At 73.8% G+C, this 57370-nt stretch carries 51 protein-coding genes (2 of these 51 only partly in view); 19 read left to right on the top strand and 32 right to left on the bottom strand.

Going from position 1 to position 57370, the window contains the following annotated elements:
- The 3 genes in view from ACYVID_RS04810 to ACYVID_RS04800 are tightly spaced (each overlapping or abutting the next) and all read right to left on the bottom strand, a layout consistent with a single transcriptional unit that may run on beyond the window.
- Positions 1-244 carry the start of an ABC transporter substrate-binding protein gene (locus ACYVID_RS04810; RefSeq protein ID WP_300640312.1) on the bottom strand. The gene continues 725 nt to the left of window position 1, outside the view, so the window shows 244 of its 969 coding nt (coding positions 1-244); it begins with the start codon at positions 242-244; its stop codon lies off the left edge, out of view.
- The gene (locus ACYVID_RS04805) at positions 241-1023 is read right to left on the bottom strand and encodes an ABC transporter permease (protein WP_460734952.1); all 783 of its coding nucleotides are present in this window, start codon (positions 1021-1023) and stop codon (positions 241-243) included. Before ACYVID_RS04805 ends, ACYVID_RS04810 begins: the two co-directional genes overlap by 4 nt.
- Positions 1020-1817, bottom strand: a complete 798-nt coding sequence (locus ACYVID_RS04800; RefSeq protein ID WP_460734950.1) for an ABC transporter permease — start codon at positions 1815-1817, stop codon at positions 1020-1022. The genes ACYVID_RS04805 and ACYVID_RS04800 overlap by 4 nt, the downstream gene beginning before the upstream one ends.
- 4 nt (positions 1818-1821) lie before the next feature.
- On the opposite strand from ACYVID_RS04800, the gene ACYVID_RS04795 reads away from it, so the two are divergent.
- The gene (locus tag ACYVID_RS04795; protein ID WP_460734948.1) at positions 1822-2910 is read left to right on the top strand and encodes an ABC transporter ATP-binding protein; all 1089 of its coding nucleotides are present in this window, start codon (positions 1822-1824) and stop codon (positions 2908-2910) included.
- A gap of 72 nt (positions 2911-2982) precedes the next feature.
- Here the strand turns inward: ACYVID_RS04795 and ACYVID_RS04790 are convergent, their stop codons facing one another.
- From ACYVID_RS04790 to dacB, 13 genes are all read right to left on the bottom strand, one after another.
- Positions 2983-4092 carry a GNAT family N-acetyltransferase gene (locus ACYVID_RS04790; RefSeq protein ID WP_460734946.1) on the bottom strand — a complete coding sequence of 370 codons (1110 nt, stop codon included), beginning with the start codon at positions 4090-4092 and terminating at the stop codon, positions 2983-2985.
- Between the two features lie 165 nt (positions 4093-4257).
- Positions 4258-4887 (bottom strand): hypothetical protein, encoded by a 630-nt coding sequence (locus ACYVID_RS04785; RefSeq protein ID WP_460734944.1) that lies wholly within the window; start codon positions 4885-4887, stop codon positions 4258-4260.
- A gap of 10 nt (positions 4888-4897) precedes the next feature.
- Complete coding sequence (locus tag ACYVID_RS04780; protein ID WP_460734942.1) at positions 4898-5380, bottom strand: DUF3180 domain-containing protein; 483 nt, start codon at positions 5378-5380, stop codon at positions 4898-4900.
- Entirely contained in the window at positions 5377-5946 is a 570-nt protein-coding gene (gene folK, locus ACYVID_RS04775; RefSeq protein WP_460734940.1) for a 2-amino-4-hydroxy-6-hydroxymethyldihydropteridine diphosphokinase, read from the bottom strand. The genes ACYVID_RS04780 and folK overlap by 4 nt, the downstream gene beginning before the upstream one ends.
- Positions 5943-6314 carry a dihydroneopterin aldolase gene (gene folB / locus ACYVID_RS04770; protein ID WP_460734938.1) on the bottom strand — a complete coding sequence of 124 codons (372 nt, stop codon included), beginning with the start codon at positions 6312-6314 and terminating at the stop codon, positions 5943-5945. The genes folK and folB overlap by 4 nt, the downstream gene beginning before the upstream one ends.
- Positions 6307-7140 carry a dihydropteroate synthase gene (gene folP, locus ACYVID_RS04765; protein ID WP_460734936.1) on the bottom strand — a complete coding sequence of 278 codons (834 nt, stop codon included), beginning with the start codon at positions 7138-7140 and terminating at the stop codon, positions 6307-6309. The genes folB and folP overlap by 8 nt, the downstream gene beginning before the upstream one ends.
- Before the next feature lie 55 nt (positions 7141-7195).
- On the bottom strand, positions 7196-7819 hold the full coding sequence (folE, locus tag ACYVID_RS04760; protein WP_460734934.1) for a GTP cyclohydrolase I FolE: 624 nt from the start codon (positions 7817-7819) through the stop codon (positions 7196-7198).
- A 144-nt stretch (positions 7820-7963) separates the two neighbouring features.
- Positions 7964-10021: an ATP-dependent zinc metalloprotease FtsH gene (ftsH, locus tag ACYVID_RS04755; protein ID WP_460734932.1), complete on the bottom strand. Its 2058-nt coding sequence runs from the start codon at positions 10019-10021 to the stop codon at positions 7964-7966.
- Between the two features lie 159 nt (positions 10022-10180).
- Positions 10181-10732: a hypoxanthine phosphoribosyltransferase gene (hpt, locus tag ACYVID_RS04750; RefSeq protein WP_460734930.1), complete on the bottom strand. Its 552-nt coding sequence runs from the start codon at positions 10730-10732 to the stop codon at positions 10181-10183.
- A gap of 85 nt (positions 10733-10817) precedes the next feature.
- Positions 10818-11612, bottom strand: a complete 795-nt coding sequence (locus tag ACYVID_RS04745) for an Ig-like domain-containing protein (protein WP_460734928.1) — start codon at positions 11610-11612, stop codon at positions 10818-10820.
- Positions 11613-11914: 302 nt separating this feature from the next.
- Positions 11915-12904 (bottom strand): tRNA lysidine(34) synthetase TilS, encoded by a 990-nt coding sequence (gene tilS, locus ACYVID_RS04740; RefSeq protein ID WP_460734926.1) that lies wholly within the window; start codon positions 12902-12904, stop codon positions 11915-11917.
- Entirely contained in the window at positions 12904-13959 is a 1056-nt protein-coding gene (locus ACYVID_RS04735) for a zinc-dependent metalloprotease (RefSeq protein ID WP_460734924.1), read from the bottom strand. Before ACYVID_RS04735 ends, tilS begins: the two co-directional genes overlap by 1 nt.
- 258 nt (positions 13960-14217) lie before the next feature.
- On the bottom strand, positions 14218-15636 hold the full coding sequence (gene dacB / locus ACYVID_RS04730; RefSeq protein WP_460734922.1) for a D-alanyl-D-alanine carboxypeptidase/D-alanyl-D-alanine endopeptidase: 1419 nt from the start codon (positions 15634-15636) through the stop codon (positions 14218-14220).
- 202 nt (positions 15637-15838) lie between these two features.
- On the opposite strand from dacB, the gene ACYVID_RS04725 reads away from it, so the two are divergent.
- Positions 15839-16330, top strand: coding sequence for an inorganic diphosphatase (locus tag ACYVID_RS04725; RefSeq protein ID WP_460734919.1), 492 nt, complete (start codon positions 15839-15841; stop codon positions 16328-16330).
- 118 nt (positions 16331-16448) lie between these two features.
- On the opposite strand, the gene ACYVID_RS04720 is transcribed toward ACYVID_RS04725, so the two are convergent.
- The 7 genes from ACYVID_RS04720 to ACYVID_RS04690 all read right to left on the bottom strand — a co-directional run bounded on the left by ACYVID_RS04720 (position 16449) and on the right by ACYVID_RS04690 (position 25743).
- Complete coding sequence (locus ACYVID_RS04720; protein ID WP_460734917.1) at positions 16449-17384, bottom strand: type IV toxin-antitoxin system AbiEi family antitoxin domain-containing protein; 936 nt, start codon at positions 17382-17384, stop codon at positions 16449-16451.
- Between the two features lie 267 nt (positions 17385-17651).
- The gene (locus ACYVID_RS04715) at positions 17652-18320 is read right to left on the bottom strand and encodes a class I SAM-dependent methyltransferase (protein WP_460734914.1); all 669 of its coding nucleotides are present in this window, start codon (positions 18318-18320) and stop codon (positions 17652-17654) included.
- A gap of 160 nt (positions 18321-18480) precedes the next feature.
- Positions 18481-20550, bottom strand: a complete 2070-nt coding sequence (locus tag ACYVID_RS04710; protein ID WP_460734913.1) for an acyl-CoA dehydrogenase family protein — start codon at positions 20548-20550, stop codon at positions 18481-18483.
- 160 nt (positions 20551-20710) lie between these two features.
- A complete protein-coding gene (locus ACYVID_RS04705) occupies positions 20711-21751 on the bottom strand; it encodes a phosphatase PAP2 family protein (protein WP_460734911.1) in 1041 nt (346 codons plus the stop codon).
- 45 nt (positions 21752-21796) lie between these two features.
- Positions 21797-22789, bottom strand: a complete 993-nt coding sequence (locus ACYVID_RS04700) for an ABC transporter ATP-binding protein (protein ID WP_460734909.1) — start codon at positions 22787-22789, stop codon at positions 21797-21799.
- Positions 22790-22937: 148 nt separating this feature from the next.
- Positions 22938-24596 (bottom strand): ABC transporter permease, encoded by a 1659-nt coding sequence (locus tag ACYVID_RS04695; RefSeq protein ID WP_460734907.1) that lies wholly within the window; start codon positions 24594-24596, stop codon positions 22938-22940.
- A 40-nt stretch (positions 24597-24636) separates the two neighbouring features.
- Complete coding sequence (locus tag ACYVID_RS04690) at positions 24637-25743, bottom strand: thiamine ABC transporter substrate-binding protein (protein WP_460734905.1); 1107 nt, start codon at positions 25741-25743, stop codon at positions 24637-24639.
- Positions 25744-25970: 227 nt separating this feature from the next.
- On the opposite strand from ACYVID_RS04690, the gene ACYVID_RS04685 reads away from it, so the two are divergent.
- Positions 25971-26891 (top strand): alpha/beta hydrolase, encoded by a 921-nt coding sequence (locus tag ACYVID_RS04685; protein WP_460734903.1) that lies wholly within the window; start codon positions 25971-25973, stop codon positions 26889-26891.
- Positions 26891-27322 (top strand): GNAT family N-acetyltransferase, encoded by a 432-nt coding sequence (locus ACYVID_RS04680; RefSeq protein WP_460734901.1) that lies wholly within the window; start codon positions 26891-26893, stop codon positions 27320-27322. The genes ACYVID_RS04685 and ACYVID_RS04680 overlap by 1 nt, the downstream gene beginning before the upstream one ends.
- 215 nt (positions 27323-27537) lie before the next feature.
- On the opposite strand, the gene ACYVID_RS04675 is transcribed toward ACYVID_RS04680, so the two are convergent.
- A complete protein-coding gene (locus ACYVID_RS04675) occupies positions 27538-27852 on the bottom strand; it encodes a hypothetical protein (RefSeq protein WP_460734899.1) in 315 nt (104 codons plus the stop codon).
- A 583-nt stretch (positions 27853-28435) separates the two neighbouring features.
- Here ACYVID_RS04675 and ACYVID_RS04670 point away from each other — a divergent pair.
- On the top strand, positions 28436-28900 hold the full coding sequence (locus ACYVID_RS04670; RefSeq protein ID WP_460734897.1) for a hypothetical protein: 465 nt from the start codon (positions 28436-28438) through the stop codon (positions 28898-28900).
- A gap of 202 nt (positions 28901-29102) precedes the next feature.
- Here ACYVID_RS04670 and ACYVID_RS04665 read toward each other — a convergent pair whose 3' ends face one another.
- From ACYVID_RS04665 to ACYVID_RS04650, 4 genes are all read right to left on the bottom strand, one after another.
- Positions 29103-30173: an MBL fold metallo-hydrolase gene (locus tag ACYVID_RS04665; RefSeq protein WP_460734895.1), complete on the bottom strand. Its 1071-nt coding sequence runs from the start codon at positions 30171-30173 to the stop codon at positions 29103-29105.
- Positions 30174-30257: 84 nt separating this feature from the next.
- On the bottom strand, positions 30258-31082 hold the full coding sequence (locus ACYVID_RS04660) for an SDR family oxidoreductase (protein ID WP_460734893.1): 825 nt from the start codon (positions 31080-31082) through the stop codon (positions 30258-30260).
- Positions 31079-32212 carry an NAD(P)H-dependent amine dehydrogenase family protein gene (locus ACYVID_RS04655; protein ID WP_460734891.1) on the bottom strand — a complete coding sequence of 378 codons (1134 nt, stop codon included), beginning with the start codon at positions 32210-32212 and terminating at the stop codon, positions 31079-31081. The genes ACYVID_RS04660 and ACYVID_RS04655 overlap by 4 nt, the downstream gene beginning before the upstream one ends.
- 197 nt (positions 32213-32409) lie before the next feature.
- A complete protein-coding gene (locus tag ACYVID_RS04650) occupies positions 32410-33606 on the bottom strand; it encodes an oxidoreductase (protein WP_460734889.1) in 1197 nt (398 codons plus the stop codon).
- A gap of 98 nt (positions 33607-33704) precedes the next feature.
- On the opposite strand from ACYVID_RS04650, the gene ACYVID_RS04645 reads away from it, so the two are divergent.
- From ACYVID_RS04645 to ACYVID_RS04620, 6 genes are all read left to right on the top strand, one after another.
- The gene (locus tag ACYVID_RS04645) at positions 33705-34472 is read left to right on the top strand and encodes a putative protein N(5)-glutamine methyltransferase (protein WP_460734887.1); all 768 of its coding nucleotides are present in this window, start codon (positions 33705-33707) and stop codon (positions 34470-34472) included.
- 524 nt (positions 34473-34996) lie between these two features.
- Positions 34997-35542, top strand: coding sequence for a MarR family winged helix-turn-helix transcriptional regulator (locus tag ACYVID_RS04640; RefSeq protein ID WP_460734885.1), 546 nt, complete (start codon positions 34997-34999; stop codon positions 35540-35542).
- Between the two features lie 361 nt (positions 35543-35903).
- Positions 35904-39083, top strand: coding sequence for a fused isobutyryl-CoA mutase/GTPase IcmF (icmF, locus tag ACYVID_RS04635; protein ID WP_460734883.1), 3180 nt, complete (start codon positions 35904-35906; stop codon positions 39081-39083).
- Between the two features lie 272 nt (positions 39084-39355).
- Positions 39356-39859, top strand: a complete 504-nt coding sequence (locus ACYVID_RS04630) for a thioesterase family protein (protein ID WP_460734881.1) — start codon at positions 39356-39358, stop codon at positions 39857-39859.
- Positions 39860-39990: 131 nt separating this feature from the next.
- The gene (locus tag ACYVID_RS04625; RefSeq protein ID WP_460734879.1) at positions 39991-40746 is read left to right on the top strand and encodes a helical backbone metal receptor; all 756 of its coding nucleotides are present in this window, start codon (positions 39991-39993) and stop codon (positions 40744-40746) included.
- Positions 40747-40862: 116 nt separating this feature from the next.
- The gene (locus ACYVID_RS04620; protein ID WP_460734877.1) at positions 40863-41807 is read left to right on the top strand and encodes a serine/threonine-protein kinase; all 945 of its coding nucleotides are present in this window, start codon (positions 40863-40865) and stop codon (positions 41805-41807) included.
- On the opposite strand, the gene ACYVID_RS04615 is transcribed toward ACYVID_RS04620, so the two are convergent.
- Both ACYVID_RS04615 and ACYVID_RS04610 read right to left on the bottom strand, forming a co-directional pair.
- On the bottom strand, positions 41780-42892 hold the full coding sequence (locus ACYVID_RS04615) for an acyltransferase family protein (RefSeq protein WP_460734875.1): 1113 nt from the start codon (positions 42890-42892) through the stop codon (positions 41780-41782). The genes ACYVID_RS04620 and ACYVID_RS04615 overlap by 28 nt on opposite strands.
- A 58-nt stretch (positions 42893-42950) precedes the next feature.
- Complete coding sequence (locus ACYVID_RS04610; protein ID WP_460734873.1) at positions 42951-44486, bottom strand: adenylate/guanylate cyclase domain-containing protein; 1536 nt, start codon at positions 44484-44486, stop codon at positions 42951-42953.
- 228 nt (positions 44487-44714) lie between these two features.
- On the opposite strand from ACYVID_RS04610, the gene ACYVID_RS04605 reads away from it, so the two are divergent.
- Positions 44715-45614 carry a sigma-70 family RNA polymerase sigma factor gene (locus tag ACYVID_RS04605; RefSeq protein WP_460734871.1) on the top strand — a complete coding sequence of 300 codons (900 nt, stop codon included), beginning with the start codon at positions 44715-44717 and terminating at the stop codon, positions 45612-45614.
- Between the two features lie 86 nt (positions 45615-45700).
- On the opposite strand, the gene ACYVID_RS04600 is transcribed toward ACYVID_RS04605, so the two are convergent.
- The gene (locus ACYVID_RS04600) at positions 45701-46009 is read right to left on the bottom strand and encodes a hypothetical protein (protein ID WP_460734869.1); all 309 of its coding nucleotides are present in this window, start codon (positions 46007-46009) and stop codon (positions 45701-45703) included.
- Between the two features lie 213 nt (positions 46010-46222).
- Here ACYVID_RS04600 and ACYVID_RS04595 point away from each other — a divergent pair, with 213 nt between their 5' ends.
- The 6 genes from ACYVID_RS04595 (at position 46223) to ACYVID_RS04570 (ending at position 53512) form a co-directional block, all read left to right on the top strand.
- Entirely contained in the window at positions 46223-47167 is a 945-nt protein-coding gene (locus tag ACYVID_RS04595; protein WP_460734867.1) for a MerR family transcriptional regulator, read from the top strand.
- A 354-nt stretch (positions 47168-47521) separates the two neighbouring features.
- The gene (locus ACYVID_RS04590; protein ID WP_300642462.1) at positions 47522-48172 is read left to right on the top strand and encodes a helix-turn-helix transcriptional regulator; all 651 of its coding nucleotides are present in this window, start codon (positions 47522-47524) and stop codon (positions 48170-48172) included.
- A gap of 256 nt (positions 48173-48428) precedes the next feature.
- A complete protein-coding gene (locus ACYVID_RS04585; RefSeq protein WP_460734864.1) occupies positions 48429-49451 on the top strand; it encodes an extracellular solute-binding protein in 1023 nt (340 codons plus the stop codon).
- A 19-nt stretch (positions 49452-49470) separates the two neighbouring features.
- Positions 49471-51156 (top strand): ABC transporter permease, encoded by a 1686-nt coding sequence (locus ACYVID_RS04580; RefSeq protein ID WP_460734862.1) that lies wholly within the window; start codon positions 49471-49473, stop codon positions 51154-51156.
- A gap of 11 nt (positions 51157-51167) precedes the next feature.
- A complete protein-coding gene (locus tag ACYVID_RS04575) occupies positions 51168-52304 on the top strand; it encodes an ABC transporter ATP-binding protein (protein WP_460734860.1) in 1137 nt (378 codons plus the stop codon).
- Positions 52305-52570: 266 nt separating this feature from the next.
- Positions 52571-53512 (top strand): type IV toxin-antitoxin system AbiEi family antitoxin domain-containing protein, encoded by a 942-nt coding sequence (locus tag ACYVID_RS04570; protein WP_460734858.1) that lies wholly within the window; start codon positions 52571-52573, stop codon positions 53510-53512.
- 115 nt (positions 53513-53627) lie between these two features.
- On the opposite strand, the gene ACYVID_RS04565 is transcribed toward ACYVID_RS04570, so the two are convergent.
- Entirely contained in the window at positions 53628-56270 is a 2643-nt protein-coding gene (locus tag ACYVID_RS04565) for an AMP-binding protein (RefSeq protein WP_460734856.1), read from the bottom strand.
- A 254-nt stretch (positions 56271-56524) separates the two neighbouring features.
- Between ACYVID_RS04565 and ACYVID_RS04560 the strand changes: the two genes are divergently transcribed.
- On the top strand, positions 56525-57370 hold the 5' portion of the coding sequence (locus tag ACYVID_RS04560) for a hypothetical protein (RefSeq protein WP_460734854.1). Its footprint extends 198 nt past the window's final position; the window shows 846 of its 1044 coding nt (coding positions 1-846); the start codon lies at positions 56525-56527; the stop codon falls past the right edge of the window.

Raw genomic sequence — 57370 nt, 5'->3', positions numbered from 1 at the left:
CGGTCGGCTCGTAGCCGGCGTCGGCGAGCAGCTGCTCGTACATCGAGGTGACCAGCGCGGCCTCCGGGAAGGACTGGCTGGCGATGGTGACCGGGCCGCCACCGGAGGCGGACGGGGTGGTGTCGTCGGAGCCGGTGTCCTCGGCGAGGTCGTCGCCGGCGCAGGCGGTGGCGGTCATGAGGAGGACGGTGCCGACCGCGAGGAGCGGGGCTAGGCGTCGGTGCAGGGAGCGTCGGAGCGTCATGGGCCAACCGTAGGGGCGTCCGGGGACGTGCGCCGGGACCGTCCGGGTGAGGCGGCGCCTGCGTTCCCCGCCGCGCCGGGTGGGGTGACGGCGCGCTGCACCCCCGCGGCGAGCAGCTCGAGCACGAGCGCGACGGCCGCGACGACGAGCGCGCCGGCGATGCCCTTGCCGTACTGCGTGCGGAAGAAGCCGTCGGTGATGACCCGGCCCAGGCCGGGCCCGGCGACCAGCGCTGCGATCGTGGCGGTCGCCCAGACCTGCACCAGCGCCAGGCGTACGCCGGAGGCAACCAGCGGCAGGGCCAGCGGCCACTCCGCGCGGCGGAACACCTGCCAGCCGCTCATCCCCATCCCCAGCGCGGCCTCGCGCACCTCGCCGGGCACCTCGCGCACGGCGGTGTAGGCGTTGGTGATGATCGGCGGCAGCGCGAAGAGCGTCAGCGCCACCAGGGTCGCCGCACCGCCGCGGCCGAAGGGCCCGAGGGTGGCGGTGCCCGGGAAGAGGTCGCCGGTCCAGCCCCACGGGTCGGCGGTGACCAGCAGCGCCAGCAGCGCGAACGTCGGGACGGCGCGCCCGACGTTGGTGATGTTGATGGCGAGGAAGCCGCCGCGGCCGACGTGCCCCAGCCACAGCGCCAGCGGCAGGCCGACGAGCAGCGCGATCCCCAGCGCCCCCGCGGTGAGGAGCAGCTGCTCGGCGAGCAGCGCGAGCATCCCGCCGTCACCGGTCCAGCTGCTCGCGTCGGTGAGGTAGCGCCACGCGTCCTGGAGGACCCTCATGCGCTCGCCCCCTGCCCCTGCCGCCCGCGGGTCCACGGTGTCGCGGCCCGCTGCACCAGCACCAGCAGCACGTCGAGGAGCACCGCCAGTGCGACGCAGAGCACCGCGGCGGTCATCAGCTCGGCGCGGAAGTTGCCCTGGACCCCGTCGCGGATGAGGTTCCCCAGCCCGCCGTAGGAGACCAGGCTGCCCACGGTCGTGAGCGCCACGGTCGAGACGGTGGCCACGCGCAGCCCGGCGACGAGGACGGGTACGGCGAGGGGCAGCTCGACCCGCAGGAGCAGCCGCCCGGCGCCGTACCCCAGGCCGCGCGCGGCCTCGCGCACGTCCTCCGGGACCGCGCGCAGGCCCTCGAGCAGCGCGCGCACCAGGATCGTCAAGGCGTAGAGCGCCAGCCCGATGACGACGGTCGTGGCGCTGAGGCCGGTGAACGGCACCAGCAGCGGGAAGAGCGCGATCGAGGGCACGGTGTAGAGCCCGGTGCTGACGCCGAGGATCGTGCTCTCGAGGCGGGGGTAGCGACGCGCGAGCAGCGCCAGCGGGAAGGCGATGACCAGGCCGAGCAGCACCGCGGCGAGCGTGATGAGCAGGTGCTGGACGGTGGCGTCGAGGATCTCGGGCCGGTAGTCGCGGACGTAGTCCCAGCAGAACCACTCGTTGACCAGGCGGCTGTAGCAGCGGGGCTCCGCGCCCGCGTCGACGGCCGGCGCCTGCTCGCCCACCCGCTCGCCGACCCGCCCGCCGAGGAGCCCGCTCGCCGCCCGGGGGGCGAGGGTCGCCGCGAGTATGGTCACGCGCATGGACGCTACCGGCTCCGACGCCGCTGCCCGGGTGGGGCGCGACGCGCCCGGGCCTGTCGCGCACCGCTCCGCCGACCCGATGATCCGCCTGTCCGGGGTCTCGAAGAGGTACGACGACGGCACCGTCGCCGTGCACGACCTCGACCTCGAGGTCGGTCGCGGGGAGACGGTCGTGCTCGTGGGGCCGTCGGGCTGCGGCAAGTCGACGACGCTGAAGATGGTCAACCGGCTGATCGAGCCCACCACCGGCTCGATCGAGATCGACGGCCGCGACGTCACCGGGGTCGACCCGGTCGAGCTGCGCCGCGGCATCGGCTACGTCATCCAGCAGGTCGGGCTCTTCCCGCACCAGAAGGTCGTCGACAACGTCATGACCGTGCCGCTCATGGTCGGCACGTCCCGCGGCACGGCCCGGTCCCGGGCCGAGGAGCTGCTGGCCCTGGTCGGGCTCGACCCCGCCGCGCACGGCTCGCGCTACCCCCACCAGCTCTCCGGCGGCCAGCGCCAGCGCGTCGGCGTGGCCCGCGCGCTCGCGGCCGACCCGCCCGTGCTGCTGATGGACGAGCCGTTCGGTGCGGTCGACCCGGTGGTGCGGGTGCGGCTGCAGGAGGAGTTCCGTGCGCTGCAGCGCTCGCTGGGCAAGACCGTCGTCATGGTCACCCACGACATCGACGAGGCCGTGGCGATGGGCGACCGGGTCGCCGTCTTCGCCGAGGGCGGGCGGCTGGCCCAGGTCGGCACCCCGCTGGAGCTGCTGGCCCGCCCGGCCGACGACCAGGTCGCCGGCTTCGTGGGCTCGGAGTCCGGGCTGCGCCGGCTCTCCGTCGTACCCCTGCGGGTCGAGGACCTCGAGCCGCTCGAGGGCGTCACCGGCGGTCAGCTCGGCGCCGCGATCCCGCTGGACTCCACGCTCGAGCAGGCGCTGGCCGCGATGCTGCGCGAGGACCGGGCGATGGTCGGCGTGCGCGACGGCGTGAGGTTCGTCGGGGTCCTCACGCCCGCCGGGGTGCACCGGGCCCTGCGGCGGGCGCTGGAGGCGTCAGCGGCGACCGAGGGACGAGGTCGACGCGCCAACGCCGAAGGTTGAGCAAGCGCGCGGGTGAGCCTGCGAACCCGCGACCGCGTGTCGAAACCGCGTGACGTGCCCGTGGAGGGTGACCTAGTCGGTGACCCCCACGTCCAGGTGCCAGGACTCCGTGACGTACTTCGTGCGCCAACCCATCGACTCGTAGAGCTGGTGGGCGTGGGTGGAGGAGTCAGCGTCGACCTCGAGCCCGACCGCGACCCGGCCGCGGCGGGCGGCGTCGGCGATGACGGTGCGCAGCAGGCCCTTGGCGACCCCGCGGCCGCGGGCGGCGTCGACGACCCCGATGTAGGAGACGTACGACGAGTCCGGACCCGTCGCGTTGTGGGAGACCGTCCCGATCAGGGCCCCCACCGCGGGGTGGCGGCCGGCGGGCGCGTCCAGCTCCTCGGGGACGTCGTCGACGAGCTCGGCCAGCCACCAGTGGTTCCAGCGGTGGCCGGGGTCCTCGCGCAGCCGGTGCAGGAACTCGGCGTAGGACTCCTCGAAGGAGTTGAAGTGGTCGGTGAAGGCGGCCTCGAGGACGTCGTGCACCGCGCGCAGGTCCTCCTCGTCGGGGAGCCCCTGCCCTTCTCGGTCGACCAGCCGGAACCGGGCGCCGCGCGCCTCCCACTCGTCGGGGTCGGGCACCAGCTCGACCTCGTGCGGCTCCACCGGGCGGGTCATCTGCCACCAGGTGCGGACCTTGCGGAAGCCGGCGCTGATGAGCCAGGCGTACTGCCGGTCGTCGCCCTCGAAGGCACCGGTGTCGATCTGCTGGGTCTCCAGGCCGCGGGCGGCACCGACGGCACGGGCCTGGCCGCGCGCCCACTCGATGAGCACCTCGGAGCACTTGCGCGCGATCGGGTGCGCCAGCTCGCGGGAGACGATGTGGACGTAGAGCATCCGCCCGCCGGCGCGGTCGTGGACGCTCCCCCAGGCCTGGATCTGGCCCTCGGGGTCGCGCACCACGACGTTCTCGCGCGTGCGCAGCCCGTGCTCGGACACCTCGACCAGCACGTCGTCGACGCTGGCCCCGGCCCAGCCGCGCCCGTGGCGCTCGTGGGCCCGCAGCAGGTGCGTGAGACGGGCGACCTCGAACCGGTCGGTCGCGTCCGGCGTACCGATCTCCCAGCCGTCAGGGAGCGGCGGGTCCCCCACCAGCTCCTCGGGATCGGACTCGAAGCGGCTCTCCTCGGGGATCACGCGGCCTCATTGTGCCGGAACCCGTCTCACCCGGGCGGCCGGTGCGGGCTGCGCCGCTGTCGGTCGAGCAGCGCCGTCCGCGCGCGGAAAGTCCGAATCATTTCTGATGCTCCACGCGAGCTGAGCATCAGAAATGATTCGGAGTAGCCCCGACCCGCCCCGGGCTCAGGCGTGCTTGCGACGCCCCTCGGCGGCGTGCCAGGCGGCGGTGACCGTGTCGAGCTCGGCGCGCAGGACGTCGACCTCCTGCTCGAGCTCGGCCACGCGCATGATCGCGTCGGTGGTCTGCTCGGAGGCGGCGTCGAGGGCGCGGGTGGCGACGAGGAGGTCCTCCTCGAGGCGGTCGGTGCGGCGGCGCTCGGTGGCCAGGTCGCGGGCGGCGTCGGCGGCCTGGCGCTGCGTGGCGGACAGGACGGTGCCCAGCTCGGTCAGGGCCTGCTCGCGCTCGGCGATCCGGCTGCGGAGGTCCTCGACGCGAGCGGTGTGCTCGGCGGAGCGCTCCTCGGCGAGCACGCGGTAGGCCTGGGCCTGCGCGGCCCGGTCGCGGGCGGCGTCGCGGCGCGACTGCACGAGCTCGGCGTGGGTGATGCGCGTGGCGGCGGCGCCCAGCACGACGGCGCCGGCCGCGGCGAGCACCAGCAGCAGCCACGAGCCGGACGCGACGGTGCCGGTGACGAGGGCTGCGGAGAGGAGCAGCAAGAGGGTGGCGACGGTGAGCCGGGTCGAGCGCTGGCGCCGTCGTGCGGCCGCGGCCGACGTGACCTGTGTGACGGGAGTGGCCGCTGGGGAAGTCATGCCGCCCAGGTTAGGACGAGGAGTCGTCCAGCCGGACGCGACACGCACGCTCGAGCAGCACCCCGCACGCGACCACCGCCACCGCCGCGAGGGCCGCCAGCCCCGACCAGAGCACCCGATCACCGGCCAGCGGGCCGCGCGAGCCGAGCCAGGCCAGGGCGTAGCCGGCGTACCCGCCACCCGCCACGCTGCCGACGTACGACGCCGCCCGGCCGAACGCGAGCCGGTTGACTGCCCGGTGCGGCTCGAGGAGGTCGGGCCGGCGCTTGAGGGTGCGGCGGGTGTCCCAGGCGAACCGTCCCAGCGCCACCGCGACGAACGCGAGCAGCGTCGGCTGCGGCCAGGTGACGACGGGGGCGACCCCGCGCAGCTCGACCGAGACCGGTCGCAGCAGCCACCCGAGCACCAGCCCGCCGAGGGCGAGCAGCACGAGCACGACCGGGGAGACCGGCCGGATCGTGCCGGTCGGGCCCTCCCGGGGCGGCTCGGTCACTCCAGCTCGAGGGCCAGGTCGTCGCGCAGGGTGACGCCGTCGAGACCCACCGCGGCGAGCAGGTCGGCGATCGGACCGCGGTCGGGGATGGCGGCGTCGGGCTCGAGGTCGAACCACGGCTTGAGCACGAAGGCCCGCTCGGCGGCCCGCGGGTGCGGGAGCTGCAGGTCGTCGGTGGCGCTGCGGCGGTCGCCGACGACGATCAGGTCGACGTCGAGGGTGCGCGGGGCGTTGCGGACCTCGCCACGCTCACGGTCGAAGGCGTCCTCGATGGCCAGGGCGCGGTCGAGCAGGCGGGTCGCGGCCAGCGTGGTGTCGATGAGCACGACGGCGTTGAGGAAGGGCTGGGAGCCCTCGGGACTCTCGACCGGCTCGGTCTCGTAGACCGGGGAGACGCCGGTGACCCAGACGTCCGGGGTGTCGGCGATCGCGTTGACCGCACCCTGCAGGGTGGCCAGCCGCTCGCCGAGGTTGGAGCCGATCGCCAGCACCGCGCGCCGGATCGGGCGCATCTCGCCGGTCAGGGTGTCGGCGTCGATGATGTGCGGGTTGGGCACCTCGGTCACGAAAGCTCCTCGCGGGTCCTGGTCGTCGTGAGCGTGACGTCCGAGAACGTCGCGTCGATGGGGGCGTTCGGCTTGTGGACCGTCACCCTCGCCCACTCCACTCGGGTGTCCAACAGGCACACCTCCGAGATGCGGTGGATGAGGGTCTCGATCAGGTCGACCGGGTCGCGCTCGACCGCGGCCTTCACCTGGGCCACGAGACTCCCGTAGTCCACGGTGTCGCGCAAGTCGTCGGACGCGGCCGCCGGGCGGGTGTCGAGGCCGAGCAGGAGGTCGATGACGAAGGGCTGGCCCTCGCGCCGCTCGTGCTCGAAGACCCCGTGGTGGCCCCAGCACTCGATGCCGGTCACGGACAGCTCGTCAGCCACGCGGCCCTCCTTCCTCCAGCGCCTCCCAAGCGGAGAGCGCGTCGCACGCAGAACCTACGTCGTGGACCCTCACCCCCCACACCCCGGCCCGTGCGCAGTGCAGCACCACGGCCAGGTGGGCGGCCTCGCGGCCGTCGACGGGCCGGGGCTCGCCCGCGGCGTCGGCGAGCAGCCGACCCAGGAAGGACTTGCGGCTCGCGCCCACGAGCAGCCGGTGCCCCAGGGAGTCGAGCTCGGCGAGCCCGCGCAGCAGCTCCCAGCTCTGCTCGGCGGTCTTGGCGAAGCCCAGGCCCGGGTCGAGCACGAGCCGGTCGGCGGCGATGCCGGCGGCGAGCGCGGCCTCGACCCGCTGCCCGAGCTCGGCCAGCACCCCGGGGACGACGCCGCCGTGGGCGGTGTAGTCGGTGTGCGCGCTCATCCGGTCGGCGTGCGCGCGCCAGTGCATCGCGACGTACGTCGCCCCGCTGGTGGCCACGAGGGGCAGCATGTCGGGGTCGGCGAGCCCGCCGGAGACGTCGTTGACGATGCTCGCGCCCGCCTCGAGGGCGGCCGCGGCCACCTCGGCGCGCATGGTGTCGACCGAGACCGTCGCACCGGCGGCCGCCAGCTCGGTGATCACCGGGACGACCCGGGCGAGCTCCTCGGCGACCAGCGGCCGTGTGGCCCCCGGCCGGGTCGACTCACCGCCCACGTCGAGCAGATCGGCACCCCGCTCCAGCAGCGCCAGGCCGTGGGCCACGGCGGCCCGCGGCTCGACGTACCGGCCGCCGTCGGAGAAGGAGTCGGGGGTCACGTTGACCACGCCCATCACCAGCGGTCGGGGCATCGGCTGCTCGGACCTCCTCGGGCGGACCGGTCGGTGGCGCCGGGCCGGGATCGGCTCAGCGGGCGCCGCGGGTGCCGTGGATGAGCGCCATGGCCTCGCTGCGCGTGGGGTGGTTGTGCATGATGCCGCGCACCGCCGACGTGATGGTGCTCGCCCCACCCTTCTTCACCCCACGCATGGTCATGCACAGGTGCTCGGCCTCGATCACGACGATGACGCCGCGGGCCTCGAGGATGTCCATGAGGGCGTCGGCGACCTGGGTGGTGAGCCGCTCCTGGACCTGGGGACGCTTGGCGTAGACGTCGACCAGGCGGGCCAGCTTGGACAGGCCGGTGATCTTGCCGGAGGTCGCGGGGATGTAGCCCACGTGCGCGACGCCGGTGAAGGGGACCAGGTGGTGCTCGCACATCGACCACAGCTCGATGTCTCGGACCAGCACCATCTCGTCGTGACCGAGGTCGAAGGTGGTGGTCAGCACCTCCTGCGGGGTCATCCGCAGACCGGCGGTCAGCTCGGCGTACGCCCGGGCGACGCGGGCCGGGGTGTCACGCAGGCCCTCGCGGTCGGGGTCCTCGCCGATGGCGGCGAGCAGCTCCCGCACCGCCGCCTCGGCGCGTGCGTGGTCGAAGGCGGGGATGTCCTGCGGGTCACGATCGGGGGTCGTGATGATGTCGGTCATGGGTGCTCGGTATCCGCTCGAGGACTCGGTGAGTCCGTCCTGGGGTGTGACCTGCGTGGTGCGACGTGGGTTCGGCCCGGTCCCCCTGCGCGGATTGACCCGATCGGGTGGGCCGCTCCGCCGGTGGCCCGTCCCGGGCGGGCGTCAGGAGGCGTCGGGACCGGGCGGGGTCGCGTGGCCGCCCGGGGCCGCGGGGCCGCCGTGCACGTCGCCGCCGGCGCCCGGGGGCGTGACGACCGCCCCGGCCGGCTGGTGCTCCGCCACGCCGTTGGCGCGCGCCCGGTCACGGATCTCCTGGGGGATCTCGACCGGGGGCATCTGCGAGGGGCGACGGGTGTCCGAGCCGGTCCACGCGGGGCGGGCCGGGCGCATCCGCAGCGCCTCGAAGATCCGGGCGATCTGCTCCTTGTCGAGCGTCTCCTTGTCGAGCAGCTCCAGGACGAGGGCGTCGAGGACGTCGCGGTTCTCCTCGAGGATGTCGAAGGCCTCCTGGTGCGCGGTGGCGAGCAGGGCCTTGACCTCCTCGTCGACGATCGCGGCGACCGACTCGGAGTAGTCGCGGGAGTGCCCCAGGTCGCGGCCCAGGAAGGGCTGCGAGCCGGAGTCGCCGAGCTTGATGGCACCGAGGCGCTCGGTCATGCCGTACTGCGTGACCATCGCGCGGGCCACGTTGGTGGCCTTCTCGATGTCGTTGCCGGCGCCGGTCGTCGGGTCGTGGAAGATCAGCTCCTCCGCGGCCCGCCCGCCCAGCATGTAGGCCAGCTGGTCGAGCATCTGGCTGCGGGGCTGGGAGTACTTGTCGGAGTCGGGCAGCACCATGGTGTAGCCCAGCGCCCGACCGCGCGGCAGGATCGTGATCTTGTGGACCGGGTCGTTGCCCGGGAGCGCCGCGGCGACGAGGGCGTGGCCGCCCTCGTGGTAGGCGGTGATGAGCTTCTCCTTCTCGCTCATCAGGCGCGTACGGCGCTGCGGCCCGGCGATGACGCGGTCGATCGCCTCGTCCAGCGCCTCGTTGGTGATGAGCTTGGCGTTCGCACGCGCGGTCAGCAGCGCGGCCTCGTTGAGGACGTTGGCCAGGTCGGCACCGGAGAAGCCGGGGGTGCGGCGGGCGACCGAGACGAGGTTGACGTCGGTGGCCAGCGGCTTGCCACGCGAGTGGACCTTGAGGATCTGCTCGCGACCGGACAGGTCGGGGGCGTCGACCTGGATCTGCCGGTCGAAGCGGCCGGGCCGCAGGAGCGCCGGGTCGAGCACGTCGGGACGGTTCGTGGCCGCGATGAGGATGACCCCACCTCGTACGTCGAAGCCGTCCATCTCCACGAGCAGCTGGTTGAGGGTCTGCTCGCGCTCGTCGTGGCCGCCGCCCATGCCGGTGCCGCGGTGGCGGCCCACGGCGTCGATCTCGTCGATGAAGACGATGGCCGGGGCGTTCTCCTTGGCCTGCTCGAACAGGTCACGCACGCGGGAGGCACCCACGCCGACGAACATCTCGACGAAGTCGGAGCCGGAGATGGAGTAGAACGGCACGCCGGCCTCGCCGGCGACCGCGCGGGCCAGCAGGGTCTTGCCGGTGCCGGGCGAGCCGTAGAGCAGCACGCCCTTGGGGATCTTGGCGCCGACGGCCTGGAACTTGGCCGGCTCCTGGAGGAACTCCTTGATCTCGCCGAGCTCCTCGATCGCCTCGTCGCAGCCCGCGACGTCGGCGAAGGTCGTCTTCGGCATGTCCTTGGAGATCAGCTTGGCCTTGGACTTGGCGAACTGCATGACGCCGCGGCCGCCGCCGCCCTGCATGTTGTTGAGCAGCCACAGGAAGACGATGAAGATGATGATCAGCGGCAGGAACGAGAAGAGGAAGGTGCCGAGCGCGCTGGGGCGGGAGACCTCGGTGCGCAGCTCCTCGATCTCACCGGCCTCGACCTGCTGCTGCGCCTGGACGTAGAGGCGCGACTGGGTGCCGTTGATCCAGAAGGTCCGGACCTCCGCACCCTCCTCGCGGACGCCGTCGTCGAGGATCGCGCGGATCTCCTGGTCACCGTCGACGAAGGTGATCTCCTCGACCTCGCCCTCGGCGATGTAGGACGTCATCTCCGAGGAGGTGATCTCGTCACCGCCCCCGCTGGGCGCGAGGAACTGCAGGGCCAGCAGGACGCCGACCACGGCCACGACGATCCAGAGCCAGGGACTCTTGCCTATGCGCTTCACGGACTTCTCTCGTTGGGTGCACGATTCGAAGTGACGACGGTACCCGCCGCCACCGTTCCCATCCTCTCAGGAGGCTGGGAACGGAAGGCACGGAGCGGCTTCGCCGCCCTGCCCATCGGTTCCGTCCGACCGAGCTCGCTTCGCTCGACGGTCGGACGGTCAGCTGTAGACGTGCGGGGCGAGGGTGCCGATGTCGCGCAGGTTGCGGTACTTCTCGCGGTAGTCCAGGCCGTAGCCGACGACGAACTCGTTGGGGATGTCCCAGCCGACGTACTTGACGTCGACCGGCATCTGGAGCGCCTCGGGCTTGCGCAGCAGGGTGGCGATCGCGACGCTCGCGGGGTTGCGGCTGCTGAGGTTGGAGGTCAGCCACGACAGCGTGAGACCGGTGTCGATGATCTCGTCGACGATCACCACGTGGCGGCCGCTGATGTCGGTGTCGAGGTCCTTGAGGATGCGCACGACGCCGCTGGACTTGGTGCCCGAGCCGTAGGAGCTCACCGCCATCCAGTCCATCTCGATGTGGCGGTCGAAGGAGCGGGCCAGGTCGGCCATCACCATGACGGCACCCCGGAGGATGCCGACGATGAGGAGCTCCTCGCCCTCGTAGTCGCGCTGGATCTCCTGGGCCATCTCCGCCAGCCGCTGCTGGATCTGGGCCTCGGTGAACAGCACGTTGACGAGGTCGTTCTCCACGTGGGCAGAGTCCATGGGCGGCAGCCTACGACCGGTACGCCGTCGGGCGGCACGCGGCCGGGGGTCCCGGCCGCGTGCCGACCCGCTCAGCCCGGCCCGGTCAGCGGCGACCGGCCCCCGGCTTGGCGACCACGACCTTGAGCGTCTTGGCCTTGGAGGACCTCAGCCCGTCGACGCCGCGGTACTCCACCGACAGCCTGTGCGTGCCGCGCGGCAGCCGGCCCAGGTCGAGGGTGGCGACACCCTGGTCGGTCCTCGCCAGGCGCTGGGTGGCCAGGACCTTCCCGCCGTCGAGGACCACGACCCGGCCACCTGTGACCTTGGCCCGCTTGCTGTCGACGGCCACCGAGACCACGACCGACTGGCGCGGGGCGACGACCGGGTCGAGGACCTCGGCGACGGTGCTGGTCGGCCAGTCGCGCAAGTCGAGGCGGAGCTCGCCGAGGCTCACCGGCTTGGCGCTGCGGACGCTCACGTCGGAGAGGAAGGTGGCGTCGTACCCGCGCTTGACCAGCACGACGTCGTACACGCCCCGGTCGACCCAGAGGTAGAAGTAGCCGTGCTGTGGGCCGTGGCGGCGGGCGCTGGCGTAGGTGAGCGCGGTCGCGACGGGCTTGCCCGTGCTGGCGTCGAGCGCCTGGACCGCGACGTTGTCGACGCCCTTGCCGTTGCCGTCGACGGCGACGCCCTGGATGAGGTACGCCGGCTGGGTGGTGACGACACCGTCGTCGTCATCCTCGTCGTCGTGGTCGTCGTCGCACCCCCAGGCGAGCAGCCAGCACAGGGGGCCGTCGTCGTCGGGACCGTCACCGCCCTTCGCGTGGGCGGTCCCGACCGGCGCGAGCGCGGACAGGACGACGAACAGGACGGTCAGCAGGCTCAGACGCTTCTTCATGTGTGGTGCTCCCCTGGCTCGGACCGCGGGCGCGGTCGACTCCCCTGACAGAGGGTCGGCCGGTTCCGGACCGGGTTGAGCCAGAATCGCGAGGCTTTGCCTCAGCGGGCCCCGGAATGGCCCATCCGGGTCATCCCGGCGCTGGCCGGGCGACGGGGGCGGGGGCGAGCAAGGGGGGTCCGGCGCCCTATGTGGTGTTCCGGTTCAAGCAGGTTGAACCGGAACGCCACACAAGGCCGGTGGGGGGCTGGGGGCAAGGACGTGGGCTGGGTGGTCCGGACCCGGGTGGGCTCGTGCCCGCCTCAGGACGCCGCGACCGCGCGGACCCGGACCACCCCGTCCACCCGCAACCCCCGCAGGTGCCCCGGCAGATCCACCCACCTCTGCCCGCGCCAGGCGGTGACGAGGGCGTCGAGGGCCAGGACGTGCTCGTGGAACAGCTCCGCGGGCGGCGCCCCGGCGTCGAGGGCGAGGCGGCGCAGCAGCCGGGTGCGCAAGGCGGTGGGGAGCGCGGCGAGCGCCGTGACGGGGAGGCCGCCGTCGGCCAGGAGCGCGGCGTACCGCTCGTCGGCCAAGTCGTCGAGGCAGTCGGCGTCGGCGCGCAGCTGCTGCGCCGTACGTGCCAGGGCGGCGGCCACGCCGGGGCCGAGGTGCTCCTCGAGGACCGGGAGCACCGAGCGGCGCACGCGCACCCGGGCGTAGCCGGGGTCGGAGTTGTGGGGGTCGTCCCAGGCGTCGAGGCCGAGCACCTGGCAGGCGGTGACGGTGTCGTCGCGGGTCAGGTCGAGGAACGGCCGGCGGTAGACGTCGAAGGCGCGGCGCATGCCCGCCAGCGAGCGGGCACCGGAGCCGCGGGCCAGGCCGAGCAGGACGGTCTCGGCCTGGTCGTCACGCGTGTGCCCCAGGAGTACGACGGCAGCCCGGCTGTGCTCGGCGACCTGCTCGAGCACGGCGTACCTCGCCCGGCGCGCGGCGCCCTCGGGCCCCTCGCCGCCGGGCTCCCAGGCGACCGTGACCCGGGCGGTCAGCGTCTCGTCGACGCCCAGCGCGGCCAGCTGCTCCACGACCCGCGCGGCCTGGTCGGCCGAGCCCTCCTGCAGCTGGTGGTCGACCGTGGCCCCCACGACCCCCCAGCCGCCCGCCCGCGCCTCGTGCACGGTGGCGGCGGCGAGCGCGAGGGAGTCAGCGCCACCGGAGCAGGCGACGACCACGGTCGAGCCGGCCGGCACGTCGGCGATCTCGCGACGCACCGCGACCCGCGTGGCGGCGACCGAGGGATGCGGACCGGGCATCAGCCCAGGACGCGCGCGACCCAGGCGTCCGGGTCGTTGATCTCGGCCTTGGTCGGGAGGTTCTCCGGCCCGGCGAAGACCGCGTTGAACTCCTCCATGCCGACCTTGTCGACGACGTGGCGGACGTACTTCGCGCCGTCGCGGTACTGCGCCATCTTCGCCTCGAGACCTAGCAGCCGGCGGATCAGCCGGTCCAGCGACCCGGCGCCCTTGCGGCGCTCGGTGAACCGCTCGCGGATCTGCGCCACCGACGGGATGACCGTCGGGCCGACGTCGTCCATCACGACGTCGGCGTGGCCCTCGAGCAAGGACATGACCCCGGTGACCCGGTCGAGCACCTCGCGCTGGGCCGGCGTGGACAGCAGCTCCATGATCGAGCCGGACGTCTCGCCCCGACGCTTCACGGCCTCGATCACGCGCCCGAGGCCGTCCTCGAGCAGCTCCTTGGAGTCCAGTGAGTCACCGAGCTGCCCCACGAGGGAGTAGATGTGGTCGCGCATCCACGGGACCGCGGTGAACTGCACCCGGTGGGTCTCCTCGTGAAGGCACACCCACAGCCGGAAGTCGTGCGGGTCGACCTCGAGCTCGCGCTCGACGTGGACGATGTTGGGCGCCACCAGCAGCAGCCGCCCCGACGGCTCGTGGAACGGGTCGAACTGCCCGAGCACCTTCCCCGACAGGAACCCCAGCAGCCCGCCCACCTCGACGCCGGTCACCCGGCGCCCGACGGCCAGCGACAGCCCGCTCGGCGGCTTGCGCGCCGACAGCTTCTCCGCGATCGGCGACAGCACGGTGCGGAAGCCCTCGGCGTTGGCCTTGACCCAGCCGGGGCGGTCGACCACCAGCACCGGCGCGGTGCCGTCGCCGCCGTCGAGGCCGGTGAAGTCACGCACCAGCGGGGTCGAGCGGGCGGCACCCTCCCGCAGCTCGGCGACGGCCGCGGCGGCCTCCTCCCGCGAGACCTGGGGCCCGTCGCCCGCGAGCCGCGAGCCCAGCGAGACCGCGAGGTCCCAGTCGACCATCTCGGGGGCGGGTCCCGACGCCGGCTCAGTCATGGACCGAACCTATCCCCCGGCCCCACCCGGCCCGCCGCGCCCGAGGGGGTGCGGTCGGGGCGCGGCCCACGCTCCGGCGTACGACGGGAGGCGGGGCGGGCCGCGCACGCCGAGCCGTGTCGGCCCCTGGCCGGGGTGGTCCGCACGCCGGCGCAGGCTCCACGCGCATGAAACCTGCGTGCGCGTGCGGACCATCCCGCCTCCGCGGTCGATCGGGTTCGATCGGGTTGGATCGGAGCCGTACGGGAGGCCCCGACCTCAGCCCGCCCGCCCGCACCGGCAGGCGGCGAGGGCGGCGGCGGCCCGGTCGAGCAGCGCCTCGGCCTCCTCGTCGCGGTCGCCGGGGATCCGGTCGGCCATCAGCGCGAAGACCATCGGCGTACCGTCGCGCGCGACGACGACCCCGGACAGGCTGCGTACGCCGGCGAGCGTGCCGGTCTTGGCGCGCACCCGCCCCACGGCGGCCGGCGGCGCGTCGTCGAAGCGGAAGGCGAGCGACCCCGAGAACCCGGCCACGGGCAGCCCGGGCAGGAGCCCGCGCACGGGGTCGTCCGAGGCCGACTCGGCCACCGCCTGCAGCAGGCCGACCAGCGTGTCGGGGTCGACCAGGTTCTCCCGCGACAGCCCACTGCCGTCGCGCAGCCGCTGCGGCGCCGGCACGCCCCGCTCCTCGAGCACCTCCCGCACGCCGGCGATTCCGTCCTGGGTCGAGCCGGCGCCCCCGGTGGCGAGCCCGACGTGGCGCAGCACGGTCTCCGCGGTCTCGTTGTCGCTGACCCGCACCAACTGCTCGACGAGCGACCCGATCGGCGCGGACTCGACCTCGGCCACCAGGTCGGCCCCCGCCGACGCCGCCGCCGGGCTCGGCACGCCCAGCACCTGCACCCCAGCGCGGCGCAGCGCGGCGGCGTAGACCTCCGCGGCCGCGCGCGACGGGTCGGCCACCCTGCCGAACCCGTCGGGGTCGCTGCCGTCGTCGACCATCAGCGCGGTGATCGGGGCCTGGAAGTCGCGGTACGTCGCGGGCCAGCTGCGGTTGAAGGCCGGGCCGGAGAAGAGGCCGTCGTCGTACCCCAGACGCACCCGCCGCACCCCGCGGTCGGCCAGCGCCTCGGCGGTCCGGCGCGCGAGCGTCGTGAGATCGGCGCCCTGCTGCTCCCCGGGGGCTGCGTCGGGGTCGGGCGCCCGCTCCAGGAGCGGGTCCCCTCCCCCGACGAGCACCAGGTCGGTGCCGTCGAGCACTGCCCGGGTGGCGAAGGTGGTGCGCGGGTCGATCGTGTCCAGCGCCGCGAACGCGGTCAGCAGCTTCGTGGTCGAGGCCGGCACCAGCCCCGCCGGGCCCCCGTCGTACGCCGTCGCGCCGGTCAGCCCGGCGACCGCGACGCCCACGCGCCGACCGAGCACGGGCTGGCCGAGCAGGCCGCTGACGGCCCGGCGGACCGCCGTCGCGCTGACCGGACGGGCACCGAGGGCGACCGCGGGGGCAGCCGGGGGCTCGACGTCGGGGAGGACGAGCCCGTCGGGGGGCGCGACCTCGGCCGGATCGGTGCGCGGGTCGGGGTCCTCACCGAACAGGTCCTCCCCCCAGGCGCGGACCCGGTCGAGCGTCGGCTCGGCCTCGCCGCTGAGCACCACGCCGCCGGCCGCCACGAGGGCCACGACCGCGAGCGCGGCCACCAGCCGACGTACCCTCCGGGGACCGCTCGGGGAGTGGCGTGCGTCACGTCGTCCCACATCTGCCCCCTCCCGGTGCGCGTGCCGGGCCATTGTGCGCGAGACTGTCCCCCGGCTCCCGCGCGGGGGCCGCACCCGCCCCGAGCCGGGCAGCGGGTCCGACGACACAGCAGACCGGCGATCCAGATCGCCCACGGAGGCAGACGTGCTCGAGTTCGACGTCCTGGTGGAGATCCCCAAGGGGGAGCGCAACAAGTACGAGGTCGACCACGAGTCGGGCCGCCTGCGCCTGGACCGCACCCTGTTCACCTCGACGCAGTACCCCGCCGACTACGGCTACATCGAGGACACCCTGGGCCAGGACGGCGACCCGCTGGACGCGCTCGTGATCCTGCAGCAGCCGACCTTCCCCGGCTGCCTGATCAAGTGCCGCGCCATCGGCATGTTCCGCATGACCGACGAGGCCGGCGGTGACGACAAGGTCCTGTGCGTCCCGTCCTCGGACCCCCGTCTCGAGCACCTGCGCGACATCTCCCACGTGTCGAAGTTCGACCGCCTGGAGATCCAGCACTTCTTCGAGGTCTACAAGGACCTCGAGCCCGGCAAGTCCGTCGAGGGTGCCGAGTGGGTCGGCCGCACCGAGGCCGAGGCCGAGGTCGTCGCGTCGTTCGAGCGGTTCAAGAAGACCGGTCACTGAGCGGGGCGGCCGTTAGCGGGTAGCCGCCGCGGCCGGGTTTGTCGGGTAGCCGACAAACCCGGAAGCGCGACGACAGAACTTCGTCGTCGGACTTCCGGGTCCTGACCACAACCCGACCTCACGCTGCCTGCCTGAGCAGCACCCGCTCGAGCCGCGATGCCGTCTGGGACCAGCGGTAGAGATCAGCCCAGACGAACCTGATCATCGGCAGTCCGGTCAGCTCACGCATCCGGTCCTCACGCCGCTTCTCGCGCATCACCATCTGGGCGATCGACTCACCGGGCCGGCGGAACCGGTGGTACTTCTCGTTCCCGTCCGCCTCGCCCAACGCCCTACCCCGCCATCCGAAGTCCGAGCGCCCCACCAGCAGACCGCTCGGCTCGTGCACCTCGTACTGCAGCTCGGGCATCGGCAGGGACGACTCCCCCATCCGCAGCCTCAGCAGCGTCTCCAGCACACTCTCAGCGCGGCCGTCCGCCAGACTGACTTTGAGGGCGAGGTCGAGGTGGTCCGGCCACGAGATCCTCCTGGCGAGGTGGTGCTGGAGCTCCTCCTCGGTGACGCCTCCGAACCTGAGGAACCAGTCGAGCACGCAGATCGCCCCGTCGTGGCGCGACACCGAGGCAGCGTCCAGCGCCGTGCGTACGGGGCTGGTCACCCACCGTCCGTCACGGCGCGTCACGTCGTCCACCAGCACCGCGCCTTGGTGGTGGACGACGGAGGCCCGGATGCGGTCACCGCGGCCGTACAGGCTCGTCAGGTGGGCGCGCGACAGGTCCAGGTCGTGCGCTGGTGCGCCCAGCGACAGAGCCCCGCTCACATGGGACAGGGCGACACGCTCGTCGTAGAGACGCCACGTGCCGTGCGCCAGCATCAGGTGCCTCTCGCGGGGGTCTGCTGCGTGCCAGCGCTCGCCCAGCGCATCGACGCCTTGGCGGAGGCGCACGAGGGTCCCTCGTCTCCTCAGCTTGCTGATGGTGGAGTCGTCCACGCCCGCCCGCACCAGCTCGCGGCGGAGGACGACGCCATGGCCGTCTGCCAGGTGCTCGATCATGAGCGGCAGCCTGCTGCTCCGAGGAGCCGATGAGTAGGCGGAGCGCGGGTGCTGGGGACAGTCGCGCGAGCGAAGGGCCTGTGGATGACTCGCGGGCCGCCGCGCCGAGGAGCCCGGTCGTCGTGCCGCGCCGACGGCGCGCTCGTCAGCGTCAGCCGGGTTGTGGCACGAACCCGGGAGCTCCACGACAAAGTTTCGTCGTCGCACTTCCGGGTTTGTCGGGTAGCCGACAAACCCGGCCCGCCCCACCACCAGGTCCAGCCCGCCTCACCCCGCCTTGACCCCGGCGAAGTACCCGAACGCCCCGGCCAGCTCGACCTCGAGCGGTACGCCGGCGGCGGCTGACCAGGAGGCGAGCTCGGTCGAGGTGCAGCACGGGCCGATCAGCCCGCCGAGCCGGCCACCGCGCCGCAGCGGCTCGAAGGCCAGCCCGGTGTCGTTGAGCAGCGCCGACCCGACCAGCCGCCCGCCGGGGCGCAGCACGCGGGCCATCTCCTCGACGGCCCGGCGCGGGTCGGGGAAGCAGTGCAGCCCGGTCAGCGACAGCACCAGGTCGAACGAACCGTCCTCGAAGGGCAGCGCCCCCACGTCGGCCTGCCGCGTGGCGACCAGGTGCATGACCCCGCGGCGGAGTGCGGCCTGGCGCGTGCGCTCGAGCATCTCGGGGGCCAGGTCCGCGGCGACGTACTCGATCCGCTGCGAGGGACGCAGCCCCCGCAGCGCGACGCCCCCGCCGCACGGGACGTCCAGCACCCGCGAGCCGTCGGGAAGCCGACCGACCTCGTCGGCGGTCGCGTGCAGCCGGCGCAGGTCGCTGTGGATCCCGGCGAACCACACCGGCCGTCCCACCACGGGGTGCTCGACCAGGAAGTCGTAGACCACGCCCCACAGCGGGTCCGCGCCCCAGCCGCCGCGCAGGCGGGACAGCAGGCTCACGCCGGCACCGCCCGGCACGCGGGGACTCCGGGGGTTGTGGACAAGACCCGGAAGCTCGACGGCAAAGCTCTGTCGTCGCATGGCCGGGTTTGTCGGGTAACCGACGAAACCCACAGCCGGGTCTGTCGGCTACCCGACAAACCCGGCCACCGTCGCGCCCTCACGCCCCCGACGCCCCCGGAGCCATGGGCGCCAGGTCCCCGATGAGCTCGGGCGAGCGCAGCATCTCGACGGGTACGCCGAAGCCGTCGACCAGGTCCCCGGCGAGCGGGCGCACCTTGCGGCACAGCGAGGAGACCTCGCGGCTGATCGCCTTGGAGCGCTGGACGGTGAGCCGGCCGTGCTCCATGAACCAGGCCCGGTCGGCCTCGATCCCGGCCAGCGCGTGCAGGTCGCACAGCAGGTTCATCGCGACCTTGAGGTCGCCCTCGGGCAGCTGGCGGCAGCGGTCGATGAAGGCCTCGAGCACCAGCCGCTCCATGTGGGCGCGGGCGGCGCCGATGACGTGGTCCTGCACGCGGGAGAAGACGACCCCGGGGTTCATCCCGTTGTCGACGCCGCGCTTGAGCCGGCGGGCGACGCCGCTGACCATGTGCTCCTCGCGGAAGCGGTACATCGCCAGCTGGTACTCCGGGTCGAGCAGACCCGCGTCCTGGTCCCAGTCGTCGCCACCGGGCAACAGGTCGCGGAAGCGCTCGATCAGCCCGTGCACGCGGGTGCGCTCGACGACCGTCTCGACCGCCAGCCCCGCGACGAAGCGGACCATGTCGAGCTGGTCCATGTCGTGGAACTCGCCCGCGTAGTCGGTGAGCAGGCCCTTGGCGACCAGCTGCAGCAGGACGTGGTTGTCGCCCTCGAAGGTGGTGAAGACGTCGGTGTCGGCCTTGAGCGCGGCGAAGCGGTTCTCCGCGAGGTAGCCGGCGCCGCCACAGGCCTCGCGGCACTCCTGGATGGTGCGCGTGGCGTGCCAGGTGCCGAGTGCCTTGGTGCCGGCGGCGACCGACTCCAGCTCGCGCTGCGCCTGCTCGTCCTCCTTCACCCCGGTCAGCACGTCGTGGAGGTTGGCCGAGAGGAGGTCCTGGGCGAAGTGCAGGGCGTAGGTGCGGGCGAGGAGCGGGAGCAGCCGGCGCTGGTGCATGCCGTAGTCGAGGAGCAGCTCCTCCTCCTCGCCGGTGGCCTCGAACTGCCGGCGGCGCTCGGCGTACTTCACCGCGATCGCCAGCGCGACCTTCGAGGCGTTGATGCCGGCGCCGCCGACACAGACCCGCCCCTGCACGAGGGTGCCGAGCATGGTGAAGAAGCGGCGGTTCGGGTTCTCGATCGCGCTCTCGTAGACCCCCGACGGCGTGACGTCGGCGAAGCGGTTGAGCAGGTTCTCGCGCGGCACCCGCACGTGGTCGAAGTGCAGTCGGCCGTTGTCCACGCCATTGAGGCCCATCTTCAGGCCGTCGTCGGCGATCGTGACGCCGGGCGCCGGCTCGAGCCCGCCGGACCCCGACCGCACCCGGATCGGGACGACGAAGGCGTGCACGCCGCGACCCTCCCCGCCGACCTCGAGCTGGGCGAAGACGACCGCGAGCTCACCGTGCTCGGCGGCGTTGCCGATGTAGTCCTTGCGCGCGTCCTCGCGCGTGGTGGTGATGACGAACTCCTGCGTGGCCAGGTCGTAGGTCGCCACCGTGCCGAGGGCCTGGACGTTGGAGCCGTGCCCGGTCTCGGTCATCGCGAAGCAGCCCATGAGCTCGCCGGTGACGATCTGGCGCAGGTACTTCTCGTGGTGCCGCTCGGTGCCCAGCTGCAGGATCGCGCCGCCGAAGAGCCCGAACTGCACGCCCACCTTGACCAGCACCGACAAGTCGCCGAACGCCAGGGTCTCGAAGGCCGCGATCGAGGCGCCGATGTCGTCGCCGCCGCCGTACGCCGCCGGGAAGCCCATGCCGGTCTGGCCGGTCGAGGCCATCTCGACCACGAGCTCCTTGACCCGCTCGCGGTACTCCGCGGTGGTCATCGTCTCGGCGTCGGTCAGGATCGAGGCGTACGTCGCCAGGTTGCTGCGCACGAGGTTGCGCACCTCCGCGTAGCGACCGTCGAGCAGGCGGGTCAGCGCCGGCACGTCGAGCGTGGGCTGGCGGTAGCCGCTGCTCCCCTCCGCCGCGGGCTCCGTGCCCGCGTCGGGGCCGGCGCCCGTGGGCGCGTCGTCGGTGGTCGGGGGGACGGTGTCGGTGGCCACGCTTCGAGGCTAGCCCTGCGACCGCCCGCGCTCACCCCCCTCGGGGCGAGAGCCACCTCACCGGGTCACGTGCCGGAGCGGTGGGTACCCGTGGGGACTCGGTCCCGACACGCGGGTCGCGACCGAGTCCACCATCGAGGAGTCCGCTGACGCGGCCTCCTCAGTCCTGGGAGACCGGGATCTTCGAGGTCGTCGACGTCGGGTGGGAGGCCAGCCCGCCGTGGTCGAACTTCTGGCCCGTGGCCAGGCCCGCGACGTAGAAGGACACGAAGGCGATCGTGATGCCGGCGATGTCGTCGGCGATGTAGTGCCAGCCGAAGTAGAGGGTGGCCACGACGGTCAGCCCGAAGTTGACCCAGAAGGCGATCCGGATCCAGCGGTTCTGCACCGTGAACTGGACCATCAGCGCCCACAGCAGCGAGATGCCGGTGTGGAGGCTGGCGAAGCCCGCCACGGTCTGGGTCTCGCCGTCACCGAAGCGGAAGTCCTGGCGCGCGTTGACCAGCGCGTTCATCAGGTCGGTGGTGCCGGTGTGGGCGAGGTTGTCGTAGAGCCAGTAGTACTCCAGGCCCGGGCCCAGCGTCGGCAGCGCGTAGTAGGACAGCGTCCCGAGCGTCCACGCGAAGCCCTGCGCGGTGACGAACCACCAGCCGTGGGAGATGTTGCGCGCCCACACCAGCCACACGGTCACGAGGATCGCGACCATCGGGATGAAGAGCAGGTAGAAGGCGGAGAGGAAGTGCGCCACGACGGTGGTGCCGAGCAGGTCGTGGAAGACCGGGCCGGGCTCGCGCCCGAAGAACAGCGCCCGGTCGAGCAGGTGCAGCTCGCGGTCGTAGATCCGGTCGCTGACCAGCGGCAGGAACGACTTGAGGTTCCGGTAGCAGACGTAGATGACGTAGAAGCCGACGATGCCGAGCATCACCAGCAGCAGCCGCTCCCGCGTCCAGTGCGAGCGCCAGCGCTCGCGCACGACCTCGAGCGCGACCCGCGGTCGACCGCCGGAGCGCCACAGCGCCCGGGGCACCATGTCGAGCGCCAGCGCGCCGAAGCAGAGGATCGGCAGCCGCAGCCACGACGGGCCGAGGAAGCTGCTCTCGGGGTCGATCAGCGGCCGGTCGACGACCTGTGCCGTGATGATCGCCCACAGGCCGATCGCGAGCGCGGTCGCGACGAGGGCGGAGTAGGCACGGCGGTACACCCGGCAGATTCTAGGGGTCCGCGCCACCCCTGTTGAGCACCCCGCTCAGCCCCCGGCCAGCGCTGCGACCCGGGTCACGTCGACCCCCAGCCGCACCCGGTCCCCCGGGGAGGTCCGGTGGTCGAGGGGGGCGACGGCGTCCAGGTCACCCAGCCCCTCGACGGCCACGACCAGCCGCTGGAGCTGAGGGGTGGAGCGGATCGAGCGCACCTCGCCCTCGAGGGGGCCGCGCTCGTCGACCACGACCGCCGAGCGTCGTACGGCGACAGCGGCCGCGGCCGGGGCGCCCGCCGCCGCCAGCACGCGACGTGCGGCGTCACCGTCGAGCACCCGCGCGTACCCGAGGAACAGGGCCGTGGCCGCGTCGACCGGGGAGCGCCAGACCTCGTCGATGGGCCCCTCCTGCACGAGGCGCCCCTCGCGCATCACAGCCAACCGGTCGGCGACGCTGAAGGCCTCCTCGTGGTCGTGGGTGACCATCACCGCGGTGGTGCCGGCCCGGGTGAGGATGTCGCGCAGCTCGCCGGCCAGGTGGCGGCGCAGCCCGGCGTCGAGCGCCGAGAGCGGCTCGTCGAGCAGCAGCAGCCGCGGCTGGTGGGCCAGGCTGCGGGCGAGCGCGACCCGCTGCCGCTCGCCGCCGGAGAGGGTGCGGGGCAGCCGGTCGGCGTACCCCTCGAGACCGACGAGGGCGAGCAGCTCCTCGACCCGGGCGCGCTCGGCGGCGCGGGGAGCCCGGCGCAGCCGCAGCGCGTAGCCGACGTTGCGACCGACGGTGAGGTGGTCGAAGAGCTGGCCGTCCTGGAACATCAGCGCGAAGCCGCGGCGGTGGGTCGGCAGACGGGTGACGTCCTCGCCGTCCCAGGCGATCGAGCCGGTCGCCTGCTCCAGCCCGGCGACCCCGCGCAGCAGCGTGGACTTGCCGCACCCGGACGGGCCCAGGACGGCCAGCACCGCACCGTCGAGCACCTCCAGGGAGACCCCGCGCACGGCCGGCACGTCGTCGTAGGCGACCGAGAGGTCGCGGATGGTCAGGGTCATCGGTCCTCCGAGATCTGGCGCTCGGGCGGGGGGAGATTTGTCGGGTGACGTCGAGACCCGGACGTGCGACGACGAAACTTCGCCGTGGCACGTCCGGGTTTGTCGGGTAGCCGACAAACCCGGCACCGCACCCGGCCCGACCCGCCCCTCACAGCGCCCCCAGCGACGGGACGCGCAGCCGCTCGACGGCCAGCATCACGAGGGCCGTGGTGGCGGCCAGCACGACGCAGGCCGCGAGCGCCATGCCGTAGTTGAGCCGTCCCGGGTGCCCGATCAGCCGGAAAATCACGACCGGCAGCGTGGGCTGGTCGGGCCGGGCCAGGAACGAGGTCGCGCCGAACTCCCCCAGCGACACCGCGAACGCGAAGCCGCCCGAGGCCAGCAGCGGTCGCCACACGACCGGCAGGTCGACGGTGAGCAGCGCCCTGACGGGTCCGGCACCCAGGGACGCCGCGGCCTGGCGCAGCCGGTCGTCGACCCCCGCCAGCACCGGCACCAGCGTGCGGACCACCAGCGGCAGCGCCACCAGCGCCTGCGCCAGCGGGATGAGCAACGGGCTGTCGCGCAGGTCGAGCGGCGGCTCGTCGAGGGTGATGAGGAAGCCGAAGCCCAGGGTCACCGCCGAGACCCCGAGCGGCAGCATGAAGAGACCGTCCAGCACGGAGCGCACCCGGCCTTCGGTGCGGCTCCGGGAGCGCCGGGTCAGCAGCACGGCGAGCAAACCGCCCAGCAGCAGCGCCATCCAGGTCGCGTCGACGGCGACCCGCACGCTGGTCAGCAGCGCGTCCGTGACGGGCACGAGCAGCGCCTGGTTGTCGCCCTGCCCGGTGAGCGCGCGGTAGTTGGCCAGCGACCAGGTCGACCCGCCGCCGGGCAGCGCCTCGCGGAAGGAGCCGACGACCAGCGACACGACGGGGGTGGCGACCGCGGCCAGCAGCAGCGCGGTGGCGGCGAGCGGGAGCAGGTCGCCACGCCGCGGGCGACGGGGCGGTGCCGTCGTACGCCGCACGGTCGGATCGGGCACCGCGCGCAGCCGCCCGGCCAGCACCAGGAGCCCGGTCACGGCCACGAGCTGCACCAGCGACAGCGCGGCCGCGGCCTGGAGGTCGAGCAGGTCGGTGGTCAGCAGGTAGATCTCGGTCTCGACGGTGCTGTAGGCCAGTCCGCCCAGCACCAGCACCACGCCGAAGCCGGTCGCGCAGAAGAGGAAGACCACGCTCGCGGCCGAGACCACGGCCGGGCGCAGGGCCGGCCAGGTGACCGTGCGGAAGACCTGGGCCGGCGAGGCGCCGAGCGCCGCGGCGGCCTCGCCGGGCCGGCTGTCCAGCGACTCCCACGCCGAGCCGACCACCCGGATCACGACCGAGACGTTGAAGAAGACCAGGCCCGCGAGGATCGCCCAGGCCGTGCCGTCGAGGCCGAGCGGTCCCAGCGGCCCGGACTCCCCGATCAGCTGGCGGAAGGCCACCCCCACCACCACGGTCGGCAGCACGAACGGCACCAGCAGGCACGCCCGGACCACCCGGCGGCCGGCCCACTCCAGGCGGTGCAGGGAGTACGCCGCGGGCACGCCCAGCAGCACCGCGACCAACGTCGCGACCGCCGAGGACCAGACGGTGAACCAGACGACCCGGCCGGTCCGCGGGCGGGTCAGGACCTCGAGCACCGCACCGGGCTCGAACGACCCGTCGACCACCAGCCCGCGGGCCACCATCCCGCTGACCGGCAGCAGGAAGAAGACGCCGAGCACGGCGGCCGGCAGCAGGCCGAGCGCGCCGAGCCCGAGCAGGCGGCGGGTGGTGGTCACGGGTGCGGTCGCGCTCGGGGCCGGGGTCGGGGTCGCGCGGTCAGCGCGAGACCAGGTCCTGCCACTCGCGCAGCCAGGTGTCGCGGTTGGCCTCGATGTCGGCGGGGTCGACCGCGAGCGGCTCCTCGGGACGCGGGGCGAACCGGGCCCAGTCCTCGGGCAGCTCGACGCCCTCGCGCACCGGGAAGACGTACATCGACTCCGGCAGCGCCGCCTGGACCTCCTCCGAGAGCATCCACGCGATCACCGCCTGGGCACCCTCGGGGTTCTCGGCGCCGGCCAGCGCCCCGACGTACTCCACCTGCTCGAAGCAGGTCTGCAGCAGCGCACCCGTCGTGGTGCCGCCCTCGCCGTCGGTGGTGAAAGCGGGGCTGGAGTCGTAGGAGAGCACGATCGGCCGGTCGCCGTCGCCGCCACCGGCGGTGAAGTCGACGAAGTAGGCGTCCTCCCAGCCGCGGACGACCTTGGCGCCGTTGGCCAGCAGGTCCTCCCAGTAGGCCTGCCAGTCCGAGCCGAACTCCGCAATCGTCGCCAGCAGGAAGGCGAACCCGGGCGAGCTGGTGGTGGCGCCGGAGGTCACGAAGAGGTCCTCGTACGCCGGGTCGAGCAGGTCGTCGAGGTCCTCCGGCGGGGCGATGCCCTCGCGCTCGAACCAGTCGAGGTCGACGTTGACGCACACGTCGCCGTTGTCGACCGGCACCAGCGCGCCCTCCTCGTCGCCGGGGAGTGCGAAGTCCGCGACGCCGGGCGGCAGCTCGCCGTCGTACGCCGTGAAGACCCCGCCCTCCAGGGCCCGACCGCCGAAGGTGTTGTCGACGCCGAAGGCCACGTCGCCGAGGGGGTTCTCGGCGTTGAGGACGAGCTGGCTGGTGAGGCTGCCGGCGTCGCCGTTGCTGCGCAGCTCCAGGTCGTAGCCGGTGTCGGCCTCGAAGTCCTTGATGAGCTTCTTCGGCAGGCTGAAGCTGTCGTGGGTCACCAGGACCACGGTGCCCCCGGCCTCGACGGCGCCGGGCTCGGCGCCACCGGTGTCGGTGGCCGATCCGTCGTCGTCCCCGCTGCCCACGAGGGAGCAGGACGAGAGCAGGAGCGCGCCCAGCGTGGTGGCCAGGGCAGGCTTGAGGGTGGGCAGGAACGCAGTACGTCGCACGGGACGACTCCCTTCGCCGGTGCTAACCGGTGCAGGTTCGTAGGGTCTGCGTCCACCAGGTGTCCTGGTCCCGCACTCTCAGCCCGCTCGGCACTGCTGCCGCCCGTGCTCCCCTGTCTTGTCGAGGCGAGGGTAGCGCGGGCCCGGGAGCGCCCCAGCCGGTGGTCGAGGTGCGAGCGGAGCGAGCCACGAGACCCCCTCGACCGGCGGTCTGGTGGGATGGGCCCGTGCCCAGCCTCCGCCACGACGTCCTCGCCCGCGGCATGCCGCGGCTGCGCAAGTCCAGCGAGCTCGACAGCGAGGAGCGCGAGCGCGCCCGGATCGAGCGCTGGCACGCCGACCTCGACGCCCAGGGCCGGGCGCTGCCCACCAACGCGGTGGTGCGGTTCCGCCAGCGCTACGAGGTCCAGCAGTTCGAGGCCGAGGGGCCCGTGCCGTTCACGGTGCACCGGGTGCGAGCGCGCGGCAGCCGCCCCCGGCGCCGGGTCCTCTACCTGCACGGCGGCGGCTTCGTGGCCCCGCTCGACCCCTTCCACGTCCGGTACGCCGCCAGGCTGGCCTCTGCCCTGGACGCCGAGGTCCTGCTCCCGGACTACCCCCTCGCGCCCGCCCACACCTGGGCCGACTCCCACGACGCGCTGGTCGACCTGGCCGCGCGGCTGGCCGGGGAGTGGCCGACCGTGCTCGCGGGTGACTCCGCCGGGGGCGGGCTGGCCCTGGCCGTGGCCCTGTCCCTGCGCGACCGCGGGGGCCCGAGCCCGACCCACCTGCTGCTGCACTCGCCCTGGGTCGACCTCACGACCTCGACCCCGGCGACGACCTGGTTCGCCCGGCGCGACCCGTGGCTGCGGATCACCAAGCTCGAGGCGTACGCCCGGTGGTGGGCCGGCTCGGCCGACGACGTCGGCCGCCACGAGGTCTCCCCTGCCCTCGCCGACCTCTCCGGGCTGCCCCGGGCGCTGGTGTTCTGCGGCACCCGCGACCTGCTCGTCCCGGGCTGCCGGCTGCTCGCGCGCCGCGCGGCGGAGGCCGGCTGGGACCTCACCTACGTCGAGGAGCCGGGGCTGATCCACGTCTACCCGCTCATCTCGGTCGTCCCCGAGGCCAAGCGGGCCTGGCGCACGACCGTCGAGTTCCTCGGCCGCTGATGGCCGCCACCACGAGGGTGCTGTCGTTCGCCGAGCTCGACGCCCGCACCGCCCACGACGTCTTCCGGCTGCGCCAGCAGGTCTTCGTGGTCGAGCAGGGCGACCCCTACGACGACCTCGACGGCCGCGACACCGAGCCCGGCACCGTGCACGTGCTGCTCGAGGAGGACGGTCGGCTGGTCGGTGTCGCGCGGGTCCTCGACGAGGGCGACCACCGCCGGATCGGCCGGGTGGCACTGCTGCCCGAGGCCCGCGGTCGCGGGTTGTCCGGACCCCTCATGGAGGCCTGCCTCGTCGCCTGCGGGGACGGGCCGGTCGTCCTGGCGGCCCAGACCCCGCTGGCGAGGTGGTACGCGACGTACGGCTTCGAGGTCACCGGGCCGGAGTTCCTCGACGGCTCCATCCCGCACCTGCCGATGCGCCGGGGCTGACCCGACCCGCGGCCCGGGTCGAGGTGCGGGTCGAGGTGCGGGTCGAGGTGCGGGTCGAGGCCCCAGGACGCGGAGGGACGCGTCCCCAGGCCGCGACCCAGGCCGCGACCCAGGCCTTGACCCAGGCCTCCATGCGCCCGTGGCGAGCCCGGGACGCACGAAGGCGCCCCGCCGGAGTGCCGGCCCGGCAGGGCGCCCCATGGTCGAGCAGCGACTCAGGCCTCGGCGTCGTCCTCGCCGCCGCCGTTGCCGTTGCCGTTGCCGTTGCCGCCGCCGTTGCCCGGGCGGGTGCCGTTGGCCGCGCAGTACTCCTCGACGGTCATGTCCATGGCCTCGGCCGCGGCCTCCAGGCCCTGGAACGGCGGAGCCTTGCGCTTCATCTCCTGGCCGCGCTCGGAGCCGGCGAAGTAGGCGGTGCACAGGCCGAAGGTGTTGTCACCGTTGGGACCGGGGAGCGCCTGGGAGAGGGTCGCGCCGCCGAGGGCCAGGGTGAGGGCGGCCGCAGGGACGGCCAGGGTGCGAATGCGCACGGGAGGAGCCTTTCTGTCGTGGTGACGCCTCCCCGAGCGATCCCACTCGCTCACCCGCGACAGCCGAGATGTCCGGTGGTCTGTACCGGTGGAACAAGTTCTAGCGGAACCTCAGCAGCCTGGCAACAGTTGTGCGATCATGCGCCGCTCATGTGCCCCGGACCCGCCGCGTGCGACCCGGTCCCACCACGTCCCCCGCCCGCACCGTCCCGTCCGCGCGGTGTCCCGACCCGCCCTTGCGACGCTCGTGCTGGTGGGCGCGCTCCTGCAGTCCTGTGCCCTCGGCGGCGAGGACCCGCGGGCCGTGGTCGACCCGTTCGAACCCAGCTTCGGGTCGGCGGAGGGCCGGGGCCCGGCCGGGCGCGGCGGCGACGCGGCGGGTGGCGCCGGACGCGGTGAGCGGGAGGGGCGCGGCGGCCGGGACGGCGGCGCCGACCGCGGCAGCGAGGGGCGGCGCGGCGGCCAGGGATCTGGCCAGGGCTCGGGCAGCGGCGCCGCCCCAACCGCTCCCGGGACCGGGAGCAGCGGGTCGGGCGATGACCCATCGGCAGGCTCCGGCGCGGCCCCTGCCACCTCGGCGTCGGTGACCGACCCGTCCGGGGACGCCACCGGTGTCGGCACGCCGGCCTGGGCGGACCTGGTCGGCGGTTCCCTGGGCCGCGACGGGAGCGGCTGGACGGTCGTGCTCGACCTGGCCGCCGCCGTGCCGGCGACGACCTCGGGCGACCGGGTCCTCGACCTCACGCTGTGGGTCGACCGCGACGGTGACGGCGCCATCGACGACGAGGTGCTCGCCCAGCTCGGCAGCGAGGGCTGGACGACGGCGTACCGCGACCCCGACGGCGCCCGCTACGGCTCGGCCAGCGGGGTGTCCGTGACCGCCGACGGCGCCACGGTCACCCTCAGGCTCCCGGCCACCCACCTCGGGGGCAGCCGCAGCCTGCGCTGGGCGGTGGGTGCCGAGCACGGTTCGCTGGCCGCCATGACCGCCGGGACCGCCTCGCGCGACACCGCCCCCGACGCCGGGGCCGCCGCGTTCCCCGGCTGACCCGACCCGCGACGCCCCGGATCGGTGCGGGTCGCGGTGCGGGTCGAGGTGCGGGTCGAGGTGTGCATCGAGGTGTGCGTCGAGGTGCGGGTCGAGGCCCCTGGACGCGGAGCAGCGCGTCACCAGGCCTCGACCGAGGCCTCGACCCAGGCCTCGACCCGCACCTCGACCCCGGCCAGTCGGCTGCCGACGTACGACGCCCTCAGCGCGCGACGAGGGTGTAGCGCACCCCGTCCGGGCGCGGCTCGTCGGTCGCCTCGCCGCGGGCGACGAGCAGGTCGAGGTGGGCCTTGGTCTCCATCGCGGCCATGCCGCGGCTGAACGGGTCGAGGGTCTCGTAGCGGTGCTCGTGGCGGGTCCAGCCCAGGTGCCCGGCGACGTCGTGGGCGGTGGCCGGACCCGCAGCGAGCGCGGCACGGCACTGGTCGAGCCGGGTGTCGTGGTGGGCCAGCAGCTCGTCGACCCGGGCGTGCGTGGAGGCCGCGACCGGACCGTGGGCGGGGAGGATCCGCAGGTCGGGCAGCTGGCGGACACGGGTCAGCGAGGCCATGAAGTGCCCCAGCGGCTGGTCGTCCGGCGGCACGGTGAACCCGATCGACGGGGTGATCGTCGGCAGCACGTGGTCACCGGCAAAGAGCACGCCCTCGGCGCGGTCGGCGAAGACGAAGTGACCCGGGGTGTGGCCGGGCGTGTGCACCGCCTCGACGGTGCGGTGGCCGACCTGGATGGTGTGGTCGCCCTCCATCCAGCGGGTGGGGTACTGCCAGTCCGACTTCGGCGGCGGCGGGTCGTCACCGGCGCCGGCGGCCCACTGCTCGGCGACCTCGAGCGCGCCCGAGGAGCGCAGCACCGCGAGGAAGGGGCTCTCGGTGATCTGGTCGACGTTGTTGAGCATGTCCAGCGCCGGCTCCTCGCCGCGCCCCAGGGCGACCTCCGCGCCGACCTCGTGGCCCAGCACCGTGGCGAGGGTGAAGTGGTCGCGGTGCACGTGGGTGACCAGGAAGCGACGGATGTCGCCGAAGCCCGCACCGATCTGCGCCAGGCACTTCTCGAGCAGCTCGCGGGCCACCGGGATCGCCCAGCCGCCGTCGACCAGCGTCAGTCCCTCGTCGGTCTCGAGGACGTAGACGTTGATTGCCCGCAGACCGTCCATCGGCAGCGGCAGCGGGATCCGCCACAGCCCGGGCGCGACCTGCCAGGCGCCCTCGGCGGTCCAGTGCTCGCCGGAGTCGGGCGAGACGGCGTACGCGGTCGGGGTGCCGGAGTGGGTCACCCGGCCACCCTAGGACACGTGCTGAGGGGTCCCCGAGGGGGCATGCCTGCCACGGACCCGTGGTGCACCCGGTCGTGCATGCGGTCAGACATCGGGGAAGCCGAGGTCGAGGGTCGGCTGCTGGATGCCACCGTCGATCTCGAGGAGCTTCCCGGTGAGGTACTGCCCGGCACGGGAGGACAGGTAGAGCACGCCGGCCGCGATGTCGGCGGGCTCGCCGACCCGGCCGAGCGGGGTCTTGCCCTCGAGCTGGCCCATGAGGTTCGGGTCGCCCGCGACCATCTCCAGCGCGCTGGTCATGATCGAGCCGACGTAGATCCCGTTGACCCGGATGCGCGGCGAGAGGTCCTGGGCGGCCATCTTCGTCCAGTGCGCCAGCGCCGCCTTGGCGGTGCCGTAGGCGACGAACCCGCGGTCGGCGGAGCGGCCCATCGTCGAGCTGATGGTCACGACGGACTTCTCCGCGGCGGTGGCGCGGTCGCCGCCCTCGGCCTCGAGGGTCTTCAGCAGCAGCGGCACGGCGGCCTTGGTCAGCACGTGGGCGGTGCTGACGTTGAAGGAGAAAGCGCGCTCGAGGTAGCCCGGGCTGGTGTCGAGGAACCCGCGCGGACCCGTGCCGCCCACATTGTTGACGACGATGTCGAGACGGCCGAAGGCGTCGTACGCCGTCTGCGCGAGCCCGGCGACCTGGTCCAGGTCGCTCAGGTCGGCCACGACGGTCTCGCAGCGCCGACCGGTCGCGCGGACCTGCGCGGCGACCCCCTCGAGCTGCTCGGCGGTGCGGGCGGAGATGAGCACGTCCGAGCCGGCCTCGGCCAGCGCGAGTGCGGTCGCGGCGCCGAGGCCGCGGCCCGCGCCGGTGACGAGCGCGGCGGTGCCGGGGACGCCGAAGCGGTCGAGGATCGTCATGAGCGCGCCGCCGTCGTGCCGGTGTGGCCCGCACCGGTGACCAGGCCGCGGCCGGTGACCAGCGGCAGGTCGAGGACGGTCAGCAGACCGGGCGCGCCGGCGACGACCGCGGGCAGGGCGTTCACGAGGCGCTGGGCTGTGGTGATCATGCCGCTGACGTTGTGGTCGCCGTGCTCGCCGTGGTGGACGAAGTCGACGTTCATCATCGGCTCGCCGGTGATCTTGACCCGGTAGCAGCCGTCGGTGCCGGCGGGCGGCTTGTCCCAGTCGGGGTCGGACTCGGCGTCGGTGCGGGTGATGTGCTCCAGCACGACCCGCGGGACCCCGTCGACCTTGCCGACCACGGCGAACTTGACCGAGCCCATGGTCCCCTCGGCGATGTCGCCCGAGACGCTCTTGGTGTCGCGGGTGGCGGGGCGCCGCTCGACCTCCTCGGTCAGCGGCTCGTCGAGGGTGATCGAGAGGCCGGCGGCGATCTGCTTGACGACCGAGCCCCAGGCCATCGTCAGCACGCCCGGGTGCCACAGGAAGCCGAGCTCGTCCATCGGCTTGCCGAAGCCGAAGAGGTCGCCCATCACGACCGGCTGGTAGTACGTCGAGTAGTCGCAGACCTCCATGACCCGCACCTCGTCGATGCGCTGGCTCAGGCTGGTCATCACCAGCGGCAGCACGTCGTTGGCGAACCCGGGGTCGATGCCGTTGACGTGCAGGCTCGCGCCGCCCTTGCGGCCGGCCGCCTGCACCCGCTCGACGATCTCGTCGGGGAGGATCCCGTGCGGCCACTGCAGCAGCACCGGCCCCGAGGAGACGACGTTGACGCCGTGCTCCAGCATCCAGATGAGGTCCTCGATCGACTCGAAGACCCGGTCGTCGGTCATCGCCGTGTGCACGACCGCGTCGGGCGCCAGCGCCATCAGCGCGTCGCGGTCCGTGGTCGCGGCGATCCCCAGCTCGCGCCCCAGCTCGGCCAGCTCCCCCACGTCCTTGCCGTCCTTGGCGGGGTTGGACACCCACACGCCGACCAGCTCGAGGTCGGGGTGGGCGTCGACACCGGCGATGGCGTGCCGGCCGATGGTCCCGGTGGACCAGACGACGACGCGCAGGGGCTTCTCGGGGATGACCTGTGACATGCGCCGCAGACTAGAACACGTTCTAGTCTTAGGGAAGGGTGCTCACACGCCGACTCGGCGCTGGTGCGAGGGTGACTCGGCGCTGGTTCAAGGGTGACTAGGCGCTGGTTCGACGCTGAGTCGGCGCTGGTTCGACGCGCGCTCGAATCTGCGCCGAGTGACGCTCGAACCCGTGCCGAGTGAGCGGGTGGCGAAGGTCAGCGCTTGGCGAGGTGGAGCGGCTGCGGCTCGCGGATCGGGCAGCGGGTGCCGTCGTAGATGGTCGGCATGCAGCGGTTGCAGTGGATGCACACGCCCTTGGTCGCCTGGCCGGCCGCGAGCCGGTTGACCAGGTCCGGCTCGCGGAGCACGGCGCGGCCCATGGCGACGTACTCGAAGCCGTCGGCCATCGCCTGCTGCATGGTGTCGAGCCGGTTGATGCCGCCCAGCAGCATCAGCGGGATCGAGGTGGCGGCGCGGACCGCGAGGGCCTTGTCGCGGAAGTAGGCCTCCTCGAAGGGGTAGCTCTTGAGGAAGGAGCGGCCGACCGGGGTCTTCATCCCCCATCGGACGGGCGCGGGCATCGAGGCGGCGAACTCCGAGGCGGGGACGTCGCCGCGGAAGAGGTACATCGGGTTCATCAGCGAGGAGCCGCCGGAGAGCTGGACGGCGTCGAGGGTGCCGTCTTGCTCGAGCATCCCGAGCAGACCGATCGACTCCTCGAGGGTCACGCCGCCCCTGTAGCCGTCGGACAGGGAGACCTTGGCGGTCACGGCCACCGCGTCGCCGACCTCCTCGCGGACCGCGCGGGCGACCTGCCGGGCCAGGCGGGCACGGTTATCCAGCGGGCCGCCCCAGCGGTCGCGGCGCCGGTTGAGGGCGGGGGCGAGGAAGGAGGAGATGAGGTAGTTGTGCGCCATGTGCAGCTCGAGCACGTCGAAGCCGGCGCGCACGAGGGTGCGGGCGGCCGCGACGTAGGCGCCGGTGACGCGGGTCAGGTCGGCCTCGGTGGCAGCCCGGACCATCTGCATCGACAGCGGGCTCGGCATCCGACTGGCCGCGATGGCGTGCACGCCGTTGGAGCGGCCGTTGGCCACCGGGCCGGCGTGCCCGACCTGACCGGCGATCCTGGCGCCGGTCGCATGGACCGCCTCGGTCATCCTGGCCAGCCCGGCCTCGGTGTCGGGGCCGACGACGACCTGCTCGGCGTGCGTCCGTCCCTCGGGCGCCACCGCGAGGTACGCCACCGTCGTCAGGCCGATCCCGCCCTCGGCCACGGCGAGGTGGTAGTCGATGAGCTCCTGGGTGACCTGGCCGTGCGGCGTCCGCCCCTCGAAGGTCGCGGCCTTCACGGTGCGGTTGCGCAGCCGGACCGGACCGAGGGTTGCGGGCGCCAGGACGTCGGGAGTGCTCACCGGCCGATGGTAACCCCGGAAATAGAACACGTTCTCGCTTCACGTGCCGACCGTGCCCCCTCGTACCCGATCCGGGTCGTCCTCGGCAGGATGGAACCGTGGAGGCGGCCGACCCGGTGGTGGCGCAGCTGCGCGCCGCGGGGTGCGTCTACGCCGAGGACGAGGCGCGGCTGCTGCGTGGGGCGGCCGACGGCGAGGCCCTCCGGGCCCTCGTCGTACGCCGGGTGGCGGGCGAGCCCCTCGAGGTGCTGCTCGGGTGGGCGGAGGTGGCGGGGGTGCGGGTGCGGACCGCCCCGGGGGTGTTCGTCCCCCGGAGGCGCAGCGGCCTCCTGGTGCGACTGGCCCTCGAGGCTCTGGCCGCCACCCCGGCGCCGGTCGTCGTGGACCTCTGCTGCGGCACGGGCGCGCTCGGCGTCGCCGTGGCCCACCACCGCCCGGACGCCGACGTGCACGCGTGCGACCTCGACCCGGCCGCGGTCGCCTGCGCGCAGCGCAACCTCCCACGCGACAGGGTCCACCGCGGGGACCTCCTCGACGCACTGCCGACCGACCTGCGCGGACGGGTCGACGCCCTGGTGGTCAACACCCCGTACGTGCCGAGCCCGGCGCTGGCCACGATGCCGCCCGAGGCCCGGGAGCACGAGCCGCGACTGGCGCTGGACGGCGGGCCCGACGGGCTCGACCTGCACCGCCGGGTCGCCGAGGGCGCGCCGCCGTGGCTCGCCCCCGGCGGCGTGCTGGTGCTCGAGACCAGCGAGTCCCAGGCGGAGGGGTCGGCCGGGCTGCTCGCGGCCGCGGGCCTGCGGACCGAGCTGCACCGTGACGAGGAGCTCGACGCGGTCGCGGTCCTGGCCCGACGTACCTGAGCGAGCGGGCCCGCGGCCTGCGGCCCCGACGGCTCAGTGCGCCCGGCGGAACGGCAGCACCGTCGCGAGGTCCTCCTCGGCCGGGGGCACCGGCACCACCAGCACCGGGCACCCCGACTCGTGCAGCGCGACCCGCCCCGAGACCGACAGCCCCCCGGCCCGCCCACGACCTCGGCGACCGGGTCCAGGAGCTGCTGCGCCTCCTCGAGCCCCATCGGCGTCGTCGTCTCGGCGACGTGCAGCAGCCGCAGCACCCCGCCCGAACGACGGGCCCGGGACGTGGCCACGCGCAGCGTGGCGGCGCCGACCCCGTGGCTGCCGACGCACAGCAGCACCGGCCGCCCACCTGCCGACCCCGACGACACACCCGCCGACCCGCCCACCGGACCTCCCACCCGTGGACGCACGACCGCGCGGACCCCTCCGGTCCGCTCGGCCAGCACGAACCCGAGCACGATAACCAGCACACCCGGCCCCGGACCGGCGTTCAGCCGAACCCGCGCCCGAGGCCGATACTGGCTGCGATGGCGCCTCCAGACCCCGCACCGACGCCGCGCACCCCGCGGCCGGTCCGCGACCCCATCCGCGAGGCCCACCGCCAGTGGGTGGCCCACGGCTGGACCGACGCCGCCGACGCGATGGCCCTGGTCACCTCCGTCACCCGCGCCCAGCAGCTGCTCGCCGAGCGGGTCGAGCGCGCCCTGCGCCCCCATGGCCTCACCTTCGCCCGCTTCGAGGTGCTGCGCCTGCTCTCCTTCACCCGCGACCGCGCCCTCCCCATGACCCGCCTCGGCTCCCTCCTGCAGGTCCACCCCGCCTCGGTCACCAGCGCCGTGGACCGGCTCGAGGCCCAGGGCTTCGTACGCCGCGAGCGACGCAGCGAGGACCGCCGGGTCGTCCACGCCGAGCTCACCGATGCCGGCACCGCCACTGTCGAGCAGGCCACCGCCGACCTCAACACCGTCTTCACCGACCTGGCCGCCGACCTCGGCCCCGACACCGTCACCGAGCTGACCCGCCTCCTCGGCGCCCTCCGCACCGGCGCCGGCGACCAGGTCGACGGCACCTGACCCGCGGGCTCCCACCAGCGCCGAGTCACCCTCGAACCCGCGCCGAGTCACCGACCCACCCGGCAACGGGAGAGAGACGCACGGGACCGCGGTCGGACGGGGCGCCCCCGGAGGAGCGTGGATGGGCCTGGCCCCCTTCTCGTGAGGGACGAACGAGAAGGGTGGTTGCGACGAAGGGGGCGCCCCGGGAGACCGCGGTCCCGTGCGCCTCTCGACCACCCCAGCCCCAGCCGACCAGCCCCACCCGGACAGCCGGACTCCACAACACCCCCCACCCCCGAGACGGTCGACTCCGCGACGTGACGGCGGCTACACTCACATCCAATTAGTTGGACATCCAAGTATTTCCCCTGGAGCCCCCGTGAGCGACCCGACCTCCCGCCCCCTGCACGTCCCGTCGAACCCGGTCCGCCTGGTCACGGCGAGCAGCCTGTTCGACGGTCACGACGCCTCGATCAACATCATGCGGCGGATCTTCCAGAGCCAGGGCGCGGAGGTCGTGCACCTCGGGCACAACCGCTCGGTGCAGGAGGTCGTCGACGCGGCGCTGGAGGAGGACGTCCAGGGCGTCGCGGTGTCGTCGTACCAGGGCGGCCACGTGGAGTACTTCGAGTACCTCGTCCAGCTGCTGCGCGAGGCCGGCGCGGGCCACGTGAAGGTCGTCGGCGGGGGCGGCGGCGTGATCGTGCACGACGAGATCGCCCGGCTGCGGGAGTCCGGCGTGACGATCTTCAGCCCCGAGGACGGCCAGCGCCTCGGCCTGGTCGGGATGGTCAACACCGTCGTGGAGGCCTGCGACACCGACCTGTGGGACCTCCGCCCCGTCACCGCCGACCAGGTGCTGACGGGCGAGCGGTCCGCGGTCGCACGCGCCATCACCGGCGCCGAGCTCGGCCGCCTCGACGCGGCCACCCTCGACGCCCTGCGCCAGGCCGCCGAGCGCAGCCACGCCCCCGTCCTCGGCATCACCGGCACCGGCGGCTCGGGCAAGTCCTCGTTGACCGACGAGATCCTGCGCCGCTTCCGCGTCGACCAGCAGGACAAGCTGCGCGTGGCGGTCGTCGCCGTCGACCCGACCCGCCGCAAGGGTGGCGGCGCGCTGCTCGGCGACCGGATCCGGATGAACTCCCTCGACCTCCCGGGCCACGACCGCGACCGGGTCTACTTCCGCAGCCTCGCCACCCGCGGCGCCCACGAGATCCCCGACCACCTCGCCGACGTCATCACCGTGCTCCAGGCCGCGGGCTTCGACCTGGTCGTCGTGGAGACCCCCGGCATCGGCCAGGGCGACGCGGCGGTGGTGCCGTTCGTCGACACCTCGATGTACGTCATGACGCCGGAGTTCGGCGCCGCCAGCCAGCTGGAGAAGATCGACATGCTCGACTTCGCCGACCTGGTGGCGATCAACAAGTTCGAGCGCCGGGGCGCGGCCGACGCGCTGCGCGACGTGGGCCGCCAGATGGTCCGCAACCGCGAGGCCTTCGGGCAGCAGCCGAGCGACATGCCGGTCTTCGGCACCAGCGCCGCGACCTTCAACGACGACGGCGTGACCGCGCTCTACCAGCACCTGCGCGGGCTCCTGGCCGAGCAGGGCCTGCCCGTGGCGGAGGGCGCGCTGGCCCCGGTCGACGTCAAGCACTCCAGCGGCATCCGCGCGGTCGTGCCCCAGGACCGGGTCCGCTACCTGGCCGAGATCACCGAGACCGTCCGCGGCTACCACGCACGCACGGCCGAGCTGGTCGAGCAGGCCCGCCGCCTGCAGCGCCTGGAGTCGGTCGCGGGCGAGCTGGAGTCCGCGGGCGCGGACGCCGGCGGCGTACCCGCCCTGCTGGAGCAGGCGCGCGAGCAGCTGCCGGTCGAGACCCGCAAGCAGCTGGAGACCTGGCCGCAGGTCAAGGAGGAGTACGCCGCGGTCGAGGGCCGCACCTCGCTGTCAGGCAACCAGGTCCCCAAGGTGGCGCTCCCCCGCTTCACCGACCACGGCGAGCTGGTGCGCTTCTTCCGCGACGAGAACCTCCCGGGCCGCTTCCCCTTCACCGCGGGTGTCTTCCCGTTCAAGCGCGAGGGCGAGGACCCGGCGCGCATGTTCGCCGGCGAGGGCGACCCTGCCCGCACCAACCGCCGGTTCAAGATGCTGTCGGAGGGCCAGCCGGCCACCCGGCTCTCGACCGCGTTCGACTCCGTGACCCTCTACGGCCGCGACCCCGACGAGCGCCCCGACATCTACGGCAAGGTCGGCACCTCCGGCGTGAGCGTCGCGACCCTGGACGACATGAAGGAGCTGTACGACGGCTTCGACCTGCTCGCGCCGACCACCTCGGTCAGCATGACGATCAACGGCCCGGCGCCGACCGTCCTGGCCTTCTACCTCAACACCGTCATGGACCAGGCGCGCGAGCGCGGCATCGACCCCTACGAGGCGATCCAGAGCGTCCGCGGCACCGTGCAGGCCGACATCCTCAAGGAGGACCAGGGCCAGAACACCTGCCTGTTCTCCACCGAGTTCTCGCTGCGGATGATGGCCGACATCCAGGAGTGGTTCATCCAGCACCGGCTGCGCAACTTCTACTCGGTCTCGATCTCCGGCTACCACATCGCCGAGGCCGGGGCGAACCCCATCAGCCAGCTCGCCTTCACCCTGGCCAACGGCTTCACCTACGTCGAGGCCTACCTCGCGCGCGGGATGGACATCGACGACTTCGCCCCCAACCTGTCGTTCTTCTTCTCCAACGGCATGGACCCGGAGTACTCCGTCATCGGCCGCGTCGCCCGCCGCATCTGGGCGGTGGCGATGAAGGAGAAGTACGGCGCCAACGAGCGCTCCCAGAAGCTGAAGTACCACGTGCAGACGAGCGGTCGGTCGCTGCACGCACAGGAGATGGACTTCAACGACATCCGCACCACGCTGCAGGCGCTGATCGCGATCTACGACAACGCCAACTCCCTGCACACCAACGCCTACGACGAGGCCGTGACCACCCCGAGCCCCGAGTCGGTGCGCCGGGCGCTGGCGATCCAGCTGATCATCAACCGCGAGTGGGGCCTGGCGATGAACGAGAACCCGCTCCAGGGCTCGTTCGTCATCGAGGAGCTCACCGACCTCGTGGAGGAGGCGGTGCTGCGCGAGTTCGAGGCGATCAACGAGCGCGGCGGCGTGCTCGGCGCGATGGAGACCGGCTACCAGCGCGGCCGGATCCAGGACGAGTCGATGCTCTACGAGCACCGCAAGCACGACGGCAGCCTGCCGATCATCGGCGTCAACACCTTCCTGCGCCCCGGCGGCGACGACGCGACGCCCGAGCACGTCGAGCTCGCCCGCGCCACGGAGTCGGAGAAGGAGTCGCAGCTGCGCCGGGTCCGCGAGTTCACCCGCACCCACGAGCAGGAGGCCACCGAGGCCCTCACGCGCCTGAAGGAGGCGGCCGCCTCGCCCGAGGAGAACGTCTTCGCCGTGCTCATGGACGCCGCCCGCGTCTGCTCTCTGGGCCAGGTGACCGAGGCGTTCTTCGAGGTGGGCGGGCAGTACCGCCGGAATGTCTGAGCCGCTGCCGAGCGCAGCGAGGCAGCGTCAGCGAAGAGGTCGAGCAAGCCCCGCGGCCGAGGAACGAGGCCGCGACGGGCGTGTCGAGATCTGAGCCGCTCGTGAGCGCAGCGAACGAGCGCTGGCGAAGAGGTCGAGCAAGCGCCACGCCCGAGCCCGCGAGGGCGTGACGCGCGTGTCGAGACCCGGTCGATGCCCGTGACAGCCCCCGGCAGTCCGGTCGGGGAGCCTCGGCTCCCCGACCCGACCGGGCGCACGGATAGAGTCCGCCCGTGACCAGCACCGCGCACCCGTCCTTCGCCCAGCTCGTCGACCTGCCGGCGTACGCCGAGCAGCCCGTCCCGGTGGCCTTCGAGGACAACAACGGCCACCTCAACGTGCGCCACTACCTCGGCATCGGCTCCGAGGGCCTCGACGAGTCGCTGGTCGACCTCGGCATCCCGATGGACTGGCCGCTGCGCGAGGGCCACGCCTGCTTCGCCGCCGAGCACCACGTGACCTACCTGCACGAGCTGCGCACGGGCGACCGGATGTCGGTGCGCGTGCGGCTGCTCGGCCGCAGCGAGCGGGCCGCGCACGCGCTGGTCTACATCCTCGACGAGACCCACGAGCGCGTTTCGGCCGTCTTCGAGGAGATCTTCCTGCACATCGACCTCTCCGACCGGCGTACCGCTCCCTGGCCCGCCGACGTCGCCGCCAACCTCGACCGCCGGATCGCCGAGCACGCCGCGCTGCCCTTCGAGGCGGTCACCTCCGGCTCGCTCGGCCTGCGCTGACCCGCCGAACCGTCACTCTCGAACCCGCCAGCCGTCAGTTCCAGATGCAGACACGGGTCGAGCGCGAGCAGAAGTGACGGGTCGGGGGTTCGGAAGTGACGGGTCGGGGGTTCGGAAGTGACGGTTCGGCGGTGAGGGCGCGGCGCGTGGTCTCGCTGGTGCCCTCGATCACCGAGGCGTTGGCCAGCGTCGATCCCGAGGGGCTCGTGGGCGCCACCGACTGGTGCACGCACCCCGCCGACCTGGAGTCGTACGGCGTCGCGCGGGTGCGCGGGACGAAGAACCCGGACCTCACCGCGATCAGGGCCCTGCGCCCCGACGTCGTGGTGGTCAACCGCGAGGAGAACCGCGAGCTGGACGTCCGGCGGCTGCGCGACTCCGGGGTGCGGGTCGAGGTGACCGACATCGAGACCGTCCCCCAGGGCGTCGCCGAGCTCGAGCGGGTGCTCGACCTGCTGGGCTGGCCGCGACCCGCGTGGCTGGCCGAGGCCCGGCGTCTCTGGTGCGGGGACCTGCCGCCGGTGACCCGTCGGGTCGTCGTGCCGATCTGGCGCGACCCGTGGATGGTCGTGGGTCCGCGCACGTTCACCGCCGACCTGTGCCGCCGGCTGGGCTGGGAGGTCGTCGTCCCCGACGCGGAGGCCGTGGCTGGCGGGGAGCCGGGCGGCGACCCCCAGCAGCCCCAGCAGCGCTACCCGACCGTCACCGCCGAGGCGATCGACTCCGCGGGTGCCGACGCGGTGCTGCTGCCCGACGAGCCCTACGTCTTCACCACCGACGACGGCCCGGAGGCCTTCACCCGCACGCCCGTGGAGCTGGTGAGCGGGCGGCTGCTCACGTGGTACGGCCCGTCCCTGGTCGAGGCCGCCGCCAGCGTCTGTCGCTGAGCGGACCCGAGGCCCACCGCCCGGTCGTCCCCGGCGTGGCCCTTGCCACCCCTCCGGGCGGTTAGCCCGGCCCGCACCCGGGGAACCCCTGGGTGGACCGTACGGAGAGGGCAGTGATGACCGAGCAGCAGCAGACCGAGGTCCTCGGGCGCTACCGCGTCGACGGCACCATCGCCGCCGGCGGCACCGCCACCGTGCACCGCGCGCACGACCTGCGCCTGGGCCGCGACGTCGCCCTCAAGCGGGTGCGACCCGGCCTGGGCCGCGCCCAGCACCGGCTGCGCCTGCGCGACGAGGGCCGGCTGCTCGCCGACCTGCGCCACCCCGGGCTGGTGCGGATCCTCGACGCCGCGTGGGAGGGCCACGGAGCGCCGTACCTCGTGCTGGAGCTGGTCGACGGCCCCGACCTCGCGACCGTGCTGACCGACGGTCCGCTCGACCCGCAGCGGGTCGCCGCGATCGGGCGCGACGTCGCCTCGGCGCTGGCCTACCTGCACTCCGAGGGCATCGTCCACCGCGACGTGAAGCCCGCCAACGTGCTGCTCGACCCCTCCGGCAGCGCCCGCATCTGCGACCTCGGCATCAGCCTCGACGTGGGCGAGCCCGACCCGCACGGCCGTCCCGGCCACACCGTCGGCTCGCTCGCCTACCTCGCCCCCGAGCAGGTCCTGGGCGAGGCGATCGGCACGGCGGTCGACGTCTTCGCCCTGGGCCTGATGTTCCTCGAGGCGCTCACCGGCCACCGGGAGTACTCCGGCCCCGACGACAGCTCGGCCTGGGCCCGCGTGCACCGCAGCCCGGCGATCCCCACCTCGCTCGGCGCCGCGTGGACCAGGCTGCTGGCGGCCATGACCGCCCGGGTCCCAGCCGAGCGTCCCAGCGCCGCTGACGTTGCGGCCCACCTCGAGGCCGTGCTGGCCGTCGAGGACGCCACCGCCGACGTCCCGACCCCGCAGGCCGTCGCCGCCGGCACGCGCACCGCCACAGCCACCGGGGTCACCACCCCCGGCCGGCACCGCGCCGGCCGCCCCGTTCAGGACCTCGCGGCCACCGTCGCCTGAGCCGGGTCGGCCCGTCGGGCTGACCGGCCGGTCCGCGGTCCCGCAGCCGGACGCTGCGGGAGCGTGAAGAGCGCCGAGGCCCCGGCCCTCTGCAGGGTCGCGTGCAGCACCAGCGCGGCGACCACGGCGAGCACCGTGAGCACCACGGGGTACGCCGCTGCCTCGAGCCAGCCCAGGTAGCCCCGGCCCAGGGGGTCGACCCGCAGCGGCTCGGGCAGGTGGAGGGCGAGCGCCAGCAGCGGAGCGTGCAGGACGTAGACCGGCAGCGTCCGACGTCCGAGCCAGGCCAGGCGGTCCGCGGCCGGGCCCTGGGCCAGGCGCACGCACAGGCCGATCCCCAGCGGGACGCCCACCACGCTCGCGACGAGCAGGTCCACCGTGCGCGGCAGGGGCACCAGCGGCAGCACCACCACGAGCAGCAGGTAGCCCGCCGCCAGCCGCGGAAGCAGTCCCACCGCCCGGTCCGCGACCCGGCGCACCACGTCCGGCGCGAGCGCCCCGAGGGCGAAGAAGGTGAAGTGGAACAGCACCGAGGTGCGGTTCCAGTCCTCTGTGGGGACCAGTCCAGAGAGCGCGGAGACGACCGCGGCGGCCAGCAGCACCCCCTCGCGTGGGCACCTCGAGAGCACTCGCGCCAGCGCGAAGTAGACGGCCAGGGCGTAGAGGAACCACAGCCCGGTCGAGGCCCACACCAGGTCGCCCGCGAGCTCGGTGAGGTCCTGGGTGCGGTTCATCGGCAGCAGCCGCTCGACCGAGAAGAAGGCGCCCTGCAGGACCAGCCACACGACGTACAGGTAGTAGGGCGAGAGCACCCGGCGCCGGGCCTGGGGCCAGGGCCGGGTCACCGCTCCGGCAGCCACGAGGCCGCTGAGCACGAAGAAGAGCGGCATCCGCACGGGCTTGAGAGCCATCGTCACAGCCGCCCACGCCTCCGCGACCGGGGTCAGCGCCGGCGGCGCCTGCACGGCGAGGTCCTTGACCACGGCGTGGTGGAGCACCACCAGCAGGATGCACACGCCCTTGGCCACGTCGACCCACAGCAACCGCTCCCGCGGGGCCGTCGCGGGCGAGGAGGGTGCGCTCACGCCCCCATGCTGGAGGAGTACGCCGCCGACGACCGACTCGGCGACGCTGTGCCGTGCCTCACGTGCGGACGAACAGCTCGGTCTCCGAGGTCCGGCCCCGCAGGGTCACCGTGTCGTGCCGGACCCACCGGGCCGCCTCGTCCTCGCTCGCGTCCCCGACCGTCTCGGCGCAGGTGAGCACCCGGCCCTCGACGTCCTTGGCCAGCTCGGTGAGGCGGGCGGCGGCGTTCACGGCGTCCCCGATCACGGTGTACTCCAACCGCGAGCGGGTGCCGACGTTGCCGGCGACGGTCTCCCCCGTGAAGACGCCGATCCCGGCGTCGATGGTGGGCTGCTCGGCGGCGAGCCGCTCGACCATCGCGCGGGCCGCCCGCAGCCCCCGGGTGGCGTGGTCCGGGAGGTCGACCGGGGCGCCGAAGACCGCGAGCACCGCGTCGCCCATGAACTTGTTGACCAGCCCACCGTGCCGGTCGACCTCGTCGACGACGACCTCGAAGAAGCCGTTGAGCAGCTCCACGACCTCGGCGGGGTCGCGGCCCGCCGCCATCGTCGTGGAGCCGACCAGGTCGACGAACAGGACGGTGACGCACCGGGTCTCCCCGCCGAGCTCGACGTCGCCGGAGGCGGCCGCGCGGGCGACCTCCTGCCCGACGTGGCGGCCGAAGAGGTCGCGCAGGTGCTCGCGCTCGGCCAGGCCCTCGGCCATGTGGTTGAAGCCGGCCTGCAGCAGGCCGAGCTCGGTGGCGTCGTAGACCGGCACCCGCTGCTCCAGGTCGCCGTCCTGCACCCGCCCCAGGGCTCGTCGCACCGAGACCAGCGGGGCGACGACCGAGCGGGCGTTGAGCACGGTGACGAGCAGCCCGAAGACCAGCACCACGCCGGAGATCGCGAGCGCCTCCACCGCCATCCGGTCCGCGGAGACGTCGCCCTGCACGAGCGCCAGCAGGGCGGCGTACCCCAGCCCGAGCAGCGGCATCCCGGTGCCGAGCAGCCAGAAGGTGAGCATCCGTCCGCCCACGCCGAGACCCCTGGGGCGGCGGGTGCCGGGGGCGCCGGTGAGCGCGCGGGCGGCGACCGGGCGCAGGACGAACTCCGCGAGCAGGTAGGTCACCGCGCAGACCACGACGCCGCCGATGGCCACCGTCGGTCCGGTGCCGAGCGCCCGGGAGGGGGCCAGCCAGAGCGCCAGCCCGGTGAAGAGCACCGCGGCGCCGGCCCACAGGACCCCGGAGACGGCCGCCAGCTGCAGCGGCACCCGCATGGCGCGACGACGGTCCGTCGGCGTCGGCTCCTCGCCGCGCAGGGCCCAGCGCAGCGAGCGAAACGCCACCCGGGTGCCCCACACGACGCCGACGAGCAGGGCGAGCCCCACGTACACCGGCACCGCGACGGCGAGGGCGAGGTAGAGGTCGTCGTTGCTGCCGGGCCGCGGGATCACGAACAGCGTCAGCACCACGACGATCCCGGCCCCGATGGCGTGGGTCAGCGAGATGCCGAAAGTCAGCAGCAGCTGGATCCGCACCCGCAGCCGGCGCAGCGACTGGCCCTCCGGGCCGAGGAGCCAGGAGCCGAAGGGAGCGCGTGCGACCACCACGGGTGCATTCTTGATGCTGCGGCCCGTTCGCGGGGCCGTTCCAGGCGTGCGTCCCGCGCGGCGGTGTCCTCCCCGTCGCCCGACCGCCTCCCGGGCAGCTCCCCGGCCCCGGCCCAAAAGGGTGAGAAGTGTGCAGGGTTTGTCGAAGGTTGTTTAGAGTTCTTCAACAAGCAACGCACCTGCCGGGAGACCGGCCACACCGCGCCCAGCGCAGAGAGCGAGGACGGCATGACGACCAGCCCGCTCGACGATCGGCACGAGGCCCGCACCGACGACGTCGTCCCGTTCGTACGCCGCCAGCCGACCGCCCCAGCCGACGCCCACCTCGCCCAGGACGAGCTCTCCGCCCGCCGGCTTACCGACGCCCAGCGCTCCGAGCAGACCGCCGAGCTGCTCGCCCGGGCCCACGCCGCCGACGTCTCCCCCGAGGAGCGGGCCGCGTGCCTGGACCGCGTGGTCGAGCTCAACATGCGCGTCGCCGAGGCCGTCGCGCGTCGGTACGCCCGCAAGTCCATCCCCGTCGAGGACCTCACCCAGGTCGCCTACCTCGCCCTCGTGCGGGCCGTGCGCTCCTTCGACCCCAGCCATGAGCGCGACCTGCTCTCCTACGCCGTGCCGTCGATGACCGGCGAGATCCGTCGCCACTTCCGCGACCACTCCTGGACCATCCGGCCCCCGCGTGAGGTCCAGCGGGCCCACGGCCGCCTGGTCCGCTCCGGCGCTGCCCTGGACCGGGTGGACGAGGCCGCGGTGAGCGCCCTGGCCGACGAGGTGGAGGAGTCGGTGGACGTCGTCCGCGAGGCGCTCGTCGCCCGTTCCTGCTTCTCGCTCCTCTCCCTCGACACCTCTCCGGGAGCCGAGGGCGGCGAGGGCGAGGCCGCGGTCCTGCGCGAGGTCGGCGACCCCGGCCACGAGGCCGACGTCGCCCGCACCGAGGCCCGCCTCGTCGTCGCCCCGCTGCTGCGCACGCTCAGCCCGCGCGAGCGCGACCTGCTGCGCCTGCGCTTCGCCGACGAGCTGCCCCAGCGCGAGATCGCCAGTCGTCTGGGCATGAGCCAGATCCAGGTCTCCCGCCTGCTCCAGCGGCTGCTGCTGCAGCTGCGCGGAGCCCTCGCCGAGGCCTGCTGAGCCACCCCGCGGCGTACGACGTCGACGGGCTCGCCCCGTGGCGGGCCGGCGGGCCGCACGCCCGCGGCGGCGGTGCGACCGACGGGTCAGCGCTGGTCGGGCTCGTCCCAGCCGTCGCCGTCCATGCCCTCGACGGAGACCCCGCTGTCGAGCTCGCGGGTGTCCCACTGGCCGGAGGGCCGCACGGGCAGGTCCGTCTGCGCGGCCGCCTGGTGCATGCCCACGCGCTCCATCCAGCTCAGGCCGGGCGACCAGGCCGAGCGCATCGAGATGCGGCCGTCGGCCTCCATCACCTTCATCAGCACGACCGCGCCGAGGACGAGCTCACCCTCCTCCGGGCGGTGCTCCACGCCCAAGGAGTCGATGAGCCGACCGAGCGGCTGCGGGTCCGTCAAGGGTCTCGACCTCCCGGGTCGATCGATGTGCGATGCTCCCCTCGCCGACCCAACACGGCCCGGCGACGGGCTCGATGCACCAGTGTAACCCCGCTGTCGAGGGTCGGTAGAAGGTCAAGAGAAGGTGGGGGTGACCGGGCAGCGCCGGCGACGGCGGGGTCACCTCCCAGGCACCGGCGACACACGGTGCCGGGGGCGGAGCCAGGAGGAACCATGAGCGGCGGTCCGGCGGAGCGCTGGCGGATCGGGGTGCTGGCCACCCGGGTCGGCGTCAGCGAGACCCTGCTGCGCGCGTGGGAGATGCGCTACGGCCTGCTCAGCCCCACGCGCACCCAGGCCGGCTACCGCCTCTACGGGCCCGAGGACGAGCGCCGGGCGCTGGCGATGCAGGCCGCGCGCGAGCGCGGGGTGCCCGCCGCCCAGGCGGCCGCCGACATCCTGGCCAACGAGCGCACCCGCGCCGAGGGCCATGACCGCCCCGAGGACGGCAGCGCCCACAGCGAGGGCTCGCTCGACGTCGCCCGCACCCGCGCCGAGCTCGAGGCCGCGATGCTGGCCTTCGACGTCGGCTCGATGCACGAGGCGCTGGACCGGCTGCTGCGCACGGTCTCGGTCGAGACCGCCATCCGCGACGTGCTGCTCCCCTTTATGGCCCAGGTCGGGCAGGGCTGGGAGTCCGGGGACTTCGACGTCGCCGACGAGCACTTCGCCAGCGACCTGGTCCGCGGCCGGCTCGCGGCGCTCGCCGTCGGTCCGGGCACCCGCTCGGGGCCCACCGCGCTGCTGGCCTGCCCGCCCGAGGAGTCCCACGACATCGCACTCAAGGCCTTCGAGGTCGTCCTGCAGCGCGCCGGCTGGCGCACCCGGTTCCTCGGCCCCAACTGCCCGTTGCCCTCGGTCCAGGTCGCCGTCGACGTCGTGCGGCCCGAGCTGGTGGTGCTCGCCGGCACCCTCCCCCAGGTCTTCCAGCTCGGCGAGGCCGACGTCGCCGTCGTACGCCGCCTCGCGCGCGACCAGACGCTGGCGGTGGCCGGGCCGGGCGCGACCGCCGAGCTCGCCGCCGAGTGGGGGGCGCTGCACCTGCCGGGCGACCCCGTGAGCGCGGCGCTGTCGCTGGTCGACCGGGCCCGGGAGATCCCGGCCGCCCGACCGAGCTGAGCACCGCCGACCTTCCACGCAGCATCCACACCGGACCCGGTCGTTACCGACGCGATCTCGGCCACACGGTCCTTCCGGCGAGCCCGCGACCGGGCCGACCCAGGCACCGCAGGCCGACCGGTCCACCGTCGTGCTGATCGACGTTCGCCCTGGTCAGAGCACATCTCCGCACCTGTCGACGGGGGACCGCTCGGGTCAACCCCCTCCCCTCCGAGCCGGGGGGAGGTGCTGGTCCGGACAGGTCAACCCGAAGGGGTGAGATGTGATTGAACCCTGGAGCACTGGATAAACACAGGAGTGAGGCGCCTGCCGGTGCTTCACCCGGATTCCTGACGTTCCACAGAGGTGACGAGCATGACCTTCGAGAGGAAGACCCTGACGGCAACCATCGTCGACGACAACGACCTGGCTGTCGCCGGCCTGGAGACGCTGCTGACCCCCTATGCCGAGCGCGTGCGGCTGATCGACGTCCGCACCGCCCTCGCCCACCCGGAGGACGTCGACGTCGTCCTCTACGAGCCGATGCAGCAGTCCTCCTACAGCGCCTCGATGCTGCGCAACCTGCAGTCGGCCGCCGAGGCCCAGGCCGTGGTGTTCAGCTGGGCGCCGGCCGACATGCTGCCCGACAACACCAGCCCCTACCTGTCCAAGTCGATGACCGCGGCGCAGCTGGTCGTGGCCCTCGAGGACATCGTGTCCGGCCGGGGCGTCCCCGCCCCGCGGGTCCACACCCCCGCCGAGCCGGTGGAGCCAGTCGCCCCCATCCGCACCCCGCAGGCCCCCGCCGGCAGCCGGCTCACCCCCCGTGAGCTGGAGATCCTCACCCTCATCACCGGCGGTCTCACCAACGGCGAGATCGGCGAGGAGCTGGGGCTGTCGATCAACTCGATCAAGACCTACATCCGTCAGGCCTACCGCAAGATCGACGTCGAGCGTCGCACCCAGGCCGTCGCCTGGGGCATGGCCAACGGCCTGGTCGCCGACGCCGAGCCGGTGGCCGTCTGATCCCGGGTGCCGCCCTGGCACCGGGCGGCACCCAGCACCACGACGAAGGCCCCGACGGTCCGCAGCTCCACCCAGGAGCACGGCCCGTCGGGGCCTTCGTCGTGGTGCTCTGCGGGCTCGCGTCGTACGCCGGCGTGTGACCCCCTCCACCCGTCGGACCACTGGTCGGTGTTGGAAAGGGCAGGCTAACCTTTCCTCGGCTGCGGCTCCGGTCGCGCCGACGTACGGCACCTTCCCCGCCCCACCAGGAGTCCCGATGTCCCGCCGCCGCTCCCTGCCCGCGCTCGCCGTGGCCCTGCTGACCCCGATGGCCCTGTCCGGCTGCGGCCTGTTCGGCGGCGAGGAGGCCGACCTGCAGGTCTACTCGGCACGGCACTACGACCTCGAGTCGGCGTTCGAGGACTTCACCGAGGAGACCGGGCTGACCGTGGAGTTCCTCTACGGCGACGACGCCGAGCTGCTGGAGCGGCTCAAGGCCGAGGGCGAGGACACCCCCGCCGACGTCTTCATGACCGTCGACGCCGGCATGCTGTGGAACGCCGGCGAGCAGGGCGTCCTCGAGCCGGTCGAGTCCACCGTGCTCGACGGTGCGGTCCCCGAGGACCTCCGCGACCCCGACGGCGAGTGGTACGGCCTGGCCATGCGCGCGCGCACGATCGTCTACGACCCCGAGGCCGTGGACCCCGACGACTTCGACGCCGAGGACACCTACGCCGGTCTCGGCGACCCGCAGTGGCGCGGGCGGATCTGCATGCGCGACGAGACCTCCTCCTACACCCAGAGCCTGGTCGCCAGCCTGATCGACCTGCACGGCCGCGAGCGGGCCCAGGAGATCGTCGAGAGCTGGGTCGCCAACGACGTCGAGATCATGAGCAACGACATCGAGCTGCTGGAGGCCATCGACGCCGGCGGCTGCGAGGTCGGCATCACCAACCACTACTACCTGGCCCGGCTGCTGGAGGAGGACCCCGACTTCGGCGTGGCCCCCTACTGGGCCAGCCAGGACGGCGCCGGGACCCACGTGAACATCTCCGGTGCCGGCGTCGTCGCCGGCAGCCCGGCCTCCGCCGAGGCGCAGCAGCTCCTGGAGTGGCTGGCCACCGACGGCCAGAGCGCCTTCGTCGACGGCAACCACGAGCTGCCGGTGAACCCCGACGTCGAGCCCGAGCCGCTGGTCGCCTCCTTCGGCGACTTCGAGCGGCTGCCGGTCGACGCGACGGCGTACGGCTCCCTCAACGCCGAGGCCGTCGAGGTCCTCGACGCCGCGGGCTACCGCTGACCGCCTCGAGCAGCACCCCGTGACCGCACCCGCCCCCGCACCCGCGGTGGCCCCTGCGCCGGGCCTCGTCCGCCCGCGCAGCCGTCGCCGCCTGCTGGGTGCGGGCCGCCCCGGCTGGTCCACGGCGGTGCTGGTCGTCGCCGCGCTCATCGCCAGCCCGGTGGTGGCGGTGGCGCTGCGCGCGCTGCTCCAGGGCGGGCTGGAGCTGCCCGGCGGCGTGGGACGGATGGTCCTCACGACGCTGCTGCTGGTCACGTTCGTCGCCCTCGGCACCGCCGCGCTCGGCACCGGGCTGGCGTGGCTGGTCAGCGTGCACGAGTTCCCCGGACGCCGGGTGCTGTCCTGGCTGCTGGTGCTCCCGCTGGCGATGCCGGCCTACATCCTGGGCTTCGTCTTCCTGTCCACCTTCGACTACGCCGGCCCCGTCCAGGGCGCCCTGCGCAGCGTCCTCGGGGACGACCTCGGTGCCCTGCCGGTCCGCTCGCTCGGGGGCGCGTCGGTGGTGCTGGTCCTCACGCTGTACCCCTACGTCTACCTCCTGGTGCGGGCCGCCTTCACCGACCTCGCCCCGACGGCGTACGACGCCGCGCGCACGCTCGGCGCGTCGCCGGCCCGCGCCTTCCGGACCGTCCTGCTGCCGCTCGCGCGCCCCTCGCTGGCTGCCGGACTGGCGCTGGTGACGATGGAGGTGCTCACCGACTTCGCGACCGTGCAGTACTTCAACGTCCGCACGGTCTCGGTCGGGGTCTACCTGACCTGGAAGGGCTCCTTCGACGTCGCCTCGGCCGTCTCGCTCGCGAGCCTGGTGCTGGTCTTCGCCCTCGTGGTGCTCGGGATGGAGCGCGGCCTGCGCGGCGGTGCGCGCTACCACCAGCGCGGCGGACGCGGGCGCGGGCTGGAGCGCCGGGAGCTCACCGGAGGCCGCGCCGTGGCCGCCACGGGCGCCTGCGCGCTGGTGGCGGCGCTCGCCTTCGGGCTGCCCGTGCTGCGGCTCGCCACCTGGGCCTGGTCGGCCGTCGCCGACGACAACCCGCTGGTCGACGACCGCTTCGCAGACCACCTCACCAGCTCGGTGCTGGTCGCCGCCATCGCCGCCGTCTCGTGCGTGCTGGTCTCGGTCGTGCTCGCCCACGCGCTGCGGCTCGGTGGCGGACGCTGGGTGCGGGGCGCCGCCCAGGCCACGACCTTCGGGTACGCCGTGCCCGGTGCCGTCGTCGGCATCGGCGTGCTGGCGCTCTTCGAGGGCGCCGACCGCCTCCTGGAGGCCCTCGGGCGCGAGGACGGCACGGGGGTGCTGGTCACCGGGTCGGTGCTGGGCATCCTGCTGGCCTACGTCGTGCGGTTCACCGCCCCGGCCTACCAGGCCGTCGACGCCAGCTTCGGCCGCATCCCCCCGACCGTGAGCGCCTCCGCGCTGACCCTCGGCGCGACCCCCGGCCGACTGCTGCGCCGGGTGCACCTGCCGCTGGCGCGCTCGGGCGTCGCGGTCGCGCTGACCCTGGTCATCGTCGACGCCGTCAAGGAGCTGCCGCTGGTGCTGCTGCTGCGGCCCTTCGGGTTCACGACCCTGTCGGTGTGGGTCTACGAGCTGGCCTCGGAGAACTTCTGGGAGCGCGCCGCGCTGCCCGCGCTGCTCATCGTCGTGGTCGCGGTGGTGCCCGTCGCGCTGACCTTCCGCACGCGCGTGACCGGGCAGGCGCCATGATGGTGGGCGTGATGCCTGCCACCACGCCCGCCGCGTCTGCGGCCTCGCCCGCCGCTCCGTCCCCCGGCGGGGCGACGCCGGCGCTGCGGCTCCAGGCGGTCACGAAGTCCTACGGCGACCACCCGGCGGTCCAGGCCGTCGACCTCGAGGTCGCGGCCGGCGAGGTGCTGACCGTCATCGGTCCCTCGGGCTGCGGCAAGTCGACCCTGCTGCGGCTGGCCGCCGGTCTCGAGCGGCCGGACTCGGGGTCGGTGTGGCTGGGCGACCGCGAGGTGGCCGGTTCCCGGTGGGTGCCGCCCGAGCGCCGCCACGTCGGCCTGGTCTTCCAGGACCACGCCCTCTTCCCGCACCTCGACGTCGCCACCAACATCGCCTTCGGCCTCGACCGGCTCCCTCGCTCCGAGCGCGCCCCCCGCGTGGCCGAGGTGCTCGAGCTCGTGGGGCTGGGCGACCTGCGCGAGCGGTACCCGCACGAGCTGTCCGGCGGCGAGCAGCAGCGGGTCGCCCTGGCGCGAGCCCTCGCGCCCCGCCCGGCGGTCGTGCTGCTCGACGAGCCCTTCTCCAGCCTCGACGAGAACCTCCGCGCCCAGGTGCGCGCCGAGACCCTCGCCGCGATCCGGCTGACCGGGAGCGCCGCGCTCCTGGTCACCCACGACCAGACCGAGGCGCTCTCCCTGGGTGACCGGCTGGCCGTCGTACGTCGTGGGGTGGTGGAGCAGGTCGGACCGCCGACCGAGGTCTACGAGACCCCGGTCAACCGCTTCGTGGCGACCTTCATGGGCGACGCGGACTACCTCCCCGCCCACGTGCGCGACGCGCTGCTGACCTCCGAGATCGGCGTCGTCTCGACCGTCCCGGGGTGGGGCCGCACCGAGCTCGACGTCGAGGTGATGCTGCGCCCCCACGAGGTCGCCCTGCGCCCCGAGCCCAGTGCCGCGGCCGTCGTCGAGCGCGTGGAGTACCACGGCGCCTTCGTCCTCCACCACGTCCGCCTCCCCTCCGGGCGCACCGTCCGCTCCTGGCAGCAGCACGGCGTCCGACTCGAGCCCGGCACCCCCGTCGACGTCACCGTCGTCCCCGGCTCCCGCCCCGTCCTGCTCTCCGGCGACACCGCCCTCTTCGCACCCCCCGACTCCGCCCGCCGCTGACGCTCCAGAGGTGGCTGACCCGCCGCATCTTCGGGACTGACCCGCCCCGACTTCTGGGCTCACCCGCCGCATCTCCGGGGCTCACCCGCCGCATCTTCTGGGCTGACCCGCCCCGACTTCTGGGCTCACCCGCCGCATCTTCTGGGCTCACCCGTCACGTCCTCAACCCTGGTCCGGCGCGTGCTGCACCCCCGCTGGCAGGGCGATCGCGCTGAGCTGTGGATGAGCAATCACCTCGTACGCCGGATCCAGGCACCCTGCTCGCCATGATCGACGAACCCGGGGACGGGCCCCGCGAGCTGCGCGAGCGGCCGTTCACCACCCAGCAGGCCCTCGAGGCCGGAATGACGCACGATCAGCTGACGCGCGCCGTGCTGTCACGCTGGTTGCGGCGACCGGCCAAGGGCGTCTATGTCCCGGCGACCTTGGAGGACACGCTGGAGACCAGGTGCGCCGCCCTGAGCCTGTCCGTGCCGGACGACGCCTTCATCTGCGACCACTCAGCCGCCTGGCTCCTCGCGGGTGACCGTGCACTGGTGCCAGGAGACCACCTGGCCGTCCCCGAGGTCTCCTGCTTCCGGACCCTGACCGGTCGACGTCTGCGACGCCACCAGGTCCGCAGCGGGGAACGGGAACTCAGACCCGACGAGGTCGTGGAGCTGGGCGGTCTGCGGGTCACGACTCCGCTTCGCACTGCGCTCGACATCGGTCGACTCGCGCGCAACACCGATGTCCGCCTGCACGGGATGGACACGATGCTCTCCCTGGGTGCCTTCACCCGGGCCGAGCTGCTCGCCGAGGTGCCGCGCTTCAAAGGGTACCGAGGCGTGGTCGGCCTCAGGGCTCTCGCTCCGTTGGCCGATGGTGGCTCCCAGTCCTTCGGCGAGTCCGCCCTACGACTGCGCTGGCACCAGGCGCACCTGCCGTGGCCGACGACCCAGCACCCGGTTCCAGGCACGCCGTACATCCTTGACATCGCTCTGCCTGAGGAGATGTTCGGGCCCGAGTACGACGGGGAGGAGTTCCATTCCAACCCCGAGCAGAAGGCGCACGACGCCACCCGTCGTCGCGAGATCCTCCGGGCCGGCTGGACCGTCGAGGTCTTCCGGAAGGAGCACGTCTTCGGACCGCGCCAGAATGCCGAGCGCCGCCTGCGAGCGACGTACGACGCCTTGGTTCTGGGCCGGACGAGCCGCACCTATCTGTGAGGGGAGGCCTGGGCGCGGGCCATCATCGATCCGCACGGTCGTGCGCACGCAAGCCGACGAGGACGCTCCTCATCACGCCGGAGGTGGGAGGGGTCGGCGCTCAGAACCCGGCGGGTCAGCCTCGAAGATGCGACGGGTCAGCCCCGAAGACGCGACGGGTCAGCGCGGACAGGTGCGACACGAGGCGGTGGACCAGGACGCCGACGACCAGGGAGGCGAGGGTGGCGAGGAGCGGGTGGTCGACCTCGAGGTGGGGGTAGACCTGCCAGTGGGTGAGGTAGATCCACAGCGAGGAGGCGGCGAGGGCGCTGACGAGCGGGACGAGGGCGGCCGGCACCCAGGTGCGGCGCACCCAGACCAGCGCGAGGGCGGCGACCAGGACGACCAGGTCACGGACAGGGTCGGTGAAGAAGCCGGGGACGGTGAGGACGAGCAGCGCCGAGACGACGGCGCGGTGGGTCGTGGTGGTGGCGCGGGCGGCAGCCCAGCCCAGGGCGACCAGCCACCAGACGACCTCGGCGCGGTGGATGACGTCGCCGCCGCGAAGCACGACGACCTCGTAGCGGGTCAGCAGCCCGACGAGGGCCAGCACCACCGGGAACCAGAAGGGGTGCCGACGGTCGAGCCGGTGCACCGCGGGCACGGCGGCCAGCAGCGCCAGCCCGAGCACGCACAGCACGAACGCCTCGATGAACCAGAAGTGCCAGGCCGGCTCGGTCCACGACCGCGGCCCGACGAGCTGGTTGACGAGCAGGGCAGTGGCCCAGGGGTACTGCCCGGTCAGCAGCGTCACGCCCCCGATCCACAGCACCGACGGCACGGCCACCCGGGCTGCGCTGCGCACCAGCGCCCGCACCCGCTCGCGCCGCTGCGGCGACCCCAGCGCGAACCGGCCCAGGTTGAAGCCCATCAGCACCAGCAGCAGGTGCGCGCCGCCGGTGAGGTCGAGCAGGTTGCCGTGGGTCCCGACGATCGCCACGATCGCCAGCGCCCGCAGCAGCACGCCGGTCTCGACGGCCCGCCACCCGCGCGGTGCCCGCCGGGCCGGCGCGGCGACGAGGGTCCCGACCGGGCGCAGGTGCCAGTCGTCGGGGAGACCGCCGAGCAGCTGCTCGAGCCGCACCGACGCCTCGACGTACGACAGGGAGTCGCCGCCCAGCGAGGCGAAGGAGTCCCGGGGCGCGACCGGTCGGCCGAGCACCGCCGAGAGCACCCCCGCCGCGGACGGCGAGGAGGCCGTCGCGGCACAGGAGCCGCCGGCCGTCACGTACCGCTCGGGGCGCCGGGCCAGCGCGGCGACGCGCTGGCGGTCGGGCTTGCCGGAGGCGAGCAGCGGCCGCTCCTCCAGGGGTACGACGGTGACGGCCGCCGCGGGGACCCCGGCGAGTCGCGCGGTGCGGGCGACCAGGTCGGCGAGCCCCTCGCGGTCCGCGGGGGTCGAGGCCGCGCGACCGACCGGGTCGGCGCCGTCCGCGGGAGGCGGCGCACCGGCGGGCGCACCGGCCGGCGCACCGGCGGGCGCGGAGGCGGGCACCGAGGCGCGCACGACGCCGACGGCCACCCGGTCCCCGGCGTCCACGACGAGCGCGTCGACGCCCTCGGCGGCGAGCCCGGACTCGACCCGGTCGAGGTCGACGCGCAGCCCGAGCACCTTGGCGAAGCGGCTGCGCCGTCCGACCACCCGCCACAGGCCGTCGGCGTCCTGGCGCCCGAGGTCGCCGGTGCGCAGCTCGGTGAGGTCGTGACCGCGGGCGAGGTCCTCGCGGGTCTCGGCGTAGCCCATCATCACGTTGGGCCCGCTGTAGACCAGCTCCCCGACGCCCTCGGGCTGGCCGGCCACCGGCTCGAGCCGCAGGTCGCCGCCGGGCACGGGCACGCCGACGCAGTCGGGTCGTTCGGCGGCCAGGTGCGGCGGCAGGTAGGCCATCCGGGCGGTGGCCTCGGTCTGGCCGTACATCACCACGAGGTCGAAGCCGCCGCGCTCCCCGCGCTCGGCCCAGGACCGCACGGTCTCCGGTGCCATCCGGCCACCGGCCTGGGTCAGCACCCGCACGGAGGGGTGCTGCCCGGCGGCCAGCCGGGCGGCGGCACCGGAGACCTCGAGCATCTCGAAGGAGTGCGGCACACCGGCCACGCTGGTGACGCCGTGGCGGTCGACGGCCGTCCAGAAGCAGGGGTCGACGACGGAGGTCCCCGTCAGCACGACGGCCGCGCCGACGGCGAGGTGCGAGTGCAGGACCGAGAGCCCGTAGCAGTAGTGCAGCGGCAGCGCGGTGACGCCCACGTCGTCGGGCGTCAGCCCGAGGTAGTCGGCGATCGCCTCGGCGTTGGCCTGCACGGCCCGGGCGGAGAGCCGCACGAGCCGCGGGCTGCCGGTGCTGCCGGAGGTCGACATCAGCAGCGCGAGGTCGGGGTGCGGCGCAGGTGCGCCGGGCCGCGCGCCGAAGCGCGCCTCGAGCTCGTCGGTCGACCGGGCCGGGTCGGTCAGCAGCACGGGCCGGCCGACCGCCAAGCAGGCGAGGTAGGTGACGACGTCCTCGAGCCGGGGCCCCACCGCCAGCAGCAGCGGCTCCGCCACCCGGGTGGCGTGCCGGTCGGCGGCCGCCTCGACCAGCCGCGCCAGCTCGGCGTACGACGTCGTGCCGGCCTCCCCGACCAGGGCCGGCCGCTCCCCGTGCCGCCCCAAGCCCCGGGCCAGGGCGACCCCGCGCGGGGACGCGTCGGCGTCCTGGACCGCGCGCACGGGCAGGAGGGTCATGGCGACAAGAGTAAGGCCAGCCTCACCTATCTCCTAGTGTCGTCCGCGTCACCCCGGAACCGCTGCCGGCCCTGGACGCACGGGGTCGTGCGACGCCGGGTGGACCAGACCACCCCCTCCTCCGAACGGCCAGTCCTCGCGTGGGCGCGGGCCAATTCCGCCGTTCCCCGGCGCGGGGGGCCCTGGTGTGGACATACTGGGCGCGCCGTTGTCTGGGAGGGCTGCGGTTCATCTACATGGGAGGACGTTTCACCATGCACTCACGCATGTTCCGGAACGGTGTCGTCACCGGCACCGTCACCCTCGCTCTCGCCCTGGGCGGTGTCGCCGTCACCGGCGGCGCGGCCCAGGCAGCCGGCTCCTCGGCCGACCGCGAGGTCAGCTCGCAGTGCCAGCAGGCCCGCAAGGACCTCAGCAAGGCCAAGAAGCAGCTGCGCAAGGCCAAGCGCTCCGACAACGCCGCTAAGGTCCGCAAGGCCAAGAAGCGGGTCAAGGCCGAGAAGCGCGACGTGCGGACCGCCTGCGCGCCGGCCCCGGTCACCCAGGAGACGGTGCTCAAGCAGGTCCAGCAGGGCTCGCTCGCGCTCGACGCGCTCGACCTCAACGGCCTCACCGCGGTGCTGCCCCCCGAGGCCGCCGCCGCGATCCAGGCGCTCGTCGCCCAGCTCCAGGCCGGCCTCGAGCAGGTCCAGGGCCAGGCCGAGGTCCCCGGCCTCGACACCGCGCAGCTCGAGGCGCTCCTCGCGGCCGTCCAGGCCATGGACCCGGCCGGCGTCGCCGCCGCACTCCAGGGCCTGCTCGGCGAGCTGACCGCCATCGGCGGCGGCCCCGAGGCCATGGCCACGCTGATCCAGCTGCTCCAGGGCGGCCTGCCGACCGGCGACCTGCCGATCGCCGGCATCCCGCAGCTCGAGGACCTCATCGGTCAGCTCACCGCCCAGCTCGGCGGCCTCGGTGGCGGTCTCGACCTCACCAACCCGGCCGCGGTCCAGGCGGCGATCGCGCAGTTCATCGGCACCATCGAGGCGATCTCCGGCAACGTCGGCGGCGACTCCGCCCCGTGGCTCGGCGCCCTCACCGAGATGGTCGACCAGCTCGGT

It is taken from the genome of Nocardioides ginkgobilobae (assembly GCF_054781275.1).
The sequence above is the reverse complement of the archived record's forward strand: the minus strand, read 5'-3'. Positions and strand labels throughout refer to the sequence as shown.

Excerpts from the sequence above, each read along its gene's own strand:
- ACYVID_RS04805 (WP_460734952.1), bottom strand. The coding sequence starts at position 1,023 with ATGAGGGTCCTCCAGGACGCGTGGCGCTACCTCACCGACGCGAGCAGC.
- ACYVID_RS04795 (WP_460734948.1), top strand. The coding sequence starts at position 1,822 with ATGGACGCTACCGGCTCCGACGCCGCTGCCCGGGTGGGGCGCGACGCG.
- ACYVID_RS04785 (WP_460734944.1), bottom strand. The coding sequence starts at position 4,887 with ATGACTTCCCCAGCGGCCACTCCCGTCACACAGGTCACGTCGGCCGCG.
- folP (WP_460734936.1), bottom strand. The coding sequence starts at position 7,140 with ATGCCCCGACCGCTGGTGATGGGCGTGGTCAACGTGACCCCCGACTCC.
- folE (WP_460734934.1), bottom strand. The coding sequence starts at position 7,819 with ATGACCGACATCATCACGACCCCCGATCGTGACCCGCAGGACATCCCC.
- hpt (WP_460734930.1), bottom strand. The coding sequence starts at position 10,732 with ATGGACTCTGCCCACGTGGAGAACGACCTCGTCAACGTGCTGTTCACC.
- ACYVID_RS04745 (WP_460734928.1), bottom strand. The coding sequence starts at position 11,612 with ATGAAGAAGCGTCTGAGCCTGCTGACCGTCCTGTTCGTCGTCCTGTCC.
- tilS (WP_460734926.1), bottom strand. The coding sequence starts at position 12,904 with ATGCCCGGTCCGCATCCCTCGGTCGCCGCCACGCGGGTCGCGGTGCGT.
- ACYVID_RS04735 (WP_460734924.1), bottom strand. The coding sequence starts at position 13,959 with ATGACTGAGCCGGCGTCGGGACCCGCCCCCGAGATGGTCGACTGGGAC.
- ACYVID_RS04720 (WP_460734917.1), bottom strand. The coding sequence starts at position 17,384 with ATGATCGAGCACCTGGCAGACGGCCATGGCGTCGTCCTCCGCCGCGAG.
- ACYVID_RS04700 (WP_460734909.1), bottom strand. The coding sequence starts at position 22,789 with ATGACCCTGACCATCCGCGACCTCTCGGTCGCCTACGACGACGTGCCG.
- ACYVID_RS04680 (WP_460734901.1), top strand. The coding sequence starts at position 26,891 with ATGGCCGCCACCACGAGGGTGCTGTCGTTCGCCGAGCTCGACGCCCGC.
- ACYVID_RS04660 (WP_460734893.1), bottom strand. The coding sequence starts at position 31,082 with ATGACGATCCTCGACCGCTTCGGCGTCCCCGGCACCGCCGCGCTCGTC.
- ACYVID_RS04655 (WP_460734891.1), bottom strand. The coding sequence starts at position 32,212 with ATGTCACAGGTCATCCCCGAGAAGCCCCTGCGCGTCGTCGTCTGGTCC.
- ACYVID_RS04640 (WP_460734885.1), top strand. The coding sequence starts at position 34,997 with ATGGCGCCTCCAGACCCCGCACCGACGCCGCGCACCCCGCGGCCGGTC.
- ACYVID_RS04620 (WP_460734877.1), top strand. The coding sequence starts at position 40,863 with ATGACCGAGCAGCAGCAGACCGAGGTCCTCGGGCGCTACCGCGTCGAC.
- ACYVID_RS04605 (WP_460734871.1), top strand. The coding sequence starts at position 44,715 with ATGACGACCAGCCCGCTCGACGATCGGCACGAGGCCCGCACCGACGAC.
- ACYVID_RS04595 (WP_460734867.1), top strand. The coding sequence starts at position 46,223 with ATGAGCGGCGGTCCGGCGGAGCGCTGGCGGATCGGGGTGCTGGCCACC.
- ACYVID_RS04590 (WP_300642462.1), top strand. The coding sequence starts at position 47,522 with ATGACCTTCGAGAGGAAGACCCTGACGGCAACCATCGTCGACGACAAC.
- ACYVID_RS04585 (WP_460734864.1), top strand. The coding sequence starts at position 48,429 with ATGTCCCGCCGCCGCTCCCTGCCCGCGCTCGCCGTGGCCCTGCTGACC.
- ACYVID_RS04575 (WP_460734860.1), top strand. The coding sequence starts at position 51,168 with ATGCCTGCCACCACGCCCGCCGCGTCTGCGGCCTCGCCCGCCGCTCCG.
- ACYVID_RS04570 (WP_460734858.1), top strand. The coding sequence starts at position 52,571 with ATGATCGACGAACCCGGGGACGGGCCCCGCGAGCTGCGCGAGCGGCCG.
- ACYVID_RS04565 (WP_460734856.1), bottom strand. The coding sequence starts at position 56,270 with ATGACCCTCCTGCCCGTGCGCGCGGTCCAGGACGCCGACGCGTCCCCG.